Annotated in this window: 56 protein-coding genes, 1 rRNA gene, 1 pseudogene and 1 riboswitch (1 of these 59 running past the window's edge); of the genes and pseudogenes, 39 read left to right on the top strand and 19 right to left on the bottom strand. The window is 72.9% G+C overall.

What is annotated here, in order from left to right; translation table 11 throughout:
• On the top strand, positions 1–733 hold the 3' portion of the coding sequence (locus tag ABT345_RS27925; RefSeq protein ID WP_345079008.1) for a Fic family protein. It extends 407 nt beyond the left edge of the window; 733 of the gene's 1140 nt are visible here — the last part of the coding sequence; the start codon falls outside the window, past its left edge; the stop codon is at positions 731–733.
• Between the two features lie 51 nt (positions 734–784).
• Here the strand turns inward: ABT345_RS27925 and ABT345_RS27920 are convergent, their stop codons facing one another.
• Complete coding sequence (locus tag ABT345_RS27920; protein WP_345079863.1) at positions 785–2686, bottom strand: ABC transporter ATP-binding protein; 1902 nt, start codon at positions 2684–2686, stop codon at positions 785–787.
• A 95-nt stretch (positions 2687–2781) separates the two neighbouring features.
• Positions 2782–4515, bottom strand: a complete 1734-nt coding sequence (locus tag ABT345_RS27915; RefSeq protein WP_345079005.1) for an ABC transporter ATP-binding protein — start codon at positions 4513–4515, stop codon at positions 2782–2784.
• Positions 4516–4775: 260 nt separating this feature from the next.
• Here ABT345_RS27915 and ABT345_RS27910 point away from each other — a divergent pair, with 260 nt between their 5' ends.
• From ABT345_RS27910 to ygfZ, 13 genes and pseudogenes are all read left to right on the top strand, one after another.
• On the top strand, positions 4776–5021 hold the full coding sequence (locus ABT345_RS27910) for a MoaD/ThiS family protein (RefSeq protein ID WP_345079860.1): 246 nt from the start codon (positions 4776–4778) through the stop codon (positions 5019–5021).
• A 10-nt stretch (positions 5022–5031) separates the two neighbouring features.
• Entirely contained in the window at positions 5032–6456 is a 1425-nt protein-coding gene (locus tag ABT345_RS27905) for a hypothetical protein (RefSeq protein WP_345079002.1), read from the top strand.
• 195 nt (positions 6457–6651) lie between these two features.
• Positions 6652–7350, top strand: a complete 699-nt coding sequence (locus tag ABT345_RS27900; protein ID WP_345078999.1) for an LmeA family phospholipid-binding protein — start codon at positions 6652–6654, stop codon at positions 7348–7350.
• A gap of 201 nt (positions 7351–7551) precedes the next feature.
• Complete coding sequence (locus ABT345_RS27895; protein WP_351323616.1) at positions 7552–7659, top strand: Ms5788A family Cys-rich leader peptide; 108 nt, start codon at positions 7552–7554, stop codon at positions 7657–7659.
• A 169-nt stretch (positions 7660–7828) separates the two neighbouring features.
• A complete protein-coding gene (locus ABT345_RS27890) occupies positions 7829–8674 on the top strand; it encodes a sulfurtransferase (protein WP_345078993.1) in 846 nt (281 codons plus the stop codon).
• 36 nt (positions 8675–8710) lie between these two features.
• On the top strand, positions 8711–8998 hold the full coding sequence (locus ABT345_RS27885; protein WP_030286290.1) for a DUF1416 domain-containing protein: 288 nt from the start codon (positions 8711–8713) through the stop codon (positions 8996–8998).
• A 179-nt stretch (positions 8999–9177) separates the two neighbouring features.
• Complete coding sequence (locus ABT345_RS27880; protein ID WP_345078987.1) at positions 9178–9456, top strand: DUF3099 domain-containing protein; 279 nt, start codon at positions 9178–9180, stop codon at positions 9454–9456.
• A gap of 294 nt (positions 9457–9750) precedes the next feature.
• A complete protein-coding gene (locus tag ABT345_RS27875) occupies positions 9751–10338 on the top strand; it encodes a heme-binding beta-barrel domain-containing protein (RefSeq protein ID WP_030286284.1) in 588 nt (195 codons plus the stop codon).
• 79 nt (positions 10339–10417) lie between these two features.
• A riboswitch (cobalamin riboswitch) is annotated at positions 10418–10502 on the top strand.
• A 108-nt stretch (positions 10503–10610) separates the two neighbouring features.
• Positions 10611–11717, top strand: coding sequence for a FecCD family ABC transporter permease (locus tag ABT345_RS27870; RefSeq protein WP_345078982.1), 1107 nt, complete (start codon positions 10611–10613; stop codon positions 11715–11717).
• A pseudogene (locus ABT345_RS27865) lies at positions 11717–12484 on the top strand (ABC transporter ATP-binding protein); the annotation flags it as partial. The gene ABT345_RS27870 and the pseudogene ABT345_RS27865, both read left to right, overlap by 1 nt.
• Positions 12485–12635: 151 nt before the next feature.
• Positions 12636–13664, top strand: a complete 1029-nt coding sequence (locus tag ABT345_RS27860; protein ID WP_345078980.1) for an ABC transporter substrate-binding protein — start codon at positions 12636–12638, stop codon at positions 13662–13664.
• Between the two features lie 36 nt (positions 13665–13700).
• Positions 13701–14147, top strand: coding sequence for a Fur family transcriptional regulator (locus ABT345_RS27855; protein WP_345078978.1), 447 nt, complete (start codon positions 13701–13703; stop codon positions 14145–14147).
• 101 nt (positions 14148–14248) lie between these two features.
• The gene (gene ygfZ, locus ABT345_RS27850; protein WP_345078975.1) at positions 14249–15214 is read left to right on the top strand and encodes a CAF17-like 4Fe-4S cluster assembly/insertion protein YgfZ; all 966 of its coding nucleotides are present in this window, start codon (positions 14249–14251) and stop codon (positions 15212–15214) included.
• Positions 15215–15275: 61 nt separating this feature from the next.
• Here ygfZ and dtd read toward each other — a convergent pair whose 3' ends face one another.
• Positions 15276–15701: a D-aminoacyl-tRNA deacylase gene (gene dtd / locus ABT345_RS27845; protein WP_345078972.1), complete on the bottom strand. Its 426-nt coding sequence runs from the start codon at positions 15699–15701 to the stop codon at positions 15276–15278.
• Positions 15702–15873: 172 nt separating this feature from the next.
• On the opposite strand from dtd, the gene ABT345_RS27840 reads away from it, so the two are divergent.
• From ABT345_RS27840 to ABT345_RS27825, 4 genes are all read left to right on the top strand, one after another.
• Positions 15874–16560 carry an RsiG family protein gene (locus tag ABT345_RS27840; protein WP_386459393.1) on the top strand — a complete coding sequence of 229 codons (687 nt, stop codon included), beginning with the start codon at positions 15874–15876 and terminating at the stop codon, positions 16558–16560.
• 54 nt (positions 16561–16614) lie between these two features.
• A complete protein-coding gene (locus tag ABT345_RS27835) occupies positions 16615–17604 on the top strand; it encodes an asparaginase (protein ID WP_345078966.1) in 990 nt (329 codons plus the stop codon).
• 187 nt (positions 17605–17791) lie between these two features.
• Entirely contained in the window at positions 17792–18223 is a 432-nt protein-coding gene (locus ABT345_RS27830) for an ankyrin repeat domain-containing protein (RefSeq protein WP_345078963.1), read from the top strand.
• Positions 18224–18792: 569 nt separating this feature from the next.
• Complete coding sequence (locus ABT345_RS27825; RefSeq protein ID WP_345078960.1) at positions 18793–19404, top strand: NADPH-dependent FMN reductase; 612 nt, start codon at positions 18793–18795, stop codon at positions 19402–19404.
• Positions 19405–19442: 38 nt separating this feature from the next.
• On the opposite strand, the gene ABT345_RS27820 is transcribed toward ABT345_RS27825, so the two are convergent.
• Positions 19443–20432: a class I SAM-dependent methyltransferase gene (locus ABT345_RS27820; protein WP_345078957.1), complete on the bottom strand. Its 990-nt coding sequence runs from the start codon at positions 20430–20432 to the stop codon at positions 19443–19445.
• The gene (locus ABT345_RS27815) at positions 20429–21415 is read right to left on the bottom strand and encodes an aldo/keto reductase (protein ID WP_345078954.1); all 987 of its coding nucleotides are present in this window, start codon (positions 21413–21415) and stop codon (positions 20429–20431) included. Before ABT345_RS27815 ends, ABT345_RS27820 begins: the two co-directional genes overlap by 4 nt.
• Before the next feature lie 198 nt (positions 21416–21613).
• Here ABT345_RS27815 and ABT345_RS27810 point away from each other — a divergent pair, with 198 nt between their 5' ends.
• Positions 21614–22216 (top strand): dihydrofolate reductase family protein, encoded by a 603-nt coding sequence (locus ABT345_RS27810; protein ID WP_345078950.1) that lies wholly within the window; start codon positions 21614–21616, stop codon positions 22214–22216.
• A gap of 220 nt (positions 22217–22436) precedes the next feature.
• On the opposite strand, the gene ABT345_RS27805 is transcribed toward ABT345_RS27810, so the two are convergent.
• Both ABT345_RS27805 and ABT345_RS27800 read right to left on the bottom strand, forming a co-directional pair.
• Entirely contained in the window at positions 22437–23141 is a 705-nt protein-coding gene (locus ABT345_RS27805) for a DUF4232 domain-containing protein (RefSeq protein WP_345078947.1), read from the bottom strand.
• A 109-nt stretch (positions 23142–23250) separates the two neighbouring features.
• Positions 23251–24501, bottom strand: coding sequence for an MFS transporter (locus ABT345_RS27800; RefSeq protein WP_386459386.1), 1251 nt, complete (start codon positions 24499–24501; stop codon positions 23251–23253).
• 201 nt (positions 24502–24702) lie between these two features.
• Here ABT345_RS27800 and ABT345_RS27795 point away from each other — a divergent pair, with 201 nt between their 5' ends.
• A complete protein-coding gene (locus ABT345_RS27795; RefSeq protein ID WP_345078941.1) occupies positions 24703–25155 on the top strand; it encodes a winged helix-turn-helix transcriptional regulator in 453 nt (150 codons plus the stop codon).
• A 307-nt stretch (positions 25156–25462) separates the two neighbouring features.
• On the top strand, positions 25463–26239 hold the full coding sequence (locus ABT345_RS27790) for an SDR family oxidoreductase (RefSeq protein ID WP_345078939.1): 777 nt from the start codon (positions 25463–25465) through the stop codon (positions 26237–26239).
• A gap of 111 nt (positions 26240–26350) precedes the next feature.
• Here the strand turns inward: ABT345_RS27790 and ABT345_RS27785 are convergent, their stop codons facing one another.
• Together ABT345_RS27785 and ABT345_RS27780 are read right to left on the bottom strand one after the other, a co-directional pair.
• The gene (locus ABT345_RS27785) at positions 26351–27259 is read right to left on the bottom strand and encodes a LysR family transcriptional regulator (protein WP_345078936.1); all 909 of its coding nucleotides are present in this window, start codon (positions 27257–27259) and stop codon (positions 26351–26353) included.
• 37 nt (positions 27260–27296) lie between these two features.
• The gene (locus ABT345_RS27780; RefSeq protein ID WP_345078933.1) at positions 27297–28034 is read right to left on the bottom strand and encodes an SDR family oxidoreductase; all 738 of its coding nucleotides are present in this window, start codon (positions 28032–28034) and stop codon (positions 27297–27299) included.
• Positions 28035–28387: 353 nt separating this feature from the next.
• On the opposite strand from ABT345_RS27780, the gene ABT345_RS27775 reads away from it, so the two are divergent.
• The 4 genes from ABT345_RS27775 (at position 28388) to ABT345_RS27760 (ending at position 31120) form a co-directional block, all read left to right on the top strand.
• Positions 28388–28885 carry a hypothetical protein gene (locus ABT345_RS27775; protein WP_345078930.1) on the top strand — a complete coding sequence of 166 codons (498 nt, stop codon included), beginning with the start codon at positions 28388–28390 and terminating at the stop codon, positions 28883–28885.
• 660 nt (positions 28886–29545) lie between these two features.
• Positions 29546–29947 carry a helix-turn-helix domain-containing protein gene (locus ABT345_RS27770; RefSeq protein WP_345078927.1) on the top strand — a complete coding sequence of 134 codons (402 nt, stop codon included), beginning with the start codon at positions 29546–29548 and terminating at the stop codon, positions 29945–29947.
• Positions 29948–29994: 47 nt separating this feature from the next.
• Positions 29995–30675 carry a hypothetical protein gene (locus ABT345_RS27765; RefSeq protein WP_345078924.1) on the top strand — a complete coding sequence of 227 codons (681 nt, stop codon included), beginning with the start codon at positions 29995–29997 and terminating at the stop codon, positions 30673–30675.
• Positions 30676–30778: 103 nt separating this feature from the next.
• Complete coding sequence (locus tag ABT345_RS27760) at positions 30779–31120, top strand: DUF2516 family protein (RefSeq protein WP_345078921.1); 342 nt, start codon at positions 30779–30781, stop codon at positions 31118–31120.
• Between the two features lie 143 nt (positions 31121–31263).
• On the opposite strand, the gene ABT345_RS27755 is transcribed toward ABT345_RS27760, so the two are convergent.
• Together ABT345_RS27755 and ABT345_RS27750 are read right to left on the bottom strand one after the other, a co-directional pair.
• Positions 31264–32643, bottom strand: coding sequence for a PP2C family protein-serine/threonine phosphatase (locus tag ABT345_RS27755; protein ID WP_345078919.1), 1380 nt, complete (start codon positions 32641–32643; stop codon positions 31264–31266).
• Between the two features lie 435 nt (positions 32644–33078).
• Entirely contained in the window at positions 33079–34305 is a 1227-nt protein-coding gene (locus ABT345_RS27750) for a C40 family peptidase (RefSeq protein WP_345078916.1), read from the bottom strand.
• 330 nt (positions 34306–34635) lie between these two features.
• Between ABT345_RS27750 and pstS the strand changes: the two genes are divergently transcribed.
• From pstS to pstB, 4 genes are all read left to right on the top strand, one after another.
• Positions 34636–35760, top strand: a complete 1125-nt coding sequence (gene pstS, locus ABT345_RS27745) for a phosphate ABC transporter substrate-binding protein PstS (protein ID WP_345078913.1) — start codon at positions 34636–34638, stop codon at positions 35758–35760.
• A gap of 125 nt (positions 35761–35885) precedes the next feature.
• Positions 35886–36875, top strand: a complete 990-nt coding sequence (pstC, locus tag ABT345_RS27740; protein ID WP_345078910.1) for a phosphate ABC transporter permease subunit PstC — start codon at positions 35886–35888, stop codon at positions 36873–36875.
• 8 nt (positions 36876–36883) lie between these two features.
• A complete protein-coding gene (gene pstA, locus ABT345_RS27735; RefSeq protein ID WP_345079857.1) occupies positions 36884–37960 on the top strand; it encodes a phosphate ABC transporter permease PstA in 1077 nt (358 codons plus the stop codon).
• A gap of 30 nt (positions 37961–37990) precedes the next feature.
• Positions 37991–38770 carry a phosphate ABC transporter ATP-binding protein PstB gene (gene pstB, locus ABT345_RS27730; protein WP_345078907.1) on the top strand — a complete coding sequence of 260 codons (780 nt, stop codon included), beginning with the start codon at positions 37991–37993 and terminating at the stop codon, positions 38768–38770.
• A 126-nt stretch (positions 38771–38896) separates the two neighbouring features.
• Here pstB and ABT345_RS27725 read toward each other — a convergent pair whose 3' ends face one another.
• Both ABT345_RS27725 and ABT345_RS27720 read right to left on the bottom strand, forming a co-directional pair.
• Positions 38897–39895 (bottom strand): inorganic phosphate transporter, encoded by a 999-nt coding sequence (locus ABT345_RS27725; RefSeq protein WP_345078904.1) that lies wholly within the window; start codon positions 39893–39895, stop codon positions 38897–38899.
• A 9-nt stretch (positions 39896–39904) separates the two neighbouring features.
• Positions 39905–40525, bottom strand: coding sequence for a DUF47 domain-containing protein (locus ABT345_RS27720; RefSeq protein WP_345078901.1), 621 nt, complete (start codon positions 40523–40525; stop codon positions 39905–39907).
• Positions 40526–40719: 194 nt separating this feature from the next.
• On the opposite strand from ABT345_RS27720, the gene ABT345_RS27715 reads away from it, so the two are divergent.
• The gene (locus tag ABT345_RS27715; RefSeq protein WP_345078898.1) at positions 40720–41121 is read left to right on the top strand and encodes a metal-sensitive transcriptional regulator; all 402 of its coding nucleotides are present in this window, start codon (positions 40720–40722) and stop codon (positions 41119–41121) included.
• A gap of 26 nt (positions 41122–41147) precedes the next feature.
• Here ABT345_RS27715 and ABT345_RS27710 read toward each other — a convergent pair whose 3' ends face one another.
• Entirely contained in the window at positions 41148–41333 is a 186-nt protein-coding gene (locus ABT345_RS27710) for a hypothetical protein (protein WP_386459375.1), read from the bottom strand.
• A 340-nt stretch (positions 41334–41673) separates the two neighbouring features.
• Positions 41674–42522, bottom strand: a complete 849-nt coding sequence (locus ABT345_RS27705; RefSeq protein WP_345078892.1) for an SCO4651 family lipoprotein — start codon at positions 42520–42522, stop codon at positions 41674–41676.
• A gap of 199 nt (positions 42523–42721) precedes the next feature.
• Here ABT345_RS27705 and ABT345_RS27700 point away from each other — a divergent pair, with 199 nt between their 5' ends.
• A complete protein-coding gene (locus ABT345_RS27700; RefSeq protein ID WP_345079942.1) occupies positions 42722–42955 on the top strand; it encodes a hypothetical protein in 234 nt (77 codons plus the stop codon).
• 228 nt (positions 42956–43183) lie between these two features.
• Positions 43184–44782 carry an FAD-binding oxidoreductase gene (locus tag ABT345_RS27695; RefSeq protein ID WP_345078889.1) on the top strand — a complete coding sequence of 533 codons (1599 nt, stop codon included), beginning with the start codon at positions 43184–43186 and terminating at the stop codon, positions 44780–44782.
• A 91-nt stretch (positions 44783–44873) separates the two neighbouring features.
• Here ABT345_RS27695 and ABT345_RS27690 read toward each other — a convergent pair whose 3' ends face one another.
• A complete protein-coding gene (locus tag ABT345_RS27690; protein ID WP_345078886.1) occupies positions 44874–45671 on the bottom strand; it encodes a phosphatase PAP2 family protein in 798 nt (265 codons plus the stop codon).
• Between the two features lie 223 nt (positions 45672–45894).
• Positions 45895–46902 carry a bifunctional lytic transglycosylase/C40 family peptidase gene (locus tag ABT345_RS27685; protein WP_345078883.1) on the bottom strand — a complete coding sequence of 336 codons (1008 nt, stop codon included), beginning with the start codon at positions 46900–46902 and terminating at the stop codon, positions 45895–45897.
• 287 nt (positions 46903–47189) lie between these two features.
• Here ABT345_RS27685 and ABT345_RS27680 point away from each other — a divergent pair, with 287 nt between their 5' ends.
• From ABT345_RS27680 to ABT345_RS27650, 7 genes are all read left to right on the top strand, one after another.
• On the top strand, positions 47190–47312 hold the full coding sequence (locus ABT345_RS27680; protein WP_345078880.1) for a hypothetical protein: 123 nt from the start codon (positions 47190–47192) through the stop codon (positions 47310–47312).
• 456 nt (positions 47313–47768) lie between these two features.
• On the top strand, positions 47769–48077 hold the full coding sequence (locus tag ABT345_RS27675; RefSeq protein ID WP_345078877.1) for a DUF8827 family protein: 309 nt from the start codon (positions 47769–47771) through the stop codon (positions 48075–48077).
• A gap of 549 nt (positions 48078–48626) precedes the next feature.
• Positions 48627–49472 carry a DUF8175 domain-containg protein gene (locus ABT345_RS27670; protein ID WP_345078874.1) on the top strand — a complete coding sequence of 282 codons (846 nt, stop codon included), beginning with the start codon at positions 48627–48629 and terminating at the stop codon, positions 49470–49472.
• Positions 49462–50748 (top strand): hypothetical protein, encoded by a 1287-nt coding sequence (locus ABT345_RS27665; RefSeq protein ID WP_345078871.1) that lies wholly within the window; start codon positions 49462–49464, stop codon positions 50746–50748. Before ABT345_RS27670 ends, ABT345_RS27665 begins: the two co-directional genes overlap by 11 nt.
• Positions 50745–52304, top strand: coding sequence for an SCO6880 family protein (locus tag ABT345_RS27660; RefSeq protein ID WP_345078869.1), 1560 nt, complete (start codon positions 50745–50747; stop codon positions 52302–52304). Before ABT345_RS27665 ends, ABT345_RS27660 begins: the two co-directional genes overlap by 4 nt.
• 28 nt (positions 52305–52332) lie before the next feature.
• Positions 52333–53799: an ATP-binding protein gene (locus ABT345_RS27655; protein WP_345079854.1), complete on the top strand. Its 1467-nt coding sequence runs from the start codon at positions 52333–52335 to the stop codon at positions 53797–53799.
• Positions 53796–55685, top strand: a complete 1890-nt coding sequence (locus tag ABT345_RS27650) for a type IV secretory system conjugative DNA transfer family protein (protein ID WP_417833111.1) — start codon at positions 53796–53798, stop codon at positions 55683–55685. The genes ABT345_RS27655 and ABT345_RS27650 overlap by 4 nt, the downstream gene beginning before the upstream one ends.
• Positions 55686–55708: 23 nt before the next feature.
• Here the strand turns inward: ABT345_RS27650 and ABT345_RS27645 are convergent, their stop codons facing one another.
• Both ABT345_RS27645 and rrf read right to left on the bottom strand, forming a co-directional pair.
• The gene (locus ABT345_RS27645) at positions 55709–56233 is read right to left on the bottom strand and encodes a GNAT family N-acetyltransferase (RefSeq protein WP_345078866.1); all 525 of its coding nucleotides are present in this window, start codon (positions 56231–56233) and stop codon (positions 55709–55711) included.
• Between the two features lie 117 nt (positions 56234–56350).
• A 5S ribosomal RNA gene (gene rrf / locus ABT345_RS27640) occupies positions 56351–56441 on the bottom strand; the annotation flags it as partial.

Below are 56441 nucleotides of genomic sequence, written 5' to 3'. Positions count from 1 at the left end.
CATCCGCATCACGGCCCCCGGCGACGAGCTCGCCACCGACTACGAGGGGCCCGACCACGAGCTCCTCCCCGACCTCACCGGCGAGCTCGTCACCTGGCTCAACGAGGGCGACCTCGACCATCACGTTCTCGTACGGGCCGCGATGGCGCACCTGAACCTCGTGAAGATCCACCCGTGGTCCGACGGCAACGGCCGGATGTCCCGTTCACTCCAGACCCTGGTCATCGCCCGCGGCGGGGTGCTGGCTCCGGAGTTCTCCTCCATCGAGGAGTGGCTGGGCATGCCGGGCAACACCTGGGAGTACTACAAGGTGCTCCGCGAAGTGGGTGGTCCGGTCTGGTCGCCCGAACGCGGCACCCTTCCGTGGATCAAGTTCAACCTGCTCGCCTACCACCAGCAGACCCAGCGCGTACAGCACCGGGTGGACCGGTCGAACGACTGCTGGATCCAGCTGATGGAAGCGGCCGACGACTTCGGCGTCACCGAGCGCCAGCTGACCGCGTTGCACGAGGTCGCGATGGTGGGCCGGGTACGACGCTCGCGTTACGAGAAGGCGGAGGCACTCAACACACAGCAGGCGACGAGGGACCTCCAGGCCCTCACCAAGGCCGGACTGCTGACCGCCGTCGGACAGACCCGGGGCCGGCACTACACAGCGGGCCCGCGCTTCCCCCGCCACGTCCTGGACACCGCGCAGCGGCGCCACACCATCACCGACCCGTACGCCGCCTGACGGCTCCGGCGCCGTCCATGTCGCCGGGGACGCCCGGCGCCGCCGGCTGACCTACTCGGCCTCCGCCACCGCCTCCGCGAACTGGGCCGCGTAGAGGCGGGCGTAGGCGCCGCCGGCGGCGAGCAGGGTGTCGTGGCTGCCCTGTTCGACGATGGCGCCGGATTCCATGACGAGGATCAGGTCGGCGTCGCGGATGGTGGAGAGGCGGTGGGCGATGACGAAGCTGGTGCGGCCGGCCCGCAGCCGCGCCATGGCCTGCTGGATCAGGACCTCGGTGCGGGTGTCGACGGAGCTGGTGGCCTCGTCGAGGACGAGGATGGCGGGCTCGGCGAGGAAGGCGCGGGCGATGGTGATCAGCTGCTTCTCGCCAACGGAGACGCTGCCGCCCTCGTCGTCGACGACGCTGTCGTAGCCGTCCGGCAGGGTGCGGACGAAGCGGTCGACGTGGGTGGCGCGGGCCGCCTCGACGATCTTCTCGTGCGGGGTGCCGTCGGGGGCGCCGTAGGCGATGTTCTCGGCGATGGTGCCGCCGAACAGCCAGGTGTCCTGGAGGACCATGCCGATGCGGGAGCGCAGCTCCTCGCGGCCCAGCCCGGCGATGTCGGTGCCGTCGAGGGTGATCCGACCCGAGCGGGTCTCGTAGAACCGCATGAGCAGGTTGACCAGGGTGGTCTTGCCGGCGCCGGTGGGGCCGACGATGGCGACGGTCTGGCCAGGCTCGACGGTCAGCGACAGGTCCTCGATCAGCGGCTTCTCCTCGTCGTAGCGGAAGGAGACGTGCTCGAAGGCGACGCGGCCGGTGGTGCGCGCGGGGGCGGCGGACGGCTCCGGGTCGGGCGTCTGCTCCTCGGCGTCGAGGAGTTCGAAGACCCGCTCGGCGGAGGCGACGCCGGACTGGACGAGGTTGGCCAGCGCCGCGATCTGCGTGAGCGGCTGGCTGAACTGGCGGGAGTACTGGACGAACGCCTGGACGTCGCCGACCGACAGCGCGCCGGAGGCGACCCGCAGCCCGCCGACGACGGCGATCAGCACGTAGTTGAGGTTGCCGACGAAGGTCATCGCGGGCTGGATCAGGCCGGAGATGGCCTGCGCCTTGAAGCTCGCCTCGTAGAGCGCGTCGTTCTGTTCGCGGAAGCGCTCGGCGGACTCCTTCTGGCGGCCGAAGACGCGGACCAGGGAGTGGCCGGTGTACATCTCCTCGACATGGCCGTTGAGCTTGCCGGTGGAGGACCACTGCTTGACGAACTGCGGCTGGGCGCGCTTGCCGACCTTGGTGGCGACGAGCACCGACAGCGGGACCGTGACCAGCGCCACCACCGCGAGCAGCGGGGTGATCCAGAACATCATCGCGAGGACGCCGAGGACGGTGAGCGTGGAGGTGACGATCTGGCTGAGGCTCTGCTGGAGCGTCTGTTGGATGTTGTCGATGTCGTTGGTCGCCCGGGACAGCACCTCGCCGCGCTGCTGCTTGTCGAAGTAGCTCAGCGGCAGCCGCGACAGCTTCGCCTCGACCTGCTCGCGCATCCGGAAGACGGTGCCCTGCACGGCGGTGGTGACCAGCCGCGCCTGGACGAAGCCGAAGAGGGCGGCCGCCGCGTAGATCGCGGTGGCGTAGAGCAGGACGGTGCCGACGGCGGTGAAGTCGATGCCGTGGCCGGGGACGAGCGGCAGGGTGCCGATGAGGTCGGCGAGACCGCCCTGGCCGTGGGCGCGCAGCTGCTCGGCGGCCTGTGCCTTGGTGACGCCGGACGGCAGATCGCGGCCGATCAGCCCGGCGAGGAGCAGGTCGGTGGCGTGGCCGAGGACGCGCGGGCCGGTGACGGTCAGCGCCACGAGCGCCACGGTCAGCAGCAGCGCGCCGGTGAGCGCGGCGCGCTGCGGCCGCAACTGGCCCAGCAGCCGCTTGCCGGAGCCCTTGAAGTCCAGCGATTTGACGAGCGGCGGGCCGCCCATGCCGCGGGCCGGTCCGACGGGGCGCTCCGCGCGGCGCAGCTCCTCCGCACTCGCGGCGTCCTCGTCGCGGGTCTCCGTCTTCCTGTCCGCGGTGGTCACGCCGCCTCCTGCTCGGTGAGCTGGGAGAGCACGATCTCCCGGTACGTGGCGTTGTCCGCCATCAGTTCGGTGTGGGTGCCGGTGCCGACGACGCGGCCCTCGTCGAGGACGACGATGCGGTCGGCGCCGCGGATGGTGGCGACGCGCTGGGCGACGATGACGACGCTCGCGCCGCCGGTCTCGCGGGTCAGCGCGGCGCGCAGGGCGGCGTCGGTGGCGTAGTCGAGGGCGGAGAAGGAGTCGTCGAAGAGGTAGAGGTCCGGCTTGCCGACCAGCGCGCGGGCGATGGCCAGGCGCTGGCGCTGCCCGCCGGAGACGTTGGAGCCGCCCTGCGCGACCGGCGCCTGGAGACCGCCCTCCATCGCCGCGACGAACTCCTTGGCCTGCGCGGTCTCCAGCGCCCGCCACAGCTCCTCGTCGGTGGCGTCCGGATCGCCGTGGCGGAGGTTGGAGGCGATGGTGCCGGAGAAGAGGTAGGGCTTCTGCGGGACGAGGCCGATGGTGCGGGCGAGCGTCGCCTCGTCGAGGGTGCGGACGTCCTCGCCGCCGACCAGGACGGTGCCGCCGGTGGCGTCGAAGAGGCGCGGCACCAGGCCGATCAGGGTGGACTTGCCGCTGCCGGTGGAGCCGATGACGGCGGTGGTCTCGCCGGGCCGGGCCAGCAGCGAGATGTCCTTGAGGACGGGCTCCTCGGCGCCGGGGAAGCGGAACTCCACGCCGCGCAGCTCCAGCTCGCCGGGGCGGCGGAGGGCGGTGACGGGGTGCTCGGGCGGGACGACGCTGCTATCGGTGTTCAGCACCTCCTGGATGCGCTCGGCGCAGACCTCGGCGCGCGGCAGCATCATCGTCATGAACGTCGCCATCATGATCGACATGAGGATGTACATGAGGTAGCTGAGGAACGCGGTGAGCGCGCCGATCTGCATCGCGCCGGAGTCGATGCGCAGCCCGCCGAACCAGACCACGGCGACGCTGGAGAGGTTCACGATCAGCATGACCATCGGGAACATCGTCGACATCAGCTTGCCGGAGCGCAGCGAGACGTCGTAGAGGTCGCGGTTGGCGGCGGCGAACCGCTGCTGTTCGTGGCGGTCGCGGACGAAGGCGCGGATGACGCGGATGCCGGTGATCTGCTCGCGCAGCACGCGGTTGACGGCGTCGATCCGCTCCTGGACGCTGCGGAACAGCGGCCGCAGCCGGCGCACGACGACCGAGACGAAGATCCCGAGGACCGTGACGATCACCAGCAGGAGGCCGGAGAGCGGTACGTCCTGGTTGAGCGCCATGATCACGCCGCCGACGCACATGATCGGCGCGGACACCATCATCGTGAACGTCATCAGGACCAGCATCTGGACCTGCTGCACGTCGTTGGTGGTGCGGGTGATCAGCGAGGGCGCGCCGAAGGCGGCGACCTCCCGGGCGGAGAACGTCTGCACCCGGTCGAAGACCGCCGCGCGGATGTCCCGGCCCAGCCGGCTGGCGGTGCGGGCGCCGTAGTAGACGGCGGCGGTCGCGCAGGCGACCTGGAGCAGCGCGATGGCGATCATGAAGCCGCCGACGCGCAGGATGTAGCCCGTGTCCCCGCGGACGACACCGTTGTCGATGATGTCGGCGTTCAGGGTGGGCAGCGAGATGGTGGCCAGCGTCTGGACGAGCTGGAGGAGGACGATCAGCGATATTGCGCGCCTGTGGGGCCGCAGATGCGCCCGCGCGAGTCGGACCAACACCGTACGACCTTATGCGAACACTTGCCCGCGGCAACCGGATATCCCGCGACAACCCCGGGGGCACGGGGGCACGCCCTCGGCCGGCCGTGTGCCGGAGCCGCCCGCCCGGCCCACGCCCGCGCCGGGCCCGGCCGTGCGTACGCCATCATGGACGGCGCGGTCCGGGGCCCCTGGACCGGCGCCGCGGCGGGACTTCACGCCGGGGCCCCGCACCCACGACACCCACGACAAAAGAGGCGGCCGTGACAACAACTGGCACCGTGCGCTACTGGGCAGCCGCCAAGGCCGCCGCAGGCACGGCCGAGGAGCCGTACGCGGCGGAGACGCTCGCCGAAGCGCTGGACGCGGCGCGCACCGCGCACGCCGCGCACCCGGAGTTCGCGCGCGTCCTGCAGCGCAGCTCGTTCCTGGTGGACGGCGCCCCGGTCGGCACCCGCGACCACGCGGACGTCCCGCTCGTCCAAGGCGGCACCGTCGAGGTCCTGCCGCCGTTCGCGGGAGGGTGAGGAAACGATCATGAACGACCCGCAGCAGCCCTACGGCCCCCCGGAGCAGCAGCCCGGCCCCGGCCCGTACACCGGCCACCCGTCCCCGCAGGCGCACGAGCAGCCTTCCTACGGGCAGCCCTCCTACGGGCAGACCCCGCACGGTCAGGGGTACGCACCGCAGCAGTCCTACGACGCCCCGGCCCAGCAGCCCTACGGCCAGGAGTCCTACAGCCAGGCCGCGCAAGGCCAGACCCCGCACGCCCAGGGATACGGCGGCCAGGCCGCGTACGACCAGGCGTCTTACGGTCAGGCCTCGCACGGACAGCCGTCGGACGGACAGCCGTCGTACGGCCAGGCCCAGGCGTCGTACGACCACGCGTCGTACGGGCAGCAGCCCGCACCCCAGCAGCAGTACGCGCCGCAGCAGCCGCAGGATCGGTACGCCGCCCAGCAGCAGTACGGCCAGGAGCACGGACAGGCCCACCCCGGCCCCGGCCGGCCCTCGTACGGCCAGGCGCAGGCCGCCCCGTACGGGCAGCCCCAGGCCGCACAGGCCCCGCACGGGCAGGCCCCGGCCGCCGCGCCGCACGCGCCTGCCACATCGACCACCACCGTCCCCGCCCCGGGCGGCGCGGAGACCGGGACGCCCCAGGGCGCCCCGCAGCCGGACGCCCCCCAGGACCTGTCCCGGCTCGCGCCCAACCAGCGGGCCCGCGCCGAGGGCCGGTCGCCGATCATCGCGCCGGGGATGCAGCCGGCCGCGCTGACCGCCGTTCTCGCGCTGCTGCTCGGGCTGACCTCGGCGCTTTTTCTGCCGGAGGCGGTGCGGGCGGTGCCGGTGGTGCTGCTCCAGGCGGTCACCGCGGCCGGCTGGTTCCGGCTGAACGGCATGTGGCCGGCCCGGCAGGGCATCGCGCTGGCGTTCCTGGCGGGCGTCACGACGGATGTGGCGCTGCTCGCGACGGACCGCGCGGACGCGCCGCTGGTGGTCCTCGGCACGCTCGGCGTCTGGTGCCTGCTCGTCCTCGTCCTCCAGCTGCGCAACCGCAGCAGCGCCGACGAGCGGATGTACGCGCTGACCGCGGGGCTGACCTCCACGGCGCTGACGGTGCTCGCCGCCGGACAGCTCTCCGCCACCTCGGACGCGGTGGTGGTGGGTGCCGCCGCCGTCGCCGCGGCCGTGCTGGTCCGCGCGCTGCCGCTGCCGGGCCCGGTCGCCGCGATCCTCGCGCTGCTCGCCGCCACGGGTGCGGGCGCGGGCGCCGGACTGCTGGGCGCGCTCGGCATCGCGGGCGCCCTGCTGGGCCTGGCCGCCGGCGGCTGTGCGCTGATCGGCCTGCGGGTGGCGAGCTACGACTACCCGTCCCGCTTCGTCCACCTCACCGCGGGCGTCGCCCTCCCGCTGGCGCTCGCCGCCCCGGCCGTCCATCTGCTGGGGCCCCTCCTGAGCTGACCCGCCCGCCTCCCCGACCGGCCGCCGCCGGGCGCCCCGCGCGCCCCCGGCGGCCGGCCGCGTTCCGGGAACCGGTCGTCCCCTCCGGTCCTCCCGGCCGGTCGTCTAGGCTCGCCGGTGCGCGGGCAGGGGGCCCGTACGGAAATGACGAAGCGAGTGGCCGGGCGGACCGGCCGGGTGTGGGGGAAGGGTTCGATGCGCGCACTGAAGGTGCTGCTGGTGCTGGTCGTGGTGGTCGGCGGGTTGTTCGTCGCCGCCGACCGCGTCGCGGTCAATCTCGCCGAGGACAAGGCGGCGGAGAAGATCCGCGGCAGCCTGGCGCTCCCGGCCGATCCGGAGGTCTCGATCAAGGGCTTCCCGTTCCTGACCCAGGTCGCCGGGCGCAGCCTGGACGAGGTCGACACCTCGCTGGGCGATCTCAAGGCCAGCGCCGACGGCCACACGCTCCGGGTCGAGAAGCTGAAGGCGACCTTCCACGACGTGCGGCTCTCGGACGACTACAGCTCGATCGAGAAGGCCGCGTCGGCCACCGCCACCGCCACCCTCTCCTACCCGGACCTGACCTCGGCGTCCGGCGCGAACGTGCAGGTGGCGTACGGCGGGCAGAAGGACGGCCAGGGCCAGGTGAAGATCTCGCCGAGCTTTCCGCTGCTCAGCTCGCTGGAGGTGACCGGCTCGGTCACCGCGCAGGGCAACACCCTGCGGCTGCGCGCCGACTCCATCCCGACCATGTGCCGGCTGCTCCCCGGCTGCGCCGACAAGGTCCGCGAGCAGACCGACCACGAGTGGAAGCTCGACCAGCTGCCGTCCAACCTCAAGCTCGACAAGGTCACCACCGGCCCCGGCGGCGTGAAGATCACCGCGACCGGTACGGACGTCAAGCTCCCCGGCTGACCGTGCCGACGCCCGGCTGCCCCCACCGTCCAGTCGTTGAGACGCGCCATCCCGTACGACAGACCCCCCACCGTTCCACCGCCGCCCGGCCCCCGCGAGGGAGTGCCGGGCGGCGCCATTCGTTCCGCATGATGGACAGTCACGTCTCGTCATATGACACACCGGTGACAGGCCCCGGTCTGCGTCCCTACGATCGAGGCCATGCAGAGCGCATCGAGCGGTCCCCGTTTCCGGGGACAGGCGAACCTCACGAAGCGGCGGGCAGTCGACCTGTGCCGCGTCGCCACCATGCTCTGTCGCCCTGTCTGACGGGACCGTCCCCGTCGCCGGCCGGTCCGCCCCCGGCCGCTCCGTCTGATCGCCGTTCCCGTTGTGCCACGCCGCGCCGCGCGCCGCCCCCGTGCCGCCGCGCTTCCCCGGCGTATCCGCGTGCCCGTCCCGCAAGCACACCCCCGCAACTGCCCCGGAGGAGAAGAACATGAGCCGCACCGACGTTCTGGTGGACGCCGACTGGGTCGAGGCCCACCTCGACGACCCGAAGGTCGTTCTCGTCGAGGTCGACGAGGACACCGCCGCCTACGACAAGAACCACATCAAGAACGCCGTCCGGATCGACTGGCAGAAGGACCTGCAGGACCCGGTCCGCCGTGACTTCGTCGACCAGGAGGGCTTCGAGAAGCTGCTCTCCGCCAAGGGCATCGCCAACGACGACACCGTCGTCCTCTACGGCGGCAACAACAACTGGTTCGCCTCGTACGCCTACTGGTACTTCAAGCTCTACGGCCACGACAGCGTGAAGCTGCTCGACGGCGGCCGCAAGAAGTGGGAGCTGGACTCCCGCGATCTGGTCGACGGCGCGCAGGTCCCCAACCGCCCGGCCACCGAGTACAAGGCCAAGGCGCAGGACACCTCCATCCGCGCCTTCCGCGACGACGTCGTGGCCGCGATCGGCGCCAAGAACCTCGTCGACGTGCGCTCCCCCGACGAGTTCAGCGGCAAGCTGCTCGCCCCGGCGCACCTCCCGCAGGAGCAGTCGCAGCGCCCCGGCCACGTGCCGAGCGCCCGCAACATCCCGTGGTCGAAGAACGCCAACGACGACGGCACCTTCAAGTCGGACGAGGAGCTGACGGCCCTCTACGAGACCGAGCAGGTCGACCTCGCCAAGGACACCATCGCCTACTGCCGCATCGGCGAGCGCTCCGCGCTGACCTGGTTCGTGCTGCACGAGCTGCTGGGCCAGGCGAACGTCAAGAACTACGACGGTTCCTGGACCGAGTACGGCTCGCTGGTCGGCGTGCCGATCGAGCTGGGCGCCGCGAAGTAAGCCCCGCCCTTTCCCCTCTACCCCTCAAGGATTCCCATGTGTGGAGCACAGGCCGGCGGCCCCGACGCGTCGACCATCAAGCCCGGTGAGACCACGATCCAGGGCAGCGTGACCCGCGACGGCGAGCCCGTCACCGGCTACGTCCGCCTGCTGGACAGCACCGGCGAGTTCACCGCCGAGGTCCCCACCTCCGCGACCGGACAGTTCCGCTTCTACGCGGCCGAGGGCACCTGGACGCTGCGCGCCCTCGTCCCCGGCGCCACCGCCGACCGCACCGTGGTCGCGCAGAAGGGCGGCCTGGCGGAGGTCGCCATCGCCGTCTGACGACAGCGTGCGGTGGGTGCGCGGCGGCGGCCGCGCACCCACCGGCCGAAGGGCCGCACCCCCGGGGTTGGACGCCATGGGGGGTGCGGCCCTTCGTTGCGGTGTACGGACCGGCCGGGCGTGTCGTGACCGGGCCGGCGGGGCTTCTTTCCGGCGCCGCCCGGACTTACCGTGGAGGTATGCCCGGCTGGCCGCCTCCCCGACGCCGTCATCGCTGGTACTTCGTGATGATGGGGGTCTGCCTCACCCTGTTCGTGCTGGCCTGGAGCGTGGTGCGGATGTGGTCGGTGACGGCCGCGGTGGTGATGTGCGTGATCGCGATGGTCATCCCGCCGGTCGCGGCGATCGTCGCCAACCGCCGGGGCCCCTACGAACGCTGGTGGGACGAGTCCGGCGACCCGGAGTCGGACCGCTGGTGGCGCGAGCTGGACGACCGCGACGACCACCACTCGCACTGAGCGCCGCGGGGCGCGCGGCCGGTGCCGCCCCCGTCAGATCCCGCCGTCGCCCGCGCGGGGAACCTCACAGCGCCGTCGCGAACGGCGACGACTAGACTCGTGCCCGGTCCGTTCCACCCCACTCCGTCCAAGGAGCACGACGTGCTTGAGGCAGTCTTCACCACCCTGCTCGTCCTGGTCGGCGTCGGCGTCATCGCCTTCGCCGGTCTGACCTACAAGAAGCTCTACCAGGGTCAGCGCTGACGACCGCCTCCCCCGTGCCGCCTTGTCCCTCCCCACAGATCGCCTGAGCTGATGATCGAGATCCCGTCCGACCTGAACCCGGCCCTCGTTCCCCTGGCCTTCCTCCTCGGCAACTGGGAAGGCGCGGGCGTCGCGGACTTCCCCGGCACCGAGAAGTGCAACTTCGGGCAGGAGGTCACGTTCACCCACGACGGCCGTGACTTCCTGGAGTACACCTCGCACAGCTGGGTCCTGGACGGCGAGGGCAAGAAGGTCCGCCCGCTGGAGACCGAGAGCGGCTACTGGCGCATCGACAAGGACCGCAAGGTCGAGGTCGTCATGATCCGCGACCAGGGCATCGTCGAGGTCTGGTACGGCGAGCTGGCCGACCAGAAGCCGCAGATCGACCTCGCCACCGACGCCGTCGCCCGCACCGCGGCCGCCGGTCCCTACACCGGTGGCAAGCGGCTCTACGGCTACGTCAAGAGCGACCTGATGTGGGTCGGCGAGAAGGCCACCCCCGAGGTGCCGCTGCGGCCGTACATGTCCGCGCACCTGAAGAAGGTCGCCGACCTCAAGGAGTGGGCGGAGAGCCTGCCGGCCGACACCCCGGACGGCGTCTCGTTCTTCAACGCCGACGGCACCCCGTACGAGGGCTGAGCACCGCCCGACGGCGTACGGGACGGGATTCGTGCCGCCCCGTACGTTCCACAACCGCATACGCATGACGCGCCCCGCGGGGGAAGTCCGGTGAGAGTCCGGCGCTGACCCGCAACGGTAAGCGGCGCCCCCGCCTCGGGGAGCGTCCGCAAGCCCGATCACCCGCGGCGGCGCCCGCTCCTGTAGAACTCGCCGTGGACTGCGAGGGGACGCCCGCCACGCCGGGCCGTGCCTGTACCCGTAGGACGGCCCGAGCCGAAGGCGGACCGTCCGTGGAACCGACGACCTCCCAGGCCACCGCGCCCCGCGCCGCGCGTCCGTACGCGGCGCCCGCGCCGGTGCGCCGCCTCCCCGTGCCGCCGCTGGTCGCGGCCCTCGTCGTGGCGCTCATCGGCTCCGTGGTCTGCGGCGTCGGCCTGGGCTCCGCCGGGGTGAGCTGGGGCCAGGTGGTGCACTACCTGGCCGCCGGGGTGACCGGCCGGACGCTGCCCGCCGACGAGTTCGCGGGCTACACCGTCGTCTGGGAGCTGCGCTTCCCCCGGGCGCTGCTGGCCGCCGTCGTCGGCGCGGGGCTGTCCGCCATCGGCGTCGCGGTGCAGGCGCTGGTCCGCAACGCGCTGGCCGACCCGTTCGTGCTCGGCATCTCCTCCGGCGCCGCCGTCGGCGCCAACGCCGTCCTGCTCTTCGGCGCCGCCGGGGCGCTGGGCGTCTGGGCGCTCTCCACCTCCGCGTTCGTCTGCGCCCTGCTCGCCATGGCCCTGGTCTACGCCGCCGCCCGCACCCCGCACGGCCTCACCCCGCTGCGGCTGGTCCTCACCGGTACCGCGATGTACTACGGCTTCTCCGCGGTGACGACGCTGATGGTGTTCTCCGCCGACCGCGGCGAGGCGGCCCGCTCCGCGGTGATGTGGCTGCTGGGCAGCCTGAGCGGGGCGGGCTGGCCGTCGGTGCCGCTCGCCGCCGCCGCGGTGGCCGGTGCGGTGGTCTACCTGTGGCTGGCCGCGGGCCGGCTGAACGCGCTGGCGATGGGCGACGAGACGGCCGCGGCGCTCGGCGTGGACGCCGGACGGCTGCGGCGGGAGCTGTTCCTGGTGGTGGCGGCGGTCGCCGGGGCGGTGGTCGCGGTCAGCGGGGCGATCGGCTTCGTCGGGCTGCTGGTGCCGCATGTGACGCGGATGCTGGTGGGCGCCGACCACCGCCGGGTGATGGCGGTCGCGCCGCTGCTCGGCGCGGTGCTGCTGGTCTGGGCGGATGTGCTGTCCCGGGTGCTGATCGCGCCCGTCGAACTGCCCGTCGGGGCGATCACCGCGGTGCTCGGCGTCCCCGGCTTCGTCCTGCTGATGCGGCGGGGCGGCTACAGCTTCGGAGGGGGCGTCTGATGCGCGTCGACATCGAGGGCCTGGCCGTGGAGATCGCCGGTCGGCGGCTGCTGGACGACGTGACGCTGCGCGCCGCGCAGGGGCAGCTGATCGGGGTGATCGGCCCGAACGGCAGCGGCAAGTCCACGCTGCTGCGGTGCGTCTACCGGGCGCTGCGCCCGGCGGCCGGCACGGTCCGGCTGGACGGCGCCGATCTGCACGCCATGGACGCCCGCGAGGGCGCCCGGCTGCTGGCCGCGCTGCCGCAGGAGGGCCAGGCCACCTTCGACTTCACCGTCGCGGAGATCGTGGCGATGGGCCGGCTGCCGCACCAGCGCGGCTCGGGCCGGGCGTCCGCCGCCGACGAGGAGATCTGCGCCCGGGCGCTGTCCCGGGTCGGCGCCGGGCATCTGGCGCACCGCGGCTTCCCCGGGCTGTCCGGCGGCGAGAAGCAGCGGGTGCTGATCGCCCGCGCGCTGGCCCAGCAGCCGCGGGTGCTGGTGCTGGACGAGCCCACCAACCACCTCGACATCGCCCAGCAGCTGGAGGTCCTGGCGCTGGTCCGCGACAGCCGGCTGACGGTGCTGGCGGCGCTGCACGACCTCAACCTCGCGGCGCAGCACTGCGATGCGCTGTACGTCCTCGACGGCGGCCGGATCGTCGCCTCCGGCGCGCCGCACGAGGTGCTCACCGCCGAGCTGCTCGCCGAGGTCTTCGGGGTCCGCGCCCACCGCGTCCGCCACCCGGAGACCGGCGCCGTCCAGCTCCTCTTCGACCGGCTGCCGGCGGACGCGGACGCCCGGCCCGGCCCGGACGACGACACCCGGCCCGGCCCGGACGGCAGCTCCCGGCCCCGCCCGGACGACGAGGCGGCCGCACCGCCGGACGCCCCGGACGACCACGCCCCCGCCGCCGCCCCCACTCCCCGATGAGGCCCCGATGACCCGCCGCCCCACCGCCCTGCTCTCCGTCCTCGCCGCGGTCTGCGTCCTCGCGCCGGCCCTCACCGGCTGCGGCGCCAAGATCGCGTCCGACGGCGGCGACCACAAGGAAGCCGCCGGATACCCGGTCACCGTCAAGAACTGCGGCACCGCGCTGACCTTCGACAAGAAGCCGTCCCGGGTCGTCACCAACGACGTCGGCATCACCGATCTGATGCTGGCGCTCGGCCTGGAGGACCGGATGGCCGGGTACGTCATGCCGTCGTACCGCGGCCGGATCGACAAGGTGGCCTGGCGGGACGCGTACGACACGGTGCCGTGGCTGTCGAAGAAGGCGATCACCAAGGAGATCGCGCTCGACGCGCACGCCGATCTCGTCCTCGCGGGCTGGAACTACGGCTTCGGCGAGGGCAACGACCTCACCCCCGCCTCCCTCAAGAAGCTCGGCATCGGCTCGTACGTGCTGACCGAGTCGTGCCGCAACGGCGGCTCCGGCAGCGCCCGCGGGGTGATGCCGCCGCTGGAGGCGCTCTACACCGACCTGACGAACCTCGGGAAGATCTTCCATGTCGAGGGCCGCGCCGCGAAGCTGGTCAAGGAGTACCGCGCGCAGATCGCCGAGGTCCGCGCCGCGCACGCCGCGGACCGCGACAAGCCCTCCGTCTTCCTCTACGACAGCGGCACCGACAAGCCGCTGACCGCGGGCGCCTTCGCCGGTCCGGACGACATCATCACCAAGGCGGGCGGGGTCAACATCACCAAGGACCTCAAGGACACCTGGACCACCGTCGGCTGGGAGACCGTCGTCGAGCGCGACCCCGACGTCATCCTGATCAACGACTACGGCTCCCCGACCGCCGCGCAGAAGAAGGACTTCCTGCTGCACTACAAGCCGCTGGCGAACGTCTCCGCCGTCAAGCACCGCCGCATCTACACGCTGGACTACGCCGACCTCGTCGAATCGCCCCGCAATCCGGCCGCGGTCCGCTCGTTGGCGCGTTATCTCGCCGCCGGGCACGTCGGCTGACTCCTCGGGCGGGCGGGCGCTCCTTACACTGGCCCTGTGGTGAGCACCGACTGGCAGAGCGACCTCCGCAAACGCGGCTACCGGCTGACGCCGCAGCGTCAGCTCGTGCTGGAAGCCGTCGACAGACTGGAGCATGCGACCCCGGACGACGTCCTCACCGAGGTGCGCAAGACCGCGGGCAGCGTGAACATCTCCACCGTCTACCGCACGCTGGAGCTGCTGGAGGAGCTGGGCCTGGTCAGCCACGCCCACCTCGGGCACGGCTCGGCGACGTACCACCTCGCCGACCGCCACCACCACATGCATCTGGTCTGCCGGGACTGCACGGACGTGATCGAGGCGGATCTGTCGGTCGCCGAGCCGTTCGCCGCCACGCTGTGCGAACAGTTCGGCTTCGCCACCGACCTGAAGCACTTCGCCATCTTCGGCCGCTGCCGCGGCTGCAGCGAGAAGGCGGCCCGGCAGCAGGACGGCGAGGCGTAGCGGCGGCGGGCCCAAATGCCCGTCGCACAGCCGTCCCGCGCCCGCCCGTACGCTCCCCACCGCGCTCCCGCCGGCCGGTGGCCGGGCCGTAGGCTGGCGGCATGAAGAGTTCCCTGTTGTCGCTGCCCGGCGCCGTCCCCGCCGAGGCCCCCGACGAAGGCGTCGCCGCGCACTACGGTGACCTCTTCCGCGAGCAACGCGCGCTGGCGGACGGCTCCGGTTTCGTGGACCTCTCGCACCGCGGCGTGGTCACCGTCACCGGTCCGGAGCGGCTGAGCTGGCTGCATCTGCTGCTCACCCAGCACGTCAGCGAGCTGCCGCCCGGGCAGGCCACCGAGGCGCTGATCCTCTCCCCGCACGGCCACATCGAGCATGCGCTCTACCTCGTCGACGACGGGGAGACGACATGGCTGCACACCGAGCCGGGGGACCAGGAGGCGGTGATCACCTACCTGGAGAGCATGAAGTTCTTCTACCGCGTCGAGGTCGCCGACCGCACCGCCGACACCGCCGTGGTGCACCTCCCGGCCGGTTCGATCACCGAGGCGCCCGAGGGCTCGGTCGTCCGCGAGACGCCGCACGGCCGGGACCTCTTCATGCCGCGCGCCGCTCTGGACGCGTTCGCCGCCGCGCACGGCCCGGCGATCGGCGTCCTGGCCCTGGAGGCGCTGCGCGTCGAGGCGCACCGCCCGCGCCTGGGCCTGGAGACCGACCACCGCACCATCCCGCACGAGCTGGGCTGGCTGGAGACCGCGGTCCACCTCCAGAAGGGCTGCTACCGCGGTCAGGAGACCGTCGCCCGTGTCCACAACCTGGGGAAGCCGCCGCGCCGGCTGGTCTTCCTGCACTTGGACGGCAGCGAGGTGCACCTGCCGCCGCACGGCACGCCGCTGCGGCTCGCCGCGGACGGCCCCGAGGGCCGTCAGATCGGCTTCGTCACCACCTCGGCCCGCCACCACGAGCTGGGCCCGATCGCCCTCGGGCTGATCAAGCGGAACGTCCCCGTCGACGCCCCGCTGGACGCCGAGGGCACCGCGGCGGCCCAGGAGGTCGTGGTCGCGCCGTAGGACCCCCGCGCACGGCTGCGGCCGCGGTCCCTGCGGAAGGGGCCGCGGCCGCAGCCGTTTTTCAGACCTCGACCAGCACCGTGAACGGCCCGTCGTTGGTCAGCGAAACCTTCATGTCGGCGCCGAACCGGCCGGTCTCCACCTGGGCGCCGAGGGCCCGCAGCTGGCCCACCACCTCGTCGACGAGCGGTTCGGCGACCGGGCCGGGCGCGGCCGCGTTCCAGGTGGGGCGGCGGCCCTTGCGCGCGTCACCGTAGAGAGTGAACTGGCTGATGACCAGCAGCGGTGCGCCCGTGTCCGAGCAGGACTTCTCGCCCGACAGGATCCGCACCGACCACAGCTTCCGGGCGAGCTGCGCCGCCTTCTCGGCCGTGTCGTCGTGCGTGACCCCGACCAGCACGCACAGTCCCTCGCCGACGATCTCGCCGACCGTCTCGCCGTCCACGACGACGCGCGCGCCGTCCACCCTCTGCACCACTGCTCGCATACCCGCCATCATGCCGGGCGCCGGAGCCGTTCGGACAGCCGTGCCCCTCCGGGGGCCGTTCGGGTGTCATGGCCCTGCATACGGACCGCCCAGAGTGGCACGATGCGTGCACGTGGTGCGTTTCATGGACAACATGCCCTGGATGCCGCACCGGACGAGGGGACAACCACTCATGAGCACTGCCGGCGCCGGGCGGATCCCCGGTCCCGTACCACCCGCCCGTACGACTCCGGGTGCCGCTCCCACGCCGCCCGCCGCCCGTTGGACGACCATGGCGACGGCTCCCGCCGACGGCGCCCGCACCGAGGATGGCCCCATGCTCCAAGCCGGCCGGTCGCAGCACCGCCCACCGCAGCAGCGCGACCGCTTCCACCCCGTCGTCCAGCCCGATCTGACCGCTCCGGGCCTGCCCGAGCTGCGGGTGCTGCGGCGCGACGCCCAGCGCGAGGAGGCCGATCTCAGCTATCTGCGGCGGCTGCTCCAGGGCCGGATCGACATCCTGCGGGCGGAGCTGGCCCGCCGGGCGGCGCCGCTGCCGCCGCTGCTCGACCGACTCCCGGAGATCCTGGCCGACGTCCCGTCCCGCCACCGCTCGTCCGCCCGCCACGTCACGGTCGGCACCCCGCACGGCGAGGAGTACCGGCGGCTCGCCGACGACATGCTCGGCGAGGTCGAGCTGTCCGATCTGGGGGCGCGGACGGACGGCGAGCTGACGGAGGCGATGGCCCGGCTCGTCCGCTACGAGCAGCAGGTCTCCGGGCGGCGGCAGTCGCTCCAGCGGATGGCCGACGATTGCAGCACCGAAATTGCCCGCAGGTACCGTGAGGGGGAAGCACAAGTAGACGACCTGCTGTCCTGACCTGGGCCACAAGCCTTCCGGGGAGGGCCGGTCGCGTTCCCGGAAGGCCCACCGATGTCTCCGTCCCGCCCGATATCCGACCGCCCGGACTCCCCGGCCACCCCGGAATCCCCGGTCCTCGCCGAGGTCGTCCGCTCCGGTTTCGTCGAGGGGCGCCACCGCGGCTCCCTGGTGGTGCTGGCCGCCGACGGCAGCGTCGAGACCGCGCTCGGTGACGTCGACGCCCCCGTCTTCCCGCGCTCCACCAACAAGCCGATGCAGGCCGCGGCGCTGCTGCGGGCGGGCCTGGAGCTGTCCGGCGAACGGCTCGCGCTGGCGGCCGCCAGCCACTCCGGCGAATCGTTCCATCTGGAGCTGGTGCGGACGATGCTGGACGAGTTCCGGCTGGACGCGGCGCAGCTGCAGACGCCGCCGGACCTGCCGCTGGACCCGGAGGAGGCCGAGCGGTACCTGGCGTCCGGACAGGTCCGCTCGCCGCTCACGATGAACTGCTCCGGCAAGCACACCGCGATGCTCGCCGCCTGCGTCGCCAACGGCTGGCCGACGGAGAGCTACCTCGACCAGGACCACCCGCTCCAGCAGCTGGTGCTGGAGAGCGTGCGCGCGGCGAGTGGTGAGGAGGTGGCGCACATCGGCACGGACGGCTGCGGCGCGCCGCTGATGTCGCTGTCGCTGACCGGTCTGGCCCGCTCGTTCCGGACCTTCGTCCTCGCCGAGCCGGGCACGCCCGAGCGCCGGGTCGCCGACGCGATGCGCGCGCACCCCGAGTACGTCGCGGGGACCCGGCGCCCGGACACCTGGCTGATGCGGGAGCTGCCCGGCACGCTGTCGAAGATGGGCGCCGAGGCGGTCCAGGCGCTGGCGCTGCCCGACGGCCGGGCCCTGGCCTTCAAGATCGACGACGGCAACACCCGCACGCTGGGCCCGGTGCTGGCCCGCGCGCTGCGCGCGATGGGCGTCGAGGCGCCGGTCCTGGACCGCATCGCGGACGTGCCGCTGCTGGGCGGCGGCGTCCGGGTCGGCGAGGTCCGCGCGGCGTTCTGAGGTCCGCGGGAGCGGGGCGGCGGGGCCGGCGCCCCGCGGCGGCGGGGCCGGCGCTCCGCCGCCCCGCCTGTCCGCTCGCGTGGTGTTCCTCCCGTCGTACGGCGTTGGCCTGCACAAAGAGCGCGGGGCGTGCCTACAGTGGCGGCGACAGCCAGATGGGGACGATCACAGCAGGAGGCCGGCGATCATGAGCGATGCGCACACCGGGCCGCAGGGGCCCGAGGCGACCGAGCACGCCCACGACCCCGAGGTACTACAGCTCGCGGCCAAGATGTTCGACCTCGCGCGCCACGGCGACACGGACACCGTCGCCGCGTACGTGGACGCCGGGGTCCCGGCCAACCTGACCAATGACAGGGGCGATTCGCTGGTCATGCTCGCCGCGTACCACGGCCATGCGGCCACCGTGGAGGCGCTGCTCCAGCGCGGCGCCGACGCCGACCGCCCCAACGACCGCGGCCAGACGCCGCTGGCGGGCGCGGTCTTCAAGGGCGAGGACGAGGTCGTGAAGGTGCTGGTGGCCCACGGCGCGGACCCGGCGGCGGGCACGCCGTCGGCCGTCGACACGGCCCGGATGTTCCAGAAGACGGAACTGCTGAAGCTGTTCGGGGCTGCCTGAGCGGTCGGATTCTCCGGGGTGGGCCACGAACTCCCCGGGGTGGGCCCCGGGGCGGAGCGGGCATGGGCCGGAGCTGGCATGGGCCGGAGCGGGTATGGGCCGGATGCGGCGCGGGGCGGCTCCGGGCGGGGCCTTGCTGTGGGGGGCGGGGCAGGGTCGGGGTGCGCGGGGACGGCGTGTGTCACGTGGCGCGCGTGACATGGCACATGGCACGCGTCACATGGCGCGCACCACGCAGCACACGCCATGCAGCACATGGCACGCGTGACATGGCACATGGCATGCGCTACACGGCACACGGCACACACCCGAACCCACCCGGCAGTTGGCGGTCGGCGCACACCGGTCGGCGGCTGACGGCTGACGGCTGGCGGCTGGCGGCTGGCGGCTGGCGGCTGGCGGCTGGCGGCTGGCGGCTGGCGGCCAACGCCGGCAGTCACCGACTGACGGCCGGCGGCTGACGATCGGCGGCCGACGATCGCCAGTTGACCTCAACTTTACTTGAGGTTCTAGCGTCGGTCCCGACGGCGGCGCCCGCCCCGTCACCCGCGCTCTCCCCGGAGGAATCCGTGTCCGCATCCGGCACCCAGACGCCCGCAGCCGCCGCCTCGACCGGCGCCCCGGCCCGCCACACCCTCGCCGTGCTCGTCGGCTCCACCCGGGAGGGCCGGTTCGCGCCGGTCGTCGGCGGCTGGTTCGCCCGGCAGGCCGCCGCCCGCGCCCATCTCGACGTTGACGTCATCGACCTCGACACGGTCCGCCCGTACGAACTGCGGTACGGGACGCCGGAGTTCGAGGAGTTCGCCGGGCGCATCGCGGCGGCCGATGCGTTCGTGGTGGTCACCCCCGAGTACAACCACTCGTTCCCCGCGCCGCTCAAGCACGCCATCGACCTGCTGAACCCGCAGTGGCACGCCAAGCCCGTCGGCTTCGTCTCGTACGGCGGGATCTCCGGCGGGTTGCGGGCGGTCGAGCAACTGCGGCTGGTCTTCGCGGAGTTGCACGCCATGACGGTCCGCGAGACGGTCAGCTTCCCGCTGGCCTGGACGCTCTTCGACAAGAACGGCGAGCCGCACGACCCGGCGCCCGCCACCAAGGCGGCCGACACCCTGCTGGACCAGCTCACCTGGTGGGCCCTCACCCTGCGCGAGGGCCGGGCCGCACGGCCGTACGGGGCCTGACGGCCGGGCGCGCCCGCGCTCCGTGCGCGCCCCGCCGTTCAGCCCGTACGCCGGGCCACCGCCACGTACACCGTCATCGCGCACGGGATGCGGCCGTCCGGCAGCGCCGTCGGGGCGGTGGCGGCGGCGAAGCGGGTCCGCAGGTCGGCGACGGCCGCCGGGTGCAGCGGCGCCAGGTCGTAGAGGCAGCCGACCGTCCGCCACACGGTGTCCGGCGGCGCGGTCAGGTCGAGCGCCACGCGCTCCCAGGCCACCGGGGCGAATCCGACGGGCCCGAAGACCGCGTCGAACCCCTCGCGGGTGCGCAGCCGCCGGTCTCCGAGGGGCGGGATGCGGCGCCCGGGCGGCGCCGCGTCGAGCACCGGCCGAAGCAGCCGCAGGAACGTCGCGTACGCCTCGTCCTCCCCCGGCCCGCCGCCCAGCACCGCGGCCAGCGTCCCGCCGGGCGCCAGCACCCGGGCGATCTCGGCGGCGACCCGCTCGGGACGATCCATCAGCATCAGTGCCATATGTGACACGACACCGTCGAACTCGCCGGTGGAGAACGGCAGCCGGTCGGCGTTCCCGGTGTGCAGCACGGCGGCGTCCAGTCCCGGGCGGCGGCGGGCCAGGGCCAGTTCCGCCGCCGACAGGTCGATGCCCGCGACCTGCCGGCCGGGCCCGGCGGCGAGCAGCTCCAGCAGCAGCCCGTCGCCACATCCCACGTCCAACACCCGGCGCCGCCCGGCCACCGCGTCCCGCAGCAGCGCATAGCTGGACCGGCCGTCGGGCGCGCGCCCGTGCGCCATGGCCCGGGCGGTGACCGCGGGATGCGCGGCGTGGAAGCGCCGGAGGAAGGCGGGCCCGCCACCGGCCGTCGGGATCGGGCCGCCAGGGGCGGCGGCCCCGGGCTCCGGACCGTCGGTCGCCGCGCCACCCGATAGCCCGTCCTCCGCCACCGACTCACCTCTCACCGTCTCCTCCATCTCCGCCTTCTCCGCCCTCTCCTCCGTCTCCTCCGTCTCCGCCCTCTCCCGCTCCCTCGTCACCGTCCGACGAACTCCATGCTCCCCGCGTCGTAGCGGGTGCCGGCGATGCGGTCGGCGGGGGCCGCGGCGTCGATGGCGGCGAGGTCGGCGGCGGACAGTTCGATGGTCAGCGCGGCGAGGTTCTCCTCCAGGTACCGCTCCCGCCGGGTGCCGGGGATCGGCACGACGTCGTCGCCGCGGTGCTGCACCCAGGCCAGCGCGAGCTGCCCGGCGGTCACCCCGCGGTCGGCGGCCAGCTTCTCCAGCGTCCGCACGATCGCGAGGTTCTGCTCCAGGTTCCCGTCGGCGAACCGCGGCTGGGTGCGCCGCACATCGTTCGCCGCAAGGCCCTCGACGGAGGCGTAACGCCCGGTCAGGAAGCCGCGGCCGAGCGGCGAGAACGGTACGAGGCCGATGCCCAGCTCCCGGCAGAGCGGGGCGATCTCCGCCTCCAGATCGCGGGTCCACAGCGACCATTCGCTCTGCAGCGCGGCGATCGGGTGGACCGCGTGCGCCCGGCGGACGGTCTCCGCGCCGGCCTCGGACAGCCCGAGGTGGCGCACCTTGCCCGCCGCGACCAGCTCCGCCATGGCGCCGACCGTCTCCTCGATCGGCACCCGCGGGTCGACGCGGTGCTGGTAGTAGAGGTCGATGTGGTCGGTGCCCAGGCGGCGCAGCGAGGCGTCGCACGCCTGCCGGACGTAGGCGGCGTCGCCGCGGACGACGGTCGGGTCGCCGAGGCGGTTGGCGAAGCCGAACTTGGTGGCGAGCACCACCTCGTCGCGCCGCTCGGCGAGCAGCCTGCCCAGCAACTCCTCGTTGTGGCCCGCGCCGTAGTAGTCGGAGGTGTCCAGCAGCGTCACCCCGAGGTCGAGCGCCCGGTGGAGGGTGGCGAGCGACCGGTCGTCGTCCGCGTCCCCGTATCCGTGGCTCATCCCCATGCATCCGAGCCCCTGAGCCGAAACCTCCAGCGCACCGAGCTTGCGCGTGGGCATCCCCGTCATCCCTGCCACCTCCTGGCACGGCCCGCCACCGGGACTTTCCCGGGGCCGCGGCCGTCCCGGTGACGGTAGGAGGTGAAGTGCACTCGAAGGCAAAGGCTTTGGGGAGCGGGGCCTGTTTCGGTGGCGTGCGGGGCGGGTGGCCTCGTCCACGATGTACCGGTATCGGCGGTACCCGCGGACCAGTTGAGGAGACACCCCATGGGCAAGGTCACCACCGGCGCCACCACGATGTCCCTGGACGGCTATATCGCCGGACCGGACGAGAGCGGCTTCGACCTGCTGTTCCAGTGGTACGGCAACGGCGACGTCGAGGTGCCGACGGCCAGTCCGGACGTGCCGCCGTTCCGTGTCTCCGCGGCCGACGCCGCACTGCTCCAGCGGGAGTGGGGGAACGCGGGGGCGCTGGTCGTCGGCCGGTATCTCTACGACCTGACGCACGCCTGGGGCGGGCGCCATCCGATGGGCGTCACCACGGTCGTGCTCACCCACCGGCGCCCGGACGACCGTCCGGCGGACGACGAGAACTTCGTCTTCGTCACCGACGGCATCGAGGCGGCGGTGGCCAGGGCGAAGGAGCTGGCCGGGGCGGGGGATGTCGTGGTGAACGGCGGGCAGATGGCCCGTCAGTGCCTGGCGGCCGGGCTGCTCGACGAGGTCGGGATCGCGCTGGTTCCGGTCGTGCTGGGCGGCGGGAAGCGGCTCTTCGACGGACTCGGCGGCGGGCCGGTGCAGTTCGACGGCCCCGTCGCGGTGGTCGAGGGCGCCGGCGTCACCCATCTGCGCTACCGGGTGCGGAGGTGAGCCGGTGGAGCAGGTGGGACGTCCGATCTCGCCTGCTGCGGGCGGGTCCGGCCGGGGCCGGTCGTAGCCGGGTGCTCCGGGCGAGGGCGAGCGCTCCGGGCGGGTCCGACCGGGGCCGGGCGCTCCGGGCCAGGCCGGGCCCGCTCCGAGTGGGCGCCCGCGCCCGGCCCCGCTGCCGCCCCGGCCCCTGAACTGCCGCAGCGGGCCTCGGCGGGGGTCGTCAGCCGATGGGGTTGACGAAGGTGGCCGGGTGGGTGGCACCGGACTGGTCGACGAGCGGGCCCCAGGGCCAGGCGACCTCCACCGAGGTGGTCTCGTTGGGCGGGGTGATCCGCACGGAGGCGGGCTTCCAGGAACCCTCGTCGTTCTCGTGGGCCATACCGAGGCTGATCGTGAAGTCGGTGGACTCGCCGGGGGCCAGGGTGATCGAGCCGTACGTGGCGGACGAGCGGGTCAGCGACCAGGGGGTGCCGCCGTTGTCGGGCACGAGGTCCACACCGGGGAAACCGCCGATCTTGCAGGTGCGGCCGCTGGTGTTGGTCAGCAGGATGCTGGTGGTCGTCGCGCCCTGCGCGTCCGGGTCCGGCGCCGCGTCCTCACCGGTGGCGAACGACGCCTCCAGGCCGGAGGTGTGGCAGCGCTCGCCCCGGGTGGCCGAGTTCGCGCTCCCTGCGCCCCCGGGCGCCGCCTTGGCGTCGCCCTTTCCGCCGGACTCCGCCTGCTGCCCGCGGTCCGGCACCGTGGTGGAGACGCCCGCGCCGGCGTCGGCCTGCGAGGCGGCCGAGTCGGCCTGCCCCGCGGCCTTCGTCCCGCCCGCGTCCGCACCGGAGCAGGCGGTCAGGGTCAGACCGGCGGCCGCGGTGAGAGCGGCGGCGGCGACGCGCAGGGTGCGGCGGCGGGTGGTGCGGACGGCATTGGCGCGCATGGCGGGTTCCCCCTGAGGTGGTCGGTGACGTGTTCTCCCCGGTACGTCACCGACTCTGCCCGAAGCCCCTGGCGCGGGACTGCCGCCCGGCTAACACCCGGCTAACCGTTCACGGGCGCCGCCCCAAACGCACGGACCGCTCCCGCCACCACGCACCCACCCACACCGCCAGCCCCAGCCCGCTGAACCCCGCCCCCAGCACGCAGACCGCGCCCCATCCGGCCGCCGCGTAGAGGGAGGTCGCGGCGAGGGCACCGGTGGCGCTGCCGACCGAGTAGAAGACCATGTAGCCGCCGATCAGACGGCTGCCCGCGTCCGGGTGGAGGGCGTAGATCAGGGTCTGGTTGGTGACATGGACCGCCTGCACCGCGAGGTCGAGGAGGATCACCCCGGCGGCCAGCGCCCAGAGCGAGCTGCGGGTGAAGGCCAGCGGCAGCCAGGAGGCGGTGAGCAGGGCCAGGGCGATGCCGGTGGTGCGGCGGGCGAGTCCGCGGTCGTTGAGACGCCCCGCGACGGTCGCGGCCAGCGCGCCGACGACGCCGATCAGCCCGAGCGCGCCGATCGCCCGGTGCGGCAGGAAGTACGGCGCCTCGCTCAGCGGCAGCACGACGCTGCTCCACAGGGTGCTGAACGCGGCGAAGACCAGCAGGCAGTACAGCGCCCGCAGCCGCAGCAGCGGTTCGCGCGCGAAGAGGGTGAGCGTGGAGCGCAGGAGCTGTCCGTAGCGCAGGGCGGTCGGCGCGGCGGTGGGGCGGGGCAGCACCCGCAGCAGGATCAGCGCCAGCACCGCGGTGAGCGTCGCCGAGGCGAGGTAGACGGAGCGCCAGCCCGCGAGGTCGGCCAGCAGACCGGAGACGGTGCGGGCGAGCAGGATGCCGATGACCACGCCGCTGGTGACCAGCCCGACGACCCGGCCGCGTCCGGCGGGCGGCGCCAGCGACGCCGCGAAGGCCACCAGCGTCTGGGTGACGACGGCGAGCAGCCCCGTCGCCGCCATGCCCGCGAGCAGCACGGCCGCCGTACGGGCGGTGGCGACCAGCGCCAACGCCCCCACCAGCAGCGTCAACTGCACCACGACGAGCCGCCGCCGGTCGGTCACATCGCCCAGCGGGACGAGGAAGAAGAGCCCGAGGCCGTAGCCGACGTGGGTGAGCGTGACGACGCCGCCGATCAGCGCCGGGCTCATGGCGAGGTCGCGCCCGATGGTGACCAGCAGCGGCTGGGCGAAGTAGACATTGGCCACCGCGGCTCCGCAGGCGACGGCGAAGAGCGCGACCACACCGCGCGGCAGGACGTACCCGTCCGCCCTCCCCGCCTCGTCCTCGCTCCGTCGCGTCACGGCCGCACCGTTGCCGGACATCGGCATCCACTCCCCTCCGACCCGTCCGGGTCTCCCCGACCCTTCCGGAACTGGTTTCATCTTGCTACCGAAGAACGAGGGTGACGCTAACCCGCTTGGTAGCATGTTGCAACCACGAGCGGTGGCACGACGGGCCGAACCGGCGTGATGGGACGACGGACCGGACCGGCGCACCGACGGACGACGGGAACGAGGGACGCCATGGTGAGCAGGACCCGCTTCGACGACAGCGACTGCCCCGTCGCCCGGTCCGTGGACGCGATCGGCGACTGGTGGTCCCTGCTGATCGTCCGGGACGCGTTCGACGGCAGCCGCCGCTTCGGGGAGTTCCAGCGCAGCCTGGGCGTGGCGAAGAACATCCTCACCACCCGCCTGCGCGCCCTCGTCGCCGGCGGCGTCCTCGCCTCCGTCCCCGCCTCGGACGGCAGCGCCTACCGCGAGTACGTCCTGACCCCGAAGGGCGAGGCGCTCTTCCCCGTCATCGTGGCGCTGCGGCAGTGGGGCGAACAGCACTTCTTCGCCCCCGGCGAACCGCACTCCGAACTGGTCGACCGCCGCGCCGGACACCGCCTCCGGGCACTGGAGGTACGCGCCGAGGACGGACGCCGGGTGGGTCCGGACGACACCGCCGTCCACAAGGTCTCCGCGGACTGAACCGGGACCGGGCGGGACGAGCCGGGCGGGACGACCCAGGCGAGAGGCCGGGCCGCCTCCGGCAACGCCGGCCTGCTTCGACCTGCTTCGGCCTGCTTCGGCCTGTATAGGAACCCCCTATACCCCCCACCACCTTTTGGTCTTTGCCTTCCACTCTCCTCCATTCGTACGGTGAAACAGCTCGACGGGGCGCCCGAGTAAATCCCTCCGGGAATTCACACTCCGCGCCGCCACTGATCCCTTTTTCCGCCGGGCGGACGTCGCATTACGCCGCGCGGACGACGAATTGAGCGAGAGGACCATCGCCATGACCACGAACCGGAACGCACCGGAAAACCGGGAACTCGCCGGAAAGCGGGCCCTGGTCACGGGCGGCACCCGCGGCATCGGCGCCGCCGTCGTACGCCGGCTTCTGGACGCGGGCGCCGAGGTGCTGACGACGGCCAGGTCGGCGGCGGGCACGGCGCCGGACGGGGCCGTCTTCGTGCCGGCCGATGTGCGGACCCGGGCCGGTGCCCAGGCGCTCGCCGCGGCCGCGCGGGAGCGGCTCGGCGGCGTGGACATCCTGGTCCACAACGCCGGCGGGGCGCGGCCCCACAAGGACGCCGCGGCCATCCCCGACGAGGAGTGGCAGGACGCGCTGGACCTGAACTTCCTGGCGTCGGTGCGGCTGGACGCGCTGCTGGCACCGGGGATGCGGGAGCGGCGTTCGGGGGCGATCGTGCACGTCTCCTCGGCCGCGGTCGCCACGCCGGTCGGGCCGTTCCTGCACTACACGACGGCGAAGGCGGCGCTGGAGAACTACAGCCGGGGGCTGGCCGCGGAGCTGGCGCCGTCCGGCGTCCGGGTCAACACCGTCTCCCCCGGCCGGACCGCCACCCCCGGCGGCGCGGACACCCGGGGGCAGTGGGCGCGCCTGTCCGCGGCGCCGGCCGCGACCAACGCCGACGACACGGCGCCGCTGGGCCGCGAGGGCCACCCGGACGACATCGCCCATGCGGTCCTCTTCCTCGTCTCCCCGCGGGCGGACTGGCTGACCGGAAGCAAGCTCGTCGTGGACGGCGGCGAATTCCCGCGGGGCTGATGCGGGAGGAATTCCCCTCATGCCGCATCATCTGGAAATTATCCGCCGGAAATCCAGGGAGGCTTCCGCCAGGGGCGCGAGAAAGAAACGCCGGAGAAAGGAAAGCCACCGTCAGAAATCCCCCGAAGCGGAATCCGACCCGGCCCACTCCCCCGCCCATTCCTCCTTCCGCAGGAATTCCAGCAGGGCCGTCTCCGCGGGGCCCGGGGTCGATCGGACCACGGCGATGACGGGCTGGTGGACGGCCGGGTACACCGGGCGTACGAGGTGGGCGTAGACCTCGGGCACCGCGGAGGCCGGGACGAGCGTCACGCCCAGTCCGCCGGCGGCCCAGCGCACGGCCGTCGCGGTCTGGGAGACGCGGGCGGCCGTGACCGGTTCCGGGGCGTTGCCCTTCAGCACGTCCGCGAGTACGGCGTCGAGCGCGCTGTCCCGGTCGAACCGCACCCACGGCTCGTCCGCCAGCGCGCCCAACTCCACCCGGTCCGCGGCGAGCAGGCGGTGCCCCTCGCCCAGCACCACGACGAACTCCTCGGCGCCGAGGCGGTGGGCGTCGGCGGGGCTCCGCTCGCACGCCGCCATCAGGGCGAGGTCCAACGCGCCCCGGCGGCACAGCCGCTCCAGCTCCGCGGAGCCGGGCTCCTCGAAGACGGTGACCTCCAGACGCGGGAAGCGGCGGCGCAGCGCGCCCAGCGCGCCCGGGAACTGCCGGGTGCCGAAGCCCATCTGGGCCGCGACCACCACTTCCCCCACCAGCTCCCCGGCGCCGGCCCGCGCCGTCGCCCGGGCCCGCCGCGCCGCGCCCACCGCGGCCTGCGCCTCCCGCAGGAACGCCCGGCCGACGACGGTCGGCACCAGTCCGGAGGGCGTCCGTGCGAACAGCTCCACGCCCAGCTCCCGCTCCAGCCCGCGGATCTGCTGGGAGACCGACGGCTGGGCGACGCGCAGCACCTCCGCGGCGGCCGTCACCGAGCCCTCCGCGGCCACGGCCAGCGCGTACTCGAACTGCCGCAGGCTCATCGCGCCCCTCCCGCGGCGGTCGCGCGCACCACGCCGCTCACCCCTGCGCCGTCGGCCGGACGACGACCTCGCTGATGTCCACGCCCGCCGGCTGCTCGATCGCGAAGCCGATCGCGGCGGCGACTGCGGAGGGCGGCATGGCGATCTCGTCGCGCTGCCGGACCAGCGCCGCCGCCACCTCGGGGCTCGCGCTCCTGCCGACCCCTTCGGTGTGGGTGAAGCCGGGCGAGACGAGGGTGACCCGCAGATCCGGTCCGGACTCCTGCCGCAGCCCCTCGGTCAGCACCTTCACCGCCGTCTTGGTGGCCGCGTACACGCCCTGCGGCGACTTCACGACGTGCGCCGCGGTGGAGCCGACGTTGACGAAGTGGCCGGAGCCCTGCCGCCGGAAGACGGGCAGCGCCGCGCCGATCCCGTTGAGCAGACCGGTGATGTGCGTGGCGACCATCGCGTCCCAGTCGTCCTGGCGCAGCTCGTCGAAGGGCGACACCGCCATCGTCCCGGCGTTGGAGACCAGGACGTCGAGCCGCCCGAACCGGTCGAGCGCCGTGTCCGTGAGGCGCTTGAGGTCCTCCCGGCGCGTCACATCGGTGATCACGCCGACGGCTTCGCCACCTCGCGCGGCGATGCCGTCCACCACCGCGGCCAGCCGCTCCTCCCGCCGCGCCCCCAGGACCAGCCGGGCGCCCTTCTCCGCGAGATACGTCGCCGTCGCGGCCCCAATGCCGCTGCTGGCGCCCGTGATCGCCACTGCCTTGCCTGCAATTCCCGACATGGTCATGAGTCCTTGAAGGAGAGAAACCCGCAGGTGGGCTGCTGAACGGCCGTGGTCTGCGGCGGAATTGGGGAGGTCCCCGAACGATCGAGACTAAGCGGGCGCCACACTGTCCGGCAACGACGGCCTCCGCGCCCTCGGGATTCCGCCCCGGAATCCCAACCAGCCGCTCCCGCACACCTGTTAAGTTCATGCCGCCATGAATGGGGGCGCGGTGGCGCGCCACGGCGTTGGGGGCAACGATGCGTCGCAGTGGGTGGGCCGGAGCCGGGACGGTCGTGGGGCTGCTGCTCGTGTCGGGCTGCGGAGGCGGAGGCGGCGGGGACGAGTCCGGCCCCGCGGTGGACCCCGCCATGGCCAAGGCCGTGAACAAGAACTGCGGCCACTTCCTGAAGCCGGAGTCGGTCGCCGCGGCGCTCGGCGACAACGCCTTCGACGGCACCCTCGGGCGGCTCCAGGGCGACAAGGGCTCGTGCTCGATCACCATCTCGGTCCGGGAAGCCGGCCACGGCACGAGCGGGCCGCTGCACAGCAACGTGAAGCTCTCGCTGGAGATCCTCAGCTGGAAGGATCCCGCCCTGGTGGCCGAGTCCGTCGACGAGACCTGCCACAACACCTCGGCCGTCGCGGTCACCGAGATCTTCCAGGGCCCCAAGGGGGCGTGCAGCGTCTGGCGGGCCGAGCCCACCGAGGAGTTCCTGGTCGGCGGCAAGCTGGACGTCCACGCGGGCGACGGCACGAAGCGGATCACGATCACCGTCCACGGCGTGGACGGCACCCTGAAACAGGACCGCGAGCACGCCCTCCAGCTGCTCGCCGACGTCCGCGCGGAGATCTCCCGCAGGACGTGAGGCCCGGCCGACGCCGGACGGGGACTCCCCGCCCGCCGCGGGAGAAGGCCGGAGGGGAGCAGGCGGCGCCCCATACCCGTCACCGCCCGCTCCCCTGCCACGACTGCCGCTCACGCCCAGTGGCGCGGGCTCACCGGGCCAACGACCGCTCCACTACAGGGATTCCCGCAGCCGTATCACGCAGTGACCGTGCCGTTTGCCGCCCCGGGGGACCAGCCAAAAGGCATCACTGCCCTCACGACAGACAAACGGGGGTTTCTCCCACCCTGCGGGCCGATACTTCTTCGCCTCTTCCAGCAGCCGCTTCCGCGCTTCCCCCGGGTCCCGATTTCCCAGCTCCCGCAGGAGCGTCACCTGGGTCCCTGCAGCCCCGATCGTCTCCTCCACCACGACCAGGTAATTCGCCATGACCACCCTCACTCTCCGCTTCCCTCCGCCCCGGCAACGTCCCGCAGGGGCCTGACGTCCCAATAACTCGTGCCCTGCGAGGCCGCGTTGACGACGGACCGGGCGGGGCGGAATCAGCACATCCCGGCGCACACGAACCGGCCGCGTGCGCCCTCATGCCCCAACGCCGCCCCGCCCCGCACCCCGCACCCCCGTAACACTCCCGCAAGCACCCTGCTTGCAATAGTTAGCACTGGCGGGCACGATGGGGCCATGGCATCGCTCAACGTCGGCAATCTCGGTGCGTTCCTGCGCGAGCAGCGGCGTACGGCGCAGCTGAGTCTGCGGCAGCTCGCGGAGGCCGCGGGGGTGTCGAACCCGTACCTCAGCCAGATCGAGCGCGGGCTGCGCAAGCCGAGCGCGGAGATCCTGCAGCAGCTGGCCAAGGCGCTGCGGATCTCCGCCGAGACGCTGTACGTCCAGGCCGGGATCCTCGACGAGCGGCAGGCGGCGAGCGGTGTCGAGGTGCAGACCGCGATACGCACCGACCCCTCGCTCAACGAGAAGCAGAAGCAGGTTCTGCTGCAGATCTACGACTCCTTCCGCAAGGAGAACGGATACGGCAGCACCGACCCGGGAGCCGCCCCGGCCGGGGACGTCCCCGGCCACGGCTGAGCGCACGACATCCGCATCAGGACACCGAATGCAGGAGGAAGCACCTCATGGCCATCACCGATGACCTCCGCAAGACGCTGACCGACCCGACCCCGCTGTACGCCCTCGCCGGCACCGCCGATCTGGCGGCCGAGAAGCTCGGTGAGGTGCCGGTGCTGGTCGAGCGGATCCGCGCGGAGGCCCCCAAGCACATCGAGGCGGTGCGGGCCACGGATCCCAAGGACGTGCAGGCGCGCGTCGCCCAGCAGGCCAAGGAGGCCCAGGGCAAGCTGAACGACCTGCTCGGCTCGCTCGACACCGACCTGAGGAAGCTCCGCGAGCAGGCGCAGGTCCTCGCGCTCCAGGGCGTCGGCCGGGCCGCCGAGTACGCGGTCAAGGCGCGCGAGACGTACGACGGGCTGGCCGAGCGCGGCCGCGGCGCGGTGCAGGGCTGGCGCGGTGACGCCGCCGACCACGTCGAGGAGCTGGCCGTGGTGATCGAGCCGGACCCGGCGCCGAAGACCGCCGCCAAGCCGGCGAAGGCCAACGGCACGGCGAACGGCACCGCCAACGGCAAGGCCGCGGCCAAGCCGACCCGGACCGGCGCGGTGCCCAAGCCGGTCACCAAGCCCGCCGCCCGGCCCGCCACCGCGAAGGCCGACGGCGCGAAGGCGGCCGAGGCCAAGTCCGCGAAGAAGGCCCCGGCCCGCAAGCCCGCCACCCGCCGGAGCACCCCGCCGTCGAAGTGACGTAGTTATCCCCACGGGCCGGGCACGCGACGGCGGCCCGGCCCGTTGTCCGGGTACGGTGGGCCGCGACGGCCCCGAGACGACAAGCAAGGTGGTGCGCAGCGTGCTGGTGTACGGATTCCAGTCCCTTCTGGGCTGGGCGCAGCTGGCCCTGGGCATCTATGCCGCGGTGATGCTGATCGACGCGGCGGTCCGCCGCGACGACGCCTACCGCGCGGCCGACAAGCAGACCAAGCCGATGTGGCTGCTCTTCCTGGCCCTCGCCACGCTGCTGCTCTTCGTCATGCCGCTGATGTCGTTCCTGCCGATCATCGGCGTGATCGCGGTGATCGTCTACACCGTCGATGTCCGTCCGGCCCTCCGCCACGCCACCGGCGGCGGGGGCCCGCGCCGCGGCGGCTCCAGCTCGGACGGTCCGTACGGGCCGTACAACGGCGGACGCTGAGCGGCCGGCCGGAGACACGGGGCGCACCACATCGGGTGGGCGCCCCGTTCGCATGCCCGGCGCCCCGCTGACGCGCCCGGCGCCCCGGCCCCGTCAGTCCCGGCCCGCGCCCCGCCGCTCCTGAGACCGGCCCGCCGGCCGCGTCAGCCGCGTCCGCGGGCCAGCCACAGCACCGCCACGTCGTCGGTCAGCTCGCCGCCGTTGAGGTCGCGGACCTCGTTCAGGGCGGTGTCCAGCAGCTCCTCGCCGGTCAGGCCCGCCGCCATCCGGCGGGCGACCAGCTCGGCCATGCCCTCCTGGCCCAGCCGCAGCCGGCCCTCCCCGACGTGCCCCTCGATCAGGCCGTCGGTGTACATCATCAGGCTCCAGGCGCCGCCCAGCTCGATCTGGTGGCGCGGCCAGCGGGCGTGCGGCAGCAGGCCGAGCGCCGGGCCGCCGAACTCGTACGGGAGCAGCCGCGGCGGGCCGCCCGCGCGGGAGAGCAGCGGGGCCGGGTGGCCCGCCAGGCACAGGCCGGCGCGGCGGCCGTCCGCGGAGATGTCGACGGTGCAGAGCGTCGCGAAGATCTCGTCGTCGGCGCGCTCGTGCTCCAGGACCTTCTGGAGGGTGGAGAGCAGTTCATCGCCGCAGAGCCCGGCGAAGGTCAGCGCCCGCCAGGCGATGCGCAGCTCCACGCCGAGCGCCGCCTCGTCGGGGCCGTGGCCGCAGACGTCGCCGATCATCGCGTGGACGGTGCCGTCCGGCGTGCGGACGGTGTCGTAGAAGTCGCCGCCGAGCAGCGCGCGGCTGCGGCCGGGGCGGTAGCGGGCGGCGAAGCGCAGGTCGGAGCCGTCGAGCAGCGGCGTCGGCAGCAGGCCGCGCTCCAGCCGGGCGTTCTCCTGGGCGCGCATCCGCGACTCGGTGAGCTGGCGCTGTGCGAGGTCGGCGCGCTTGCGCTCGACGGCGTAGCGCACCGCGCGGCTGAGGACCGCGCCGTCCAGCTCGTCGCGGAAGAGGTAGTCCTGCGCGCCGACGCGGACCGCCTCGGCGGCGCGTTCGGCGTCGGTCTCCGGCGTCATCACCAGGACGGCGTGGGCCGGGGCCATCCGCAGCACCGCGTGGAGCGCGCCGAGGGTGTCGCCGGCGCCGTCCGCCGCCGGGCCGTCCGCTTCGGTGGCGGGGGCGAGGTCGAGGAGGATGCAGTCGACGTCGTCGGTGAGCAGCCGCGCCGCCTCGGTGAGGTTGCGGGCGGTGCGCAGCCGGACCTTGCGGCCCGCCCAGTCCCACATGTCCGGGACGGTGCTGCTGGGGTCGGCGCCGATGAGGAGGACGGTCAGGCCGGGCCCGGAGCCGGTGTCGGCGGGCGTCTCGGGGCGGCGGGCGCCCGGGATCGGCAGCGTCGCCCCGCCGGCGGCCGCGGCGAGAAGGTGCGCGGGCCCGTCCACCGCGCCGTCCGGCGTGCGGCGTGCGGCGCAGACGTCACGGGCCGGGGCCGCCTGCTGCGACAGCACGGCCGTGCGCCGGTGCGGAACGGGTACGGACATGGCTCTGCTTCCTTCCCTCCCCCTGGGTCGTGGTCGCCGGCGCGGCGCCTGGCTCGCCGGGGGCCGCCCGGCGGGCGCGGGACGACGTGCGAAGGCGCTCCTTCAGGGCGGTCCCGGCGCGCCGTCCGGCGCACCAACGTGCCCGGTTGTGCGCCGCTCGTGGGGGAGAGCGGTGCGCCACCGGGCACCGAGAGTGCGACCATAGCGCCATCGGACACTTGTGCGGAATGACCCGTGGCACGCGGCACGCGTCATATGCCGCCGGGTATAAGCCATTTGACCTGGAGAGACCGGGAGAAGCCGGAAAGGGGATGACGAACATCACCCCGCCGGGGCCGGAACCGATCGCAATGCGCCACGGCGCGGCGACCGTCCGATAACGGCCTCGCCCGCATCGCCACCGGCAATCCGGGCGAGGCCGTCACGCTCATTCCGTCATTTATCGGGCCGTACGACACCGAGGATCGGCATCGAACCCGCCCCGGCGATCGTGACCTGCCGGCCCGGTCGCGGAGCGTGCACGATCGCCCCGTCGCCGAGATACATCCCGACGTGGCTGGCGTCGGCGAAATAGATGATCAGGTCCCCGGGGCGCAGGTCCGTGACGGCGACGCGGGGCAGCTGCCGCCACTGCTCCTGGGAGGTGCGCGGAATCGTCCTGCCGCCGGCCTGCCAGGCGCGCAGGGTCAGGCCCGAGCAGTCGAAGGTGTCCGGCCCCTCGGCGCCCCACACATAATCCTTGCCGATCTGCGCGGTCGCGAAGGAAACCGCTTTCCGGCCGGCGCCGGACGCCTTGTTGCCGATCTCCTTCAGGATGCCGGTGTCCAGCCATTTCTGCTGTTCGGCGCGGGCCCGGGATTCCTCCAGCTCTTTCAGCCGGTCCTTTTCCGCGGCGGCCAGCCGGGATTCGATTTCCTTCGCCGCATCGAGCTTCTTCCTGATGTCACGCCGCGCTTTTTCCTTCTTCACGCGTTCGGCGTCGAGGTGTTCCCAGCGGACGGTCGCGGAGTGCGCGTCGTCCCGGAGTCCGGCCGCAAGGCGGCTCAGTTCGGCGGCGACGTTCGCGGCGGCGCGCTGGCTCTTGCGGGCCAGCACCACGGTGTCGAGGTATCCCTCGGGGTCCGCGTGGAGCATCAGCCGCACCTCGTCCGGGACGCCCCCGGCGCGGTACTGCGCGCCGGCCAGCACACCGGCCTGCCGCTGGAGCGCGTCCCGGCGGCGCTGCGCGGCGTCGATCCGGCGGGCGAGAGTGACGATCTTCTTCTGCTCGTCGGTGACCTGTTCCTGCGCCGCGTTGTACGCGTCGGTGGCGCGCTCGGCGGCGCGGTAGAGGTCCTCGATCTGCCGGTGTATCCGGGCGAGCCGGTCCCCGTCGGCGCCCGCGTCCCGGCCGTCCGCCGCGCCGCCCGCCGCCTCCCGCGTGGCCGGGCGCCCGTCCGGCCCGTCGGCCGCCCGCCCGGCCGAGGCGTACGCCGCCGGGGCGAGCGGCCCGAGCAGTCCCAGCGCGCAGAGCACCACGACGGCGCGGGCGACGGCCCGGCCCCGCGGGGCGCGGCGCCCGGGCCCCGCCCCGCCTCGCACCGCGCCCGCGCCGGGTATGCCCCCGGCGTCCCGTCCGTCCGCTCCGCCCCCTGCGGCGTCCGCCGCCCCTTGGATCCCCACCCGCCACCTCCGGTCGTCGCGCACCGTTTCGTCTCCCCGTCGTCGTTGGCGCGGATGGTGCCATACCGATCGGTAAGTCAACAGAGGACGGGGCAATTCCCCGCTTTCGCGTGACTGATACATGCCAGAACGGACCGCCCCCAGCTGACGGGTGAGGTTCACCGTGCGTTCACTCTTCTCCATCGGCCGCTTCACTTGATCTGCCTAATTTCAGCCGTACCGAGTGCGCGTCACCGTCGCGAACCGATATGGGCTCCGGCTGACTCCGCACACTCCTGACACACCTCGCACGCCGGCCAAGCGGCGCGCCCCAGGAAGGAACTCTCGACAGTGAAGCTTCAGCGCAAGAACCGGGTTCGCGCCCTCGCGGTGGGCGCTCTCGCCGTCACCGGTGCCCTGGCCCTGACGGCGTGCGGCTCCGACGACACCAGCGCCGCAGGTGGCGCCGGCAACGCCGCCAAGGCCGGCAGCATCAAGTGCGAGGGCAAGGGCAAGCTGCGCGCGTCCGGCTCCTCCGCGCAGAAGAACGCCATGGACGTCTGGGTGCAGAACTACGCCGGTTCCTGCAAGGACACCGAGATCAACTACCAGCCGACCGGCTCCGGCGCGGGCATCACCACCTTCCTCCAGGGCCAGACCGCGTTCGCCGGCTCCGACTCGGCCCTCAAGCCCGAGGAGGTCGCCAAGTCCGAAAAGATCTGCAAGGGCGGCAAGGCGATCAACCTGCCGATGGTCGGCGGCCCGATCGCGGTCGGCTACAACGTGCCCGGCGTGGACAACCTCGTCCTCGACGCGCCCACCCTCGCCAAGATCTTCGACTCCTCGATCACCAACTGGAACGACGAGGCGATCAAGAAGCTCAACCCGGACGCCAAGCTGCCGGACCTCAAGATCCAGGCGTTCCACCGCTCCGACGACTCGGGCACCACCGACAACTTCACCAAGTACCTCAAGGGCGCCGCCCCCGACGCCTGGAAGCACGAGCCCGCGAAGACCTGGGAGGGCAAGGGCGGCCAGGCGGCCTCCGGCTCCGCCGGCGTCTCCTCGCAGGTCAAGCAGACCAACGGTGCGATCTCCTACTTCGAGCTGTCCTACGCGACGGCCGGGAAGATCCCCACCGTCAAGATCGCCACCGGCGCCAAGACCCCGGTCGAGGCCACCGTCGACAACGCCTCCAAGGCCATCGCCGAGGCCAAGCAGGTCGGCAAGGGCGACGACCTCGCCCTGGAGCTGAACTACGCCACCAAGGCCGAGGGCGCCTACCCGATCACCCTGGTGACGTACGAGATCGCCTGCGACAAGGGCAACAAGGCCGAGACCCTGCCGGCCACCAAGTCCTTCCTCACCTACATCGCGAGCGAGGACGGCCAGAACGCCCTGAAGGACCTGGGCTACGCCCCGCTGCCCTCCGAGATCGCCGACAAGGTCCGCAAGACCGTCGCCGCCCTCGCCTGATCCACCGGGCGGCGGCCCGACCCCGCCGTACGGCCCGGGACACCCCGCCGTACGGCCCCCGGGCCGCCGCCCGTCCGGTGCACCGCCGCGCCAGGAGCCCCCGGGCTCCGCAGACCGGAGAAACCATGACCCCCTCAGCAACCGCGACACCCGACGCCGCGCCACCGCCGGCCCCGGCCGGAGCCTCCTCCGTCTCGGGGAAGGCCCAGCGCCCCGGCGACCGGATCTTCCTCGGACTCTCCCGCGGATCCGGTATCGCCCTCCTGGTGATCATGGCGGCCATCGCCGCCTTCCTCACCTACCGGTCCGTGCTCGCGATATCCGGCGACCACGCCAACTTCTTCACCACCCTCGACTGGAACGCCACCGGCACCGAGCCGAAGTTCGGCATCGCGGTCCTGGCGTTCGGCACCGTCGTCAGCGCCCTGATCGCCATGGTCATCGCGGTCCCGGTCGCCGTCGGCATCGCCCTGTTCATCTCGCACTACGCCCCGCGCAAGCTGGCCTCCCCGCTCGGCTACGTCATCGACCTGCTCGCCGCGGTGCCCAGCATCATCTACGGCCTGTGGGGCGCGCTCTTCCTCGTCCCGCACCTCGGCGGGCTCTACGGCTGGCTCGACGACTACCTCGGCTGGACCGGCGTCCTCAGCTACGGCGGCGGCGCCGCCCGCTCGCTGTTCACCGTCGGCATCCTGCTGGCGATCATGATCCTGCCGATCGTCACCAGCGTCAGCCGCGAGGTCTTCCTCCAGGCGCCGAAGATGCACGAGGAGGCGGCCCTGGCGCTCGGCGCCACCCGCTGGGAGGTCATCCGCATGTCGGTCCTCCCCTTCGGCCGCTCCGGCATCATCAGCGCCTCCATGCTGGGCCTGGGCCGTGCGCTCGGCGAGACGATGGCCGTCGCCACCGTCCTCTCCCCCAGCTTCCTCATCGGCAAGAGCCTGCTCGACCCGGGCGGCGGCACCTTCGCGCAGAACATCGCCGCGAAGTTCAGCGAGGCCGACACCTTCGGCCAGGACGCACTGATCGCCTCGGGCCTCGTCCTCTTCGTGATCACCCTGCTCGTCAACGGCGCGGCCCGCCTGATCATCGCCCGGCGCAAGGAGTACTCGTGAGCGACGTCATGACGGAACGGCAGCCCCGCACCGAGGGGCCCGGCACCACGTCCGCACCGTTCTCCCTGAAGCAGGCCCGGCTCCCCCGCTGGACCCCGGCGGCCCTCGCCCTCGCCTCGGCCGCGATCGGCTGCGGCATCGGCCTCGGCGCCGGTCTGGACAGCCGCGTCCAGTGGGGTCTGATCGCGGCCCTGGTCTTCGTGGCCGCCACCTTCGTCCTGTCCGCCGCCGTCGAAGGCGCCCGGCAGGCCAAGGACCGCCTCGCCACCGGCCTGGTCTGGATGGCCTTCCTGCTCGCCGTCATCCCGCTGGCCTCCCTGCTGTGGGAGACGGTCGTCCGCGGCAGCAAGGTCCTGGACGGCTACTTCCTGTCCCACTCGATGGGCACCCTGCCGGACGCGCTGCCCGGCGGCGGCATCTACCACGCGATCATCGGCACCCTGGAGCAGGTGGGCCTGGCCACCCTGATCGCCGCGCCGCTCGGCCTGTTCACCGCGATCTACCTGGTCGAATACGGCCGCGGCAAGCTCGCCAAGGCCGTCACCTTCTTCGTCGACGTGATGACCGGCATCCCGTCCATCGTCGCCGGCCTCTTCGTCCTCTCCGTCTGGATCCTCATCCTCGGCTTCGGCCCGTCCGGCTTCGCCGGGGCGATGGCGCTGGCGATCTTGATGGTCCCGGTCGTGGTCCGCTCCACCGAGGAGATGCTCAAGCTCGTCCCGAACGAGCTGCGCGAGGCCTCCCTCGCCCTGGGCGTCCCGAAGTGGCGCACCATCCTCAAGGTCGTCCTGCCGACGTCGATCGGCGGCATCACCACCGGCGTGATGCTGGCCGTCGCCCGCATCACCGGCGAGACCGCACCGGTCATGCTGCTGGTGTGGGGCGCGAAGACGATCAACAACAACCCGTTCCAGGACGCCCAGCAGTCCCTGCCGCTCTACGTCTTCCAGCAGTGGCAGCAGGGCTCCGACGCGTCGTACGACCGCGCCTGGGCCGCGGCCCTCGTCCTCATCGCCTTCGTGATGATCCTCAACCTGGTGGCCCGCGGCATCGCCCGCTGGAAGGCCCCCAAAACGGCCCGCTGACCGCGCGTCCAGAAAGAAGCAGTGATCCCCATGGCCAAGCGAATCGATGTCAGCGGCCTCTCCGCCTTCTACGGCAACCACAAGGCCATCGACGACATCTCCATGAGCGTCGAGCCCCGCTCGGTGACCGCCTTCATCGGCCCCTCCGGCTGCGGCAAGTCAACGTTCCTGCGCACCTTGAACCGGATGCACGAGGTCACCCCCGGCGGCCGCGTCGAGGGCAAGGTCCTGCTGGACGACGAGGACCTCTACGGCGCGGGCGTCGACCCGGTCGCGGTCCGCCGCACCGTCGGCATGGTCTTCCAGCGGCCCAACCCGTTCCCCACCATGTCGATCTTCGACAACGTCGCGGCCGGTCTGCGGCTCAACGGCACGGTCAAGAAGAAGTCCGAGCTGTCCGACATCGTCGAGAAGTCCCTCAAGGGCGCCAACCTCTGGAACGAGGTCAAGGACCGCCTGAACAAGCCCGGCTCCGGCCTCTCCGGCGGCCAGCAGCAGCGGCTGTGCATAGCCCGCGCCATCGCCGTCGAACCGCAGGTCCTGCTGATGGACGAGCCGTGCTCGGCGCTGGACCCGATCTCCACGCTCGCCGTCGAGGACCTCATCGGCGAGCTGAAGGAGCGGTTCACGATCGTCATCGTGACGCACAACATGCAGCAGGCGGCGCGCGTCTCGGACCGCACGGCGTTCTTCAACCTCTCGGCGGTCGGACAGCCCGGCACCCTCGTCGAGATCGACGACACCGAGCGGATCTTCTCCAACCCGTCCGTCCAGGCGACCGAGGACTACATCTCCGGCCGCTTCGGCTGAGCCGGCGGCCCCACCCGCGTCCTGCGGTGCTGCATGGCGGTGCCACCGCACGACGAAGGGCCCGCCCCCACATCGGGGGCGGGCCCTTTCTCCGTACGGGTGCGCCGGGCCGGAGCCCGGCGCGGGTCAGCCGAAGGCCAGCTTGATCACCCAGTAGGCGACCGCGGCGACGATCGCCGCCGCCGGCATCGTGATGAACCAGCCCATCACGATGTTCTTGGCGACACCCCAGCGCACCGCGCGCGAGCCCTTGGTCGAGCCCACGCCCATGATCGCGGAGGTGATGACATGCGTGGTGGAGATCGGCGCGTGGAACATGAACGACGCGGTGTACATCACCGACGCCGCGGTGGTCTCCGCCGCGAAGCCCTGCGGCGGGTCCAGCTCGATGATCCGCCGGCCCAGCGTCCGCATGATCCGCCAGCCACCCGCGTACGTACCGAGCGACAGGGTGATCGCACAGACCAGCTTCACCCAGACCGGGATGGCCGCGCTGGCGTCCTGGACATCGGCGATGACCAGCGCCATCACCACGACACCCATGGTCTTCTGCGCGTCCTGGAGACCGTGGCCGAGCGCCATGCCCGCCGCCGAGACCGTCTGCGCTATGCGGAAACCGCGCTTGGCGCGGTGCGGATTGGCGCCGCGGAACAGCCAGAGGATGACGACCATCACCAGATAGCCGAGCACCAGGCCGATCACCGGCGAGATGAACATCGGCAGGACGACCTTCTCGATCACCCCGGTCCAGATCACCTCGGTGCCCCCCGCGAGCGCCGCGCCGACCATGCCGCCGAAGAGTGCGTGAGAGGAGGACGACGGTAGACCGAAGTACCAGGTGACGAGGTTCCAGACCACCGCGCCGAGCAGCGCGGCGAACAGGATCCCCATCCCCTTGCTGCCCTCGGGCGTGGAGATCAGCCCCTCGCTGACCGTCTTGGCGACCCCGCTGCCCAGAAAGGCACCCGCGAGGTTCATCACGGCGGCCATCGCCAGCGCCGCCCGGGGCGTCAGCGCCCGGGTCGACACCGAGGTGGCGATGGCGTTCGCCGAGTCGTGAAAGCCGTTGGTATATGTGAAACCGAGCGCGACCGCGATGGTCACGACTAGCGCGAAGGTGTCCATGGCCGGGGCTCAGGACTCCTTGACCGCGATGGTCTCGACGGTGTTGGCGACGTGCTCGAAGGCGTCCGCCGCCTCCTCGAGGATGTCCACGATCTGCTTGAGCTTCAGCACCTCGATGGCGTCGTACTTGCCGTTGAAGAGGTGCGCGAGCAGCTTGCGGTGGATCTGGTCGGCCTGGTTCTCCAGACGGTTGACCTCGATCCAGTACTCCGTGAGGTTCGACATCGTGCGCAGATTCGGCATCGCCTCGGCGGTCAGCTCGGCCGCCCGCGCCAGCACCTCGATCTGCTGTTCGATACCCTTCGGCAGCTCCTCCACCTTGTAGAGGACGACGAGATCGACGGCCTCCTCCATGAAGTCCATGATGTCGTCGAGCGACGAGGCGAGGTTGTAGATGTCCTCGCGGTCGAAGGGCGTGATGAACGAGGAGTTCAGCTGGTGGAAGATCGCGTGGGTCGCGTCATCCCCTGCGTGCTCCGCCGCCCGCATCCGTTCGGCGATCTCGGCCCGCGCGGAGGTGTCCGCCCCGAGCATTTCCATCAGGAGCTTCGAGCCGGTGACGATGTTGTCCGCGGATGCGGCGAACATGTCGTAGAAGCTCGTCTCCCTGGGGGTCAGACGAAAGCGCACGTGAAATCCTCGGGGTGCATCGGTTTCGGTCGAGTTGATGCTAGGCGCATCATCCAGCCACTGCTTACCAGCATTCCTTCAGTGTCGCGCATCGGGCAGCATGCTCTGCACGGGGTACCGCCGGTACCCGGAAAATTCGGTACCATATACCCACCAGGGGTATATGAATCGACGGGATACCACGGGAGACGGCCATGACGACCACGGACGCCGGCACGGACGGCACCACCGAAACCGCCCCGGCCGCCCCCGCGCCCGAGCCGAAAACCGCCCCCCAGGGCGACCCGAACGCCGTCACCGACCACGACCGCGGCATCCACGGCTACGCCCACCAGAAGGACGCCCACCTCAAGAGATTGCGCCGCATCGAGGGCCAGATCCGCGGCCTGCAGCGCATGCTGGAGGAGGACGTCTACTGCATCGACATACTCACGCAGGTCTCGGCGAGCACGAAGGGCCTGCAGTCCTTCGGGCTCCAGCTCCTGGAGGAGCACCTGCGCCACTGCGTCGCCGACGCCGCGGTGCACGGTCCCGAGGCCATCGACGCCAAGGTCCAGGAAGCCACCAAGGCCATCGAGCGGATGCTCCGCACCTGAAGCCGCCCGGCGCGGCGGCCGCCGGGTCACCGCTCGGCGGACCGCTCCCGCCGCCGCCCGTCGACGTCCAGCAGCTCATCGATCCGGTCCGGGCTCAGCCGCTCCTCGCTCGCGGCCGCCGCGGCGATCATCAACTCGCCGATCAGCTCGATCTCGACGAGGGCCACGCGGTCCTGAACCGTCGCATCGCAGGTCACGGTCACGGACGACACCTTCCTTCGCGCGCCTCCCCCTCCGAGGCGGACACCGCCCAGCGTAAGGACGGCACCACCCGCCGCCCATGGCACGGAAGGACCATTTCCGGCACCCCCGCCCGGGTGGCGGGCCACCCCCCGGGCCCGCTCCGGAGAAGGCCGAAAACCGACGGTCAGGAAGGCGATCTTCCGGCGCGGCGGCCGCTATGGGGCTCGCCGACGGCCGCTCCGGGCCCCGGCCCGGCAGCCGATCCGGACCCCGGCCCGACGGGCGCACCCGGCACCACCCGCCCCGGCCCGGCACCCTTACCCGCCCCCTCGCCCGCGACCCCGCCGCGGCCTCACCCCTGACACCCCGTCATTCCCCCGTGGCCGCGATCCGCCCCGTGTAGATCGCCTCCCGCGGCGGCAGCGCCACCTCCGGCCGCCGGCCGAAGCCGTCGAGCTGGGTCGTCGACGTCACCGCCGCGCCGCGCCGCGACCCGTTGGCGAAGCGGTAGTGCTGGCTGACCCGGCGCAGCCGACCGGCCCGGTCCAGATAGACGTCGAACGGCACCCGCCGCGTGGTGAACCCTTTTTCCGCGGCCGTCAGCACCGGCCGGATCCGCGCCGACGCCGCCCCGGCGGCCGCCGCGAGGTCCGCCGTCCCGCTGTAGTGCCGCACCGCGACGCCGTCGACCCGCGCCTCACCCCGGTACGTCACCTCCCGCGCACCCCGCAGCAGTTCGGCCGCGGCCAGCGGATCGGTGGCCCCGCCGGTGACGAGCGCGCCGTCCGCCAGGCCCGTCGCATCGATCCGCACCCACTTGTCCGCGGGCACCCCGGCCCCGCGGTTCTTCATGTAGAGCGCGCCCGGCACCAGGATCTCGGTGACCGGCTGCCGCGGCCCGTGTCCGTCGCCCGCCGCGTCCGGCAGCGTCAGCCGCAGCCGTCCCGTACCGCGCCGGAAGTCGTACTCCCCGCGCCCCCGGATCGCCACCCGGGTGCCGCCGCTGACCGTCTCCATCGTCGAGGTGACCCGCGCCCCGCCGGCCCGCAACAGCGCATCGGCGCTTGCCCGCACCGCCCGCCCGGCCGCCGGGGAGTCCGTACCCGGCAGCCCGTCGGCGGCCGCGCCGCCCGGCGAACACCCCGCCGTCAACAGCCCCGCCCCGCACACCAACGCCGCGACGACCGCACCCGGCTCCCGTCTGACCTGCGCCACCATCGCCTACGAGCCCCTTCGGCCGCTTCCCCTGGGCGGACCCGGAACGGCCGGTGCGGAAGCCGCCGACGGGCGCTCCGCTCACCGGCGGTCCGCATCCCGCGGCCCGTCCCGGACGGCCGGTTCCGCACCGGCCGCCCCGTTCAACGACCGTTTCCGGGGCCCGTCACGCCCCGCCACCCGGGGCGCGTAGCGTGACGGGGTGACCGATCGCGCCCCGCACCCCCACCCCTCGGGCCCCTCCGTCCCCGGCCCCGCGCCCGCCGCCGACGACGCCCCCGCCGACCCCGCCGGGCACCGCACCTCCACCTCCGAACGCGGCTCCTTCATCTCCGCGGGCTGCACCTGCGGCTGGCGCGGCGCCGCCCGCCGCGCCCGTTCCCAGGCCCGTACGGACGCCGAACGCCATCTGACCGCCGCCGCGCGACCGGAATGATCCGCCGTCCGGGAACCGTCAACTGCCCGGCCGCATCTGGGTAGGGAGAGAACGACGGCACCGGACACCGGCCGGCGCGCCGACCTGACGGCCCCTCGGGGCCCACACGCGCCGCCGGAGCGCCGCCCCCACGGCGGCGCCGCACGGCCCGGTGCCGCACCCCCTCGGCCACCGGCCGGACCCGTGGCCGTACGGGGACGCCGGATCACCACGAGGGGACATTTACCCATGAAGCGCCGCACACTCCTGCAAACCGGTGGCGGTCTCGCGGCCACCTCGGTCGCCTGGGCCACCGGCTGCACCACGAACGGCGCGGCCCCCGGCTCCTCCGCCTCCGCGACGACGGCCGGCGGGGCGCTCAGCACCGGCGCCACCACCGCCTCCTCCGCGAAACCGGCCGCCACCAAGGCCGGTTGGAGCGCGCTCGCCAAGAGCCTCGACGGCAGGCTCATCCGCCCCTCGGACGCCGCGTACGCCATGGCCGGACGCCTCTACAACACCCGCTACGACTCCCTGAAGCCGTCGGCGGTCGCCTATGTCGCACACGCCTCGGACATAGCCGAGTGCCTCTCCTTCGCGCGCCGCTACCGCACCCCCGTCGCCATCCGCAGCGGCGGCCACTCCTACGCGGGCTACTCCAGCGGCAACGGCAAGCTCGTCATCGACGTCTCGAAGCTCGACAAGGTCGGCGCACCCTCGGGCGGCGAGGTCGCGATCGGCGCGGGCGCCAAGCTCATCGACATCTACACCGGCCTCGGCGCCCACGGCGTCACCCTGCCCGGCGGCTCCTGCCCGACCGTCGCGATATCCGGCCTCACCCTGGGCGGCGGACACGGCGTCACCTCCCGTGCATACGGACTGACCTGCGACTCCCTCATAGGCGCGACGGTCGTCACCGCCGACGGCAAGACCGTCGAGTGCGACGCCTCGCACCACTCCGACCTCTTCTGGGCGCTGCGCGGCGCCGGCAACGGCAACTTCGGCGTCGTCACCGACCTCCGCTTCCGTACGCACCCGGCGCCGCGTTCGGTTATGGCGTACATGACGTGGCCGTGGGCGAAGGCGGCCAAGGTGCTGGGCTCCTGGCAGAAGTGGGGACCCTCGCAGGCGGACGAGATATGGTCCGCCTGCCATCTGGACGCCCGCCCCGGCGGCACACCCGCCGTCTCCGTCGCGGCGTTCTCCATGGGCGGCTACCGCGAGCTGCAGAACGCCGTCGACCAGCTCGCCGACCAGTCCGGCGGCCCCGGCCCCGCGGCCACCGTGCGGCTCACGCCCATCGACCACCTGGACGCGATGGAGGCGTACGCGGGCTGCTCCTCCAAGACGACGGCGCAGTGCCACGCCCCGGGTACGCTGCCCGGCCAGACCGCCCCGGGCAAGCTGGGCCGCGAAACGTACGCGGCGCGCTCGCACTTCTACGACCGGCCGCTGTCCGCGTCCGGCATCCAGACGGCCCTGGCGCAGATCGAGAGCGGCGGCCGCAAGGGCGTGACCGGCAATGTCGCCTTCACCGCGCTGGGCGGCGCGATCAACCGCGTCGGCGCCAAGGACACCGCGTTCGTCCACCGCGGCTCACGCTTCCTCGCGCAGTACCTGGCGTCCTGGCCGGCGGGCGGCCCGTCCGCGGGCCGCACCGCCTGGCTCGACGCCTTCCACGGCGCGATGCGCCGCCACGCCTCCGGCGCCGCCTACCAGAACTACACCGACCCGTCCCTGACGGACTGGAAGTCCGCCTACTACGGCTCGGCCGCCGGCCGCCTGGACACCGTCAAGCGGACGTACGACCCGCAGCGGCTGTTCAGCACGTTCCCGCAGGCGCTGTAGGAGCCGTACGGGGTGGGGCACCGGGCGGCGCGGCGGGACGCGGCCGGGCGCGGACGCGGCCGGGCCCAGGGCGCGGCCCGGCGCGCCGCCCTCACGCCGCCAGGTCGCGTTCCGGCCCCTTGCCGCCGGGCAGCGCCGCACGGGCGGCCGGCAGCCCCGGACCGTCGGCCGCGTCCTGCGCCGCGTACCGCTCGCCGTAGGTCTCCGCGAACGTCTGCGCGTACGCCGCCTCGACCGCCGCCTCCGCATCGGGCGTCCGCACCGTCTCCGGGACGCCGGGAGCCCGCACCAGACGGCCCGCGCGGGAGCGGCCGAGCCGCGTCATCAGCGGTACCAGCAGCGCCTGCGCGGGCGGTGCGAGCAGCAGCACCACGGCGGTGCCCAGCGCGAACCCGCCGATGACGTCGGTCGGGTAGTGCACGCCGAGGTAGATCCGGCAGAACCCTTCGAGCAGCGCCAGGCCCATGCCGATCAGGCCGTAGGAGCGGCGGACGAGGAAGAGGCCGGCGCCGACCGCCATGGCGAGCGTCGCGTGGTCGCTGACGAACGAGAAGTCGGTCTTCCCCGGGACGAGGACCGTCAGCCCGGCGTGGTCGCGGAACGGGCGGGGACGGCCGACGATGGCCCGGATCGGGATGTTGGCGAGCAGCGCGAGGCCGGCGGCGAGCGGCGCCCACACCAGCCCGGCGACCGCGGCGGGCGCCCCGGCGCGGCGCCGCACGGACCACCAGGCGAGCACGCACAGCACGGCGAGCGCGGCGAGGACGCCGTATTCGCCGAGATACTCCATGGTGTGGTTGACCCACCGCGGAGCATCCTTCGCGAGGCCGTTGATGCCGCCGAGCACGTCGGCATCCGGGTCCGGCCCCACCAGTGCGAGTCCAGCCATCTGCTGCGACCCCTTATCTTCCGCGCGCGCGAGCGCCGTGTGTGTGCTGCCAGCCCCCGTGGTCGTCCCGTACCGCCGTACCGCCACACCGGGCGCGCTCCCCCGCCGCAACCGTCCGACGCCAGGAGAACGCGCTCGTCACCGTGGTCGTTCCGCTCTCCACCGGAAGATCACCAGCCTGTTGTCCCAGCGTGACCCACCCCGGGCGCCGGGCGCCTCATGTTCACGCGGTGTTCGCAGCGGGCAGCGCTTTCGCGCCATCGGAGGTGACACGGGTGGCGCCGATGTAGTCCGGCACATCGATCTTGTCGAACCGGATCAGCGCACCCGTGTGCGGCGCGTTGACCATGTAGCCGCCGCCGACGTAGATGCCGACGTGGTGGATCGACCGCGGGTCCGTCAGATCGTTGGCGAAGAAGACCAGATCGCCGGGGAGCAGTTCGTCGCGCCCGGGGTGCGGACCGGCGTTCCACTGGTCGTTCGCCACCCGCGGCAGCTCTATGCCGACCGAGCGGTAGGCCGCCTGCGTCAGCCCGGAGCAGTCGAACCGGCCGTTCTGCGCGGCGGTGCCCGTACCGCCCCAGAGATACGGCGTACCGAGCTTCTCCTGCGCGTAGTAGATGGCCGCGGCGGCCTGCTTCGACGGGGCGACCGGCGCGCTCGGCGCCTCGAAGCTCTTGGCGAGCGTGGTGATCGTCTTGACGTAGTTCTGCGTCTCGTTGTACGGCGGGACGCCGCTGTACTGGATGACGCGGTAGGCGCCGGCGTTGTACGCGGCGAGCATGTTGTGCGTGGCGTCGCCCGGCGCGTCCTTCACGTACTGCGCCAGCTCACAGTCGTACGACGCCGCCGACGCGATGGCGTCCGCCGGGTCCCAGACGTCCTTCTTGCCGTCGCCGTTGCCGTCTATGCCGTGGGTGGCCCAGGTTCCGGGGATGAACTGCGCCATGCCCTGCGCGGCGGCCGGGCTCTGGGCCCTGGGGTTCCAGCCGCTCTCCTGGTAGAGCTGCGCGGCCAGCAACGAGGGGCTGATCGCCGGACACAGCTGCCCCCACTTCTGCACCAGCGCCTGGTACTCCGCGGGCACCGCGCCCTTGGCCAGCCCGAGCGCCCGCCCACCGGTCACACCGACCAGCCCGGCGGCCGCGGTGTACGTACCGATCACGAGCAGCGCGACCAGGCCGAGCATCAGCCCCGCCCCGATACCGCCTGCAATCCAGAGTTTCCGCACGCCCCAACCCTCCCCCATCCGGGCTCACTTCGCCGCCGATTCCCCGCCACCCCTGGAAGTTCCCACCGCACGGCGGCGCACACCTCGGCGCAGGGGGCGCTCACCGGGGAGCGGCGTACGGCCGAGAGGCTACCGGGCGCGCCCGGAGCCGGCCGGGCCCCGGGCGCCGCCCCGCGACCGGGCCGTCCGCCGGGCGCCCGGCCGTGCGCAACGGCACACCCCGGACCCGTCCGAGCGGCCCGCGGGTACGCGACACTGGAGACGAGGAACGAGGACAGGACACGGACATGGACTCCAGCAACCCGAAGCAGATGAACAAGCACCTCTGGTGGCGCGTGGCGTACTTCCTCTTCGCCATCCACATCGTGGCCCTGTTCATGATCTTCGTGATGTCCCACGTGCCGAAGTGACGGCGCGGCCGGCCCCCCGGCGCGGCCGGAGTGACGCCGTGCCGCCGTAATGCCCTGACGCCCTGACGGCGCGACGCGGAACCGCAGCGCCCCGCGCCACGTCCCTTCTCCCGGGAGGGACGCACACCCCCGGACCTGCCCGAAGGCCCCGCCCGGGCCTGCTCCCGAACCACCTCCGGCCCCCGCATACCGGCACCCTCCTCGGTCCGCCCGTCGGTACGCTTCAGTCCATCATTGCTCACGGTTATCATACGTGATACACACAGTGACATCACATGGGTGTGCCGGGTGGCGTGGGGCGCCGCGTGGGCCGATCCTCACCTCGCCCCTACGAGATCCGCGCAAGAATGCCGCCAAGTCGACATCCGGTGGTGTCTTTGTCGGCGAAGATGGAGACTGACCCCTGTCAGATATTCAGGGGACCACAACTACCCATAAAGGGGCGGTGAGTTCAAATTGTTCATTGCGGCTGATAAGGGCGACATCAGCACCATCATCGGTGGAATCGCCCCGGACTGGGGCCCGTTCGGCACCCTGGGCAACGAAGCGCGCGTGATGGTCGAGGTCATCATGGCCGTCGCGATCCTGATCTGCCTGGGCATCGCCTTCTGGGGCGCCGCCAAGCAGCGCATCGGCGCCACCGCGCTCCGCGACACCTTCAGCGCCGAGCAGGGCAAGGGCCTGATCGTCGCCGGCCTCACCGGCGTCTTCATCATCGGCTCCCTCGGCACCCTCTTCACGATCGTCTACGGCATGGCCGTGTAGCGCGCACCGACGCCCCGGCCGCCCCCTCCGGGCGGCCGACGGCCCGTCACCTCCCCGCCCCCGCAGGCCCCGCGGCCCGATCGCGCCGCCGCACCCCGGGCCGGACCGGACCCGCCATCGGCGCCACCGCATGCGCCCCGTCCGCCGCCCGTGTGCCTCCATCCACCCCCCGACGGCCCCACCTCCCGCGCCGAGGCCCCATGCTGACGTCCGCCCACCCCTGCACGGCCGGCCCGCCGGCCCGCCCCGGCACGCCCGCGACCAGCGGACCGGTTGGGGCGGCCACCCCGTGGGGACAGGTCCGTCCGGAAGGAAGAAGGCCACCGCGGGAGGCGGCGAAGCGGGTGCACACCAAGGGGACAAAAGCCCCGCAGTCCCCCATTCGCCCCCACCGCACAGCAGCTGAGGACCCGTCACCGTGAGATGTACTCGCACCACTTCACCCGAGCCGTCGACCACGCGGCTACGGTCATACGAGGGCGGCCCCACACCGGCGGGGACGGCGAAGACGGCGGAGACGGCAATGGCGGTTGAGGGGGCACGTACGCGATGAGCACCAGCGACGACGGCTACGGCGGCGACTACACGAGTCCCACCGGCCAGACCCGCACCAGACTTCCGGAGAACGAGGGCGACTCCTACGGCTCGGGACGCCGCTCCCGCAGCGGACTGTCGAGCCGCAACCTCATCGCCGTCGTCGGCGTGGTGGTCCTCCTCATCGCCGCCATCGCCTTCGCCAACCGCGGCTCCTCCACAGGCCCCGCCGCCGACACCGCGGACGGCGCCCCGGGGAAGGGCCCCGCGGCCCGGCCGACCGCCCCCACGGGTACCGACCCGGTGACGGGCAGGAACGGCACCATCGCCGCCGGCTTCGCCAAGACCGAACAGGGGGCGCAGTCGGCGGCGGCGAATTATGCGGTGGCGTTGGGGTCCTCCGACATGTTCGACGACCAGAAGCGCCACCGGATCGTCAGCACGATCATGGCGCCGTCCGTCGTCGGCACGCTCCAGAAGGACCTCGACCACGCCTACGCGACCGACGCCCGCAAGGCCGTCGGCCTGAAGCCGGACGGCAGCACCCCCGCGGGCCTGACCTTCATCTCCCGCACCATCCCGATCGGCACCAAGTCCACGGCCTACGCCGGCGACGAGGCAACCGTCGACGTGTGGTGCACCGGGCTTCTCGGCATGGCGGGCACCGGCTCCACCAGGCCGGTGACGACCACGTGGTTCACCATCACGATGAAGCTGACCTGGACCGGCAAGGACTGGAAGGCCGTCTCCCAGACGCAGAAGAACGGCCCTGCTCCGGTCAGCGGAGATGTCCCCGCATCCGGGGCGAAGGAGATCGCAGGTGCGGTCGAAGGGTTTGGAGGGTTCACCTATGCCCGGTAACAGCCGCCGCGCGTTCTCGGTCGTCACGGTTCTCGCCGCCGTTCAGGCCTCGGTGTTCATGTTCGCCACCCGCGTCATGGCCGCCCCCGGTCCCGAGCCCTCGCCGACCAGGGAACGCTGCAGCATCCTCAGCGGTCCCGCCAGGGAGAACTGCGAACAGCGCAACGGACCGGGCGGCGGCAGCACGCCGAGCACCCCGTTCGACAACAACCCCCTCGACCCCCTCACCTCCCTCGCCAAGGGCTGCGCCAAGGCCGCCGCCTGGATCGTCGACAAGCTGGCCGACGCCGTGAAGGCGACCTCGAAGGTCGACTTCACCAACTCCGCGTTCCTGCGCCAGTACGCCGTCGTCTTCGCCGCCTCGACCGTCCTCACCCTCGTCCTGTGGCTGCTCGCCGTCGCCAAGCGCGCCGTGCGGGGCGTACGGCTGACGGAGGCGATCAGCGAGGCCGTCGGGTTCCTCTGGCTGACCGTGCTCGCCTCCGCGTTCACACCGCTGATCCTCTACACCGTGGTCTCCGCGACCGACGGCGTCACCGAGATCATCGCGAAGGGCACCGGCGCGAAGACCGACACCTTCTTCGGCGCGTTCTCCGAGGCGCTGACCAAGGGCACCGACATCGGCGGCGGCCCGATCATGCTGATCGTCGTCTCGCTGGTCTCCGTGCTCGCCGCCGGTGTGCTCTGGCTGGAGCTGGTGATCCGCGCCGCGCTGCTGTACGTCGGCGCGCTGCTCGGCACCGTCGTCTACGCCGGGCTGGTCGACAAGAACATGTGGGGCCACGTCCGCCGCTGGGCCGGGATCATGATCGCCGTGATCATGGTGAAGCCGGTCATCGTGATAGTCCTCGGCATCGCCGGCGCGCTCTCCTCCGAAGAGGGCCCCAACGCCTTCTCCGCCGTCGTCTCCGGCCTCGCGATCATCATCCTCGCGATCTTCGCCAGCGCGATGATCTACCGCTTCGTCCCCGGCTTCGGCGACGAGATGATCTCCGCCCGGACGAACAAGGGCCGCGCCACCGACGGCAGCCAGGCAGCCGCCATGGTCTCCTCCCCCGCCGCCCTCGTCTCCCAGGGCATCAAGACCCACAGCACCCGCAAGTCCGACGGCGGCGGCCAGCCCCAGGGCGGCGGCCAGTCCCCGGCGAGCAGCGTGGCCGGCGGCGTCGCCGCGCACAGCAGCCGCACCGCCCCGCCGGCCCCCCGTACCAACCCCGGCACCGGCGCCCCCGGCGGCTCCCGCACCGGCAAGTCAGCAGGAGGTGAGGGGCGGTGACCACACCCCATCCGATCGCGCCCCGCAGGACGTATCTGATCGGCCGCGCCCGGCCCAACGCCGTGGTCGGCAAGAACCGCGAGACCGGCGAGATCGCCCTGATCATCGCCTCCGCGTTCCTCGGCGTGCTGTGCGGCCTGGTGGTCCAGGTCCTCGCCCTGCGGATCATCGCCCTCACCGGCTTCCCCGTGCTGGGCCTGGCCGCCGTGTACGTCCCGTACAAGGGCCGCACGTTCTACAAGTGGTTCGAGATCCGGCGCAGCTACCGCCGCACCCTCCGCCGCGGCACCGCCTACCGCTCCGCCGCCGCCGAGTCCGGCACCCGGCTCGACGGCCGCGAGGTCGAGATCGGCCCGCCGCCCGGCATCGGCCGCATCAACTGGCTCGCCGCCCCCTTCGGCCCCGACGAGATCGCCGTCCTCCTCCACGCCGACCGCCGCACCGTCACCGCCGCCATCGAGATCGAGGGCCCCGGCGTCGGTCTGCGCGACAGCGAGGACCAGGAGGCGCTGGTCGACCGCTTCGGCACGCTGCTCAAGCACGTCGCCAACGGCGACGGCTTCGTCACCCGCCTCCAGGTGCTGGCCCGCACCCTGCCCGCCGACCCGGACGCACACGCCAAGGACGTCGCCCAGCGCGGCGACACCACCTCCCCCGCCTGGCTCCAGGAGTCGTACGACCAGCTCCAGTCGATGGTCTCCACCTCCTCCGAGCAGCACCGCGCCTACCTCGTCGCCTGTATGCACTACGACCGCGAGCTGGCCGCCGAGGCGATCACGATGGCCCGCGCCGCGGCCGCCCACCACAGCGGCTCGTCCCACGGCAAGCTCGACCGCGACGCCGGCCTCGCCGTCGTCATGGCCCGCGAGCTGACCGACATCTGCGCCCGCCTCGCCGAGGCCGACATCCGCGTCCGCCAGCCGCTCGGCCAGGCCCGCCTCGCCTCCCTCGTGCACTCCATGTACGACCCGGACCACCCCATCGACCACATCCAGGCGATGAGCAAGCGCAACGCGTGGCCCGCCGAGCTGGACGCGATGGAGCCGACCTACCTCCAGGCCAAGACCCGCGAGTCGACCACCCGCGCCCCCTGGTGCCACGCCACCGCCTGGATCAAGGAGTGGCCGCTGACCCCGGTCGGCGTCAACTTCCTCGCCCCGCTGCTGGTCCACACCCCCGACGTCATCCGCACCGTCGCGGTCTGCATGGACCTGGAGCCCACCGAGATCGCCATCGAGCGGATGCTGACGGAGAAGACCAACGACGACGCCGAGGCCAGCCGCGCCGCGAAGATGAACCGCGTCGTCGACCCCCGCGACGTCGCCCACCACGGCCGCGTCGACCAGCGCGGCGAGGACCTCGCCTCGGGCGCCGCCGGCGTCAACCTCGTCGGCTATCTGACGGTCTCCTCCCGCTCCCCCGAGGCGCTCGCCCGCGACAAGCGCACCATCCGCGCCTCGGCCGGAAAGTCCTATCTCAAGCTGGAGTGGTGCGACCGCGAGCACCACCGGGCGTTCGTCAACACCCTGCCGTTCGCGACCGGAATCCGCCGCTAAGCCGCTGGGAGGCGCGTACGTCATGGCCATGCTCGATCCGCTCGCAGCGCTCACCGACGCCTTCACCAGCTTCCTGTTCGGGAAGGTGGAGACGACGCGGCTGCCCGTACGCACCTCCACCGGGCAGGCGCAGGCCGTCTACCTGCCCACCGCCGCCCCCGGCCTCGGTGACTCCGGCGTCATCATCGGCCGCGAGGTCTACAGCGGCAAGGGCTACATCTACGACCCGTTCCAGCTCTACGGCCAGCAGCTGCCGGCCCCGCACTGGCTGGTCCTCGGCGAGTCCGGCAACGGCAAGTCCGCGCTGGAGAAGACGTACGTCCTGCGCCAGCTCCGCTTCCGCGACCGGCAGGTCGTCGTCCTCGACGCCCAGGGCGAGGACGGCGTCGGCGAGTGGAATCTGATCGCCGAACAGCTCGGCATCACCCCCATCCGCCTCGACCCGACCGCCGCCCTCAACGGCGGCATCCGCCTCAACCCGCTCGACCCGTCGATCACCACCACCGGCCAGCTCGCGCTGCTGCGGACGATCATCGAGGTCGCGATGGGCCGCGGTCTGGACGAGCGCTCCGGCTTCGCCCTCAAGGTCGCCCACTCCACCGTCCTCGGCGAGTTCGGCGACGGCGGCGACGACTCCGGCGCGCCCCGCCAGCCCGTCCTCACCGACATCGTCGAGCAGCTGCGCCACCCGGAGGCGGAGGCCGCCGAGGCGATGAACGTCGACATAGACGATGTCCGGGCGTGGGGCCTGGACGTCGCCCTCGTCCTCGACCGCCTCGTCGACGGTGACCTGCGCGGCATGTTCGACGGCCCGACGACCGCCGGCATCGACCTCGACGCCCCGCTGATCGTCTTCGACCTCTCGCACATCGACCGCAACTCCATCGCCATGCCGATCCTCATGGCGATCGTCGGCGTGTGGCTGGAGCACACCTGGATCCGGCCGGACCGCAAGAAGCGCATCTTCCTGGTGGAGGAGGCGTGGCACATCATCAACTCCCCCTTCGTCGCCCAGCTCTTCCAGCGCCTGCTGAAGTTCGGCCGCCGCCTCGGCCTCTCCTTCGTCGCCGTCGTCCACCACCTCAGCGACGTCGTCGACGGCGCCGCCGCCCGCGAGGCCGCCGCCATCCTCAAGATGGCCTCCACCCGCACGATCTACGCCCAGAAAGCCGACGAGGCCCGCGCCACCGGCCAGGTCCTCGGCCTGCCACGCTGGGCCGTCGAGATCATCCCGACCCTGACCCCCGGCATCGCCGTCTGGGACGTCAACGGCAACGTCCAGGTCGTCAAGCACCTCATCACCGAGGCGGAACGCCCGCTGGTCTACACCGACCGCGCGATGACCGAGGCGTCCGAGGTCTCCGCCTCCTCCGCCCTGCCCACGGACGAGGCCCGGGCCCTGGAAGCCGCCGCCGACGCCGAGGCCGAACAGCGTGCCGAGGCCCTGGCCCTGGCCCGCCAGCTCCAGGGCGAGTCCAGCGAGACGGTGGCGTGACGCCCCCGCCCGACCCGACCGGCCACCCGGGGGCGTACGACGACCGCTACGCGCCCCCCGGCGGCCGCTACGGCCACGACCCGCGAGACGGCCGCCCGGGCGCGTACGACGGCCGGCCGGAGGCCTACGACGACCGGTACGCCACCGGACCGCACGACCCCCGGTACGGCGCGCCCCGCGGCCCCCGCGCCCCTCGGCAGCACGGCGGCGTCCCCGACGCCCTGCTCGTCGGCCTGCTCGCCTTCCTCCTCGGTCTGAGCGTCCTGATCTGGACCGCGACCGGCCTCGCCGGGCTCCTCAGCCACGGCGCCTGGCCGGACGCCGTCACCTACTCCGGCACCCCCACGGCCCTGCGCCACCTCATCGCCGAACCCCACGACCTCCCCGGCGCCTGGCCCACCACCCCCAAGGCCCAGCTCTCCGGCTACGGCCTCTTCTGGGGCCTCCTCGTCGGCGAACTGATGGTCCTCCTGGTCCTGACCCTCTTCGTCCTGGGCACCCTGACCCGCTACCGCGCGCTCCGCCGAGCCCGCCGCGCAGGCACCCACCCGGCCCCGTCCCCGACACCCCCTACGGGACCGGCCACGCCACCGGGTGACGCGGCCTCACACACCCCTACGGGTACGGCTTCCACCCCGGCTTCCCCTACGGAGACGGCCCCCGCACCCACTACGGGCACCCCCCTCGGCACAACCGCAACAGCCGCGGGCGCCACCACGTCTCCCGCACCGGCCACGCCCGCCCCCAGCGCCCCTACGAGCACACCTCCCGGCGCAGGAACGGACACGGGAACGGGTCCGGGCCTCGGCCCCGAAGCTCCCGGCCCAGCCGAAGCCAACGGCACGCCCGCAGCCCCCGGCGCCACGCCGGCCCCGGCACCCGCCGCCGCTGTGGCCACCGCGGCCACCGCCACCGCCGCCGCAGTGCCCACCGCCCCGTCCGCCGAACCCGCCCTCCCCCGCATCCACTTCGGCGCCGACCGGTCCGCCGCCACCGCCGCCGCGCTGGCCGCCGTCGCCGCCGCACCGGGCCCCGTCGTCCTCGCCACCACCGACCCGTCCCTCTGGTCGGCCACCAAGGACGCCCGCGCCAAGCTCGGCCCGGTCCTCGCCTACGACCCGGCGCACCGCCTCGACACCCCGTCCCGCCTCCGTTGGTCACCGACGGCCGGCTGCGAGGATCTGGCCACCGCCACCACCCGCGCCGCCGCGCTGCTGGCCCCCGTCCAGCCGCACAGCGCCCTGGACGCGGCCGTCACCGACGCCGCCCGGACGCTGCTGCGCTGCTGGCTGCACGCCGCCGCGGTCGACGGACGCCCGTTCCGCCAGCTGCACCGCTGGGCGCACGCCACCGGCGGCGCCCAGGAAGCCGTCCGCATCCTGCGCACCGACCCGCGGTGCGCCGCCGGCCAGGCAGGCGAGCTGGAATCGGTGCTGACGGCCCATCCCGAACGCCGCGACCAGGCGAAGGAGTTGGCGGGCCGCGCCCTGTCCGCCCTCGGCTCCGTCCACATCCGGGACGCCTGCAACGCCCAGCGCCCCGACACCCTCGCCCTCGACGCGTTCGTCGACGAGGGCGGCACGCTCTACGTCGTCGGCGAGGCGCTGGAGGACCCACGCCCCGACCCGGGCGCCATGCCGCTGCTCACCGCGCTCCTGACGCACGTCGCCGAGCATGCCCGCCGGCTGGCCGCCCGCACCCCCACCGGCCGCCTCGACCCGCCGCTCACCCTCGTCCTGGACGACATCGCCGCGCTGGCGCCGCTGCCCGCCCTCCCGGACCTCCTCCGCACGGACCCGCCCCGCGGCCTGCTCACCCTCGCCACGATGCGCTCCCCGGAACAGGCCCGCGCCCGCTGGCCGTACGCCGCCCTGCCGCTGCTCTGAACCCCGCCGCGAGGAACGGCCGCCTACAGCCGGGACAGCGCCATCTCCCGCTCGACGGCCCCCGGGTTCTTCGGATCCGCCGCCGTCTTCCCCGTCGGCACGAACCCCAGCGCCCGGTACAGCCCTTCCGCCGAAGCGTTCTCCTCGTGCACCCACACCCGTACGCGGGACACGACCGGCTCCGACAGGCTCCACGACCAGCCGAGCGCCGCCTCGAACAGCTCCCGCGACAGCCCCGTCCCCCGGTGCTCGGGCCGTACGTACACCGCGACGACCTCCGTCTGCGGCACCTCGGCCCCGTCGTCCAGCCGCACCACGACCATCCCGCCCCAGCTGCCGTCCGGCCCCTCGCCGATGAGCGTCAGCGTGGTGCCGCTCGCATCGCTCCGCGCGGTGTGCCGCTGCCAGTACTCCGCCGGCTGCGCCGCCGCTTCCTCGAACGTCTGGTGAAACGCCACCCGCGCCGCAGGATCGGCCAGCGCCGCCAGCCTCAGCTCCTTGAGCCGCTTCCACTCGTCCGCCGTCACCGGTCTGATCAGGTACCCCATCGCCTCAGCATCGCAGTGCCCGCCGCCGGGGACCAGCGAAATCCGGATCCTGAAACACAAAAAAGCTCCGGCCCCCAGGAACCATCACTGATTCCCGGAGACCGGAGCTGAAGAATTGTTCGGCGGCGTCCTACTCTCCCACAGAGTCCCCTCTGCAGTACCATCGGCGCTGAAAGGCTTAGCTTCCGGGTTCGGAATGTAACCGGGC

The sequence above is a fragment of the Streptomyces sp. NPDC000404 genome (assembly GCF_040300365.1).
GTDB classification, from domain to species: Bacteria; Actinomycetota; Actinomycetes; order Streptomycetales; family Streptomycetaceae; genus Streptomyces; species Streptomyces ramulosus.
The sequence above is the reverse complement of the archived record's forward strand: the minus strand, read 5'-3'. Positions and strand labels throughout refer to the sequence as shown.

Coding starts and splice junctions, on each gene's coding strand:
- ABT345_RS27920 (WP_345079863.1), bottom strand. CDS start 2,686: ATGGGCGGCCCGCCGCTCGTCAAATCGCTGGACTTCAAGGGCTCCGGC.
- ABT345_RS27905 (WP_345079002.1), top strand. CDS start 5,032: ATGAACGACCCGCAGCAGCCCTACGGCCCCCCGGAGCAGCAGCCCGGC.
- ABT345_RS27900 (WP_345078999.1), top strand. CDS start 6,652: ATGCGCGCACTGAAGGTGCTGCTGGTGCTGGTCGTGGTGGTCGGCGGG.
- ABT345_RS27895 (WP_351323616.1), top strand. CDS start 7,552: ATGCAGAGCGCATCGAGCGGTCCCCGTTTCCGGGGACAGGCGAACCTC.
- ABT345_RS27890 (WP_345078993.1), top strand. CDS start 7,829: ATGAGCCGCACCGACGTTCTGGTGGACGCCGACTGGGTCGAGGCCCAC.
- ABT345_RS27885 (WP_030286290.1), top strand. CDS start 8,711: ATGTGTGGAGCACAGGCCGGCGGCCCCGACGCGTCGACCATCAAGCCC.
- ABT345_RS27880 (WP_345078987.1), top strand. CDS start 9,178: ATGCCCGGCTGGCCGCCTCCCCGACGCCGTCATCGCTGGTACTTCGTG.
- ABT345_RS27875 (WP_030286284.1), top strand. CDS start 9,751: ATGATCGAGATCCCGTCCGACCTGAACCCGGCCCTCGTTCCCCTGGCC.
- ABT345_RS27860 (WP_345078980.1), top strand. CDS start 12,636: ATGACCCGCCGCCCCACCGCCCTGCTCTCCGTCCTCGCCGCGGTCTGC.
- ygfZ (WP_345078975.1), top strand. CDS start 14,249: ATGAAGAGTTCCCTGTTGTCGCTGCCCGGCGCCGTCCCCGCCGAGGCC.
- dtd (WP_345078972.1), bottom strand. CDS start 15,701: ATGCGAGCAGTGGTGCAGAGGGTGGACGGCGCGCGCGTCGTCGTGGAC.
- ABT345_RS27840 (WP_386459393.1), top strand. CDS start 15,874: ATGAGCACTGCCGGCGCCGGGCGGATCCCCGGTCCCGTACCACCCGCC.
- ABT345_RS27835 (WP_345078966.1), top strand. CDS start 16,615: ATGTCTCCGTCCCGCCCGATATCCGACCGCCCGGACTCCCCGGCCACC.
- ABT345_RS27830 (WP_345078963.1), top strand. CDS start 17,792: ATGAGCGATGCGCACACCGGGCCGCAGGGGCCCGAGGCGACCGAGCAC.
- ABT345_RS27815 (WP_345078954.1), bottom strand. CDS start 21,415: ATGACGGGGATGCCCACGCGCAAGCTCGGTGCGCTGGAGGTTTCGGCT.
- ABT345_RS27810 (WP_345078950.1), top strand. CDS start 21,614: ATGGGCAAGGTCACCACCGGCGCCACCACGATGTCCCTGGACGGCTAT.
- ABT345_RS27805 (WP_345078947.1), bottom strand. CDS start 23,141: ATGCGCGCCAATGCCGTCCGCACCACCCGCCGCCGCACCCTGCGCGTC.
- ABT345_RS27800 (WP_386459386.1), bottom strand. CDS start 24,501: ATGTCCGGCAACGGTGCGGCCGTGACGCGACGGAGCGAGGACGAGGCG.
- ABT345_RS27795 (WP_345078941.1), top strand. CDS start 24,703: ATGGTGAGCAGGACCCGCTTCGACGACAGCGACTGCCCCGTCGCCCGG.
- ABT345_RS27790 (WP_345078939.1), top strand. CDS start 25,463: ATGACCACGAACCGGAACGCACCGGAAAACCGGGAACTCGCCGGAAAG.
- ABT345_RS27785 (WP_345078936.1), bottom strand. CDS start 27,259: ATGAGCCTGCGGCAGTTCGAGTACGCGCTGGCCGTGGCCGCGGAGGGC.
- ABT345_RS27780 (WP_345078933.1), bottom strand. CDS start 28,034: ATGTCGGGAATTGCAGGCAAGGCAGTGGCGATCACGGGCGCCAGCAGC.
- ABT345_RS27775 (WP_345078930.1), top strand. CDS start 28,388: ATGGCCAAGGCCGTGAACAAGAACTGCGGCCACTTCCTGAAGCCGGAG.
- ABT345_RS27770 (WP_345078927.1), top strand. CDS start 29,546: ATGGCATCGCTCAACGTCGGCAATCTCGGTGCGTTCCTGCGCGAGCAG.
- ABT345_RS27765 (WP_345078924.1), top strand. CDS start 29,995: ATGGCCATCACCGATGACCTCCGCAAGACGCTGACCGACCCGACCCCG.
- ABT345_RS27755 (WP_345078919.1), bottom strand. CDS start 32,643: ATGTCCGTACCCGTTCCGCACCGGCGCACGGCCGTGCTGTCGCAGCAG.
- pstC (WP_345078910.1), top strand. CDS start 35,886: ATGACCCCCTCAGCAACCGCGACACCCGACGCCGCGCCACCGCCGGCC.
- pstA (WP_345079857.1), top strand. CDS start 36,884: ATGACGGAACGGCAGCCCCGCACCGAGGGGCCCGGCACCACGTCCGCA.
- pstB (WP_345078907.1), top strand. CDS start 37,991: ATGGCCAAGCGAATCGATGTCAGCGGCCTCTCCGCCTTCTACGGCAAC.
- ABT345_RS27725 (WP_345078904.1), bottom strand. CDS start 39,895: ATGGACACCTTCGCGCTAGTCGTGACCATCGCGGTCGCGCTCGGTTTC.
- ABT345_RS27715 (WP_345078898.1), top strand. CDS start 40,720: ATGACGACCACGGACGCCGGCACGGACGGCACCACCGAAACCGCCCCG.
- ABT345_RS27705 (WP_345078892.1), bottom strand. CDS start 42,522: ATGGTGGCGCAGGTCAGACGGGAGCCGGGTGCGGTCGTCGCGGCGTTG.
- ABT345_RS27695 (WP_345078889.1), top strand. CDS start 43,184: ATGAAGCGCCGCACACTCCTGCAAACCGGTGGCGGTCTCGCGGCCACC.
- ABT345_RS27690 (WP_345078886.1), bottom strand. CDS start 45,671: ATGGCTGGACTCGCACTGGTGGGGCCGGACCCGGATGCCGACGTGCTC.
- ABT345_RS27680 (WP_345078880.1), top strand. CDS start 47,190: ATGGACTCCAGCAACCCGAAGCAGATGAACAAGCACCTCTGGTGGCGC.
- ABT345_RS27670 (WP_345078874.1), top strand. CDS start 48,627: ATGAGCACCAGCGACGACGGCTACGGCGGCGACTACACGAGTCCCACC.
- ABT345_RS27665 (WP_345078871.1), top strand. CDS start 49,462: ATGCCCGGTAACAGCCGCCGCGCGTTCTCGGTCGTCACGGTTCTCGCC.
- ABT345_RS27655 (WP_345079854.1), top strand. CDS start 52,333: ATGCTCGATCCGCTCGCAGCGCTCACCGACGCCTTCACCAGCTTCCTG.
- ABT345_RS27645 (WP_345078866.1), bottom strand. CDS start 56,233: ATGGGGTACCTGATCAGACCGGTGACGGCGGACGAGTGGAAGCGGCTC.